General features: G+C 35.6%; 57 protein-coding genes (1 of these 57 running past the window's edge). 27 read left to right on the forward strand and 30 right to left on the reverse strand.

The genetic code is table 11. From position 1 onward, the window contains the following. Positions 1 to 518, forward strand: a 518-nt coding sequence (locus AACZ30_RS00695; RefSeq protein ID WP_339646719.1) for a glycosyltransferase family 4 protein, incomplete at its 5' end; no start/stop codon positions are given. A gap of 54 nt (positions 519 to 572) precedes the next feature. On the opposite strand, the gene AACZ30_RS00700 is transcribed toward AACZ30_RS00695, so the two are convergent. After that, complete coding sequence (locus AACZ30_RS00700) at positions 573 to 1910, reverse strand: aspartate kinase (RefSeq protein ID WP_339646722.1); 1338 nt, start codon at positions 1908 to 1910, stop codon at positions 573 to 575. 167 nt (positions 1911 to 2077) lie between these two features. Here AACZ30_RS00700 and AACZ30_RS00705 point away from each other — a divergent pair, with 167 nt between their 5' ends. Continuing rightward, the gene (locus AACZ30_RS00705; protein ID WP_079734003.1) at positions 2078 to 2722 is read left to right on the forward strand and encodes a hypothetical protein; all 645 of its coding nucleotides are present in this window, start codon (positions 2078 to 2080) and stop codon (positions 2720 to 2722) included. Between the two features lie 118 nt (positions 2723 to 2840). On the opposite strand, the gene AACZ30_RS00710 is transcribed toward AACZ30_RS00705, so the two are convergent. After that, positions 2841 to 2987: a hypothetical protein gene (locus AACZ30_RS00710; RefSeq protein WP_208225669.1), complete on the reverse strand. Its 147-nt coding sequence runs from the start codon at positions 2985 to 2987 to the stop codon at positions 2841 to 2843. Positions 2988 to 3049: 62 nt separating this feature from the next. Beyond that, positions 3050 to 3925, reverse strand: coding sequence for a hypothetical protein (locus AACZ30_RS00715; protein WP_339646737.1), 876 nt, complete (start codon positions 3923 to 3925; stop codon positions 3050 to 3052). Positions 3926 to 4077: 152 nt separating this feature from the next. Between AACZ30_RS00715 and AACZ30_RS00720 the strand changes: the two genes are divergently transcribed. Then, positions 4078 to 4209 carry a hypothetical protein gene (locus tag AACZ30_RS00720; protein WP_257787182.1) on the forward strand — a complete coding sequence of 44 codons (132 nt, stop codon included), beginning with the start codon at positions 4078 to 4080 and terminating at the stop codon, positions 4207 to 4209. Here the strand turns inward: AACZ30_RS00720 and AACZ30_RS00725 are convergent, their stop codons facing one another. The 3 genes from AACZ30_RS00725 to AACZ30_RS00735 are packed head-to-tail and all read right to left on the reverse strand — an operon-like array spanning position 4210 to position 7227. Beyond that, the gene (locus tag AACZ30_RS00725) at positions 4210 to 5280 is read right to left on the reverse strand and encodes a transporter substrate-binding domain-containing protein (protein WP_339646742.1); all 1071 of its coding nucleotides are present in this window, start codon (positions 5278 to 5280) and stop codon (positions 4210 to 4212) included. 6 nt (positions 5281 to 5286) lie between these two features. Further along, complete coding sequence (locus tag AACZ30_RS00730) at positions 5287 to 5736, reverse strand: hypothetical protein (protein WP_339646744.1); 450 nt, start codon at positions 5734 to 5736, stop codon at positions 5287 to 5289. 24 nt (positions 5737 to 5760) lie between these two features. After that, positions 5761 to 7227 (reverse strand): Gfo/Idh/MocA family oxidoreductase, encoded by a 1467-nt coding sequence (locus tag AACZ30_RS00735; RefSeq protein WP_339646747.1) that lies wholly within the window; start codon positions 7225 to 7227, stop codon positions 5761 to 5763. Between the two features lie 284 nt (positions 7228 to 7511). Here AACZ30_RS00735 and AACZ30_RS00740 point away from each other — a divergent pair, with 284 nt between their 5' ends. Then, positions 7512 to 7943: a peptidylprolyl isomerase gene (locus tag AACZ30_RS00740; RefSeq protein ID WP_037314024.1), complete on the forward strand. Its 432-nt coding sequence runs from the start codon at positions 7512 to 7514 to the stop codon at positions 7941 to 7943. Between the two features lie 151 nt (positions 7944 to 8094). Next, a complete protein-coding gene (locus tag AACZ30_RS00745; protein WP_339646755.1) occupies positions 8095 to 8508 on the forward strand; it encodes an OsmC family protein in 414 nt (137 codons plus the stop codon). Between the two features lie 157 nt (positions 8509 to 8665). On the opposite strand, the gene AACZ30_RS00750 is transcribed toward AACZ30_RS00745, so the two are convergent. From AACZ30_RS00750 to AACZ30_RS00760, 3 genes are read right to left on the reverse strand one after another with little or no spacing between them, the layout of a single operon-like run. Then, a complete protein-coding gene (locus tag AACZ30_RS00750) occupies positions 8666 to 9346 on the reverse strand; it encodes an N-formylglutamate amidohydrolase (protein WP_339646758.1) in 681 nt (226 codons plus the stop codon). Then, positions 9343 to 10563, reverse strand: coding sequence for a glutamate-cysteine ligase family protein (locus tag AACZ30_RS00755; RefSeq protein ID WP_339646760.1), 1221 nt, complete (start codon positions 10561 to 10563; stop codon positions 9343 to 9345). Before AACZ30_RS00755 ends, AACZ30_RS00750 begins: the two co-directional genes overlap by 4 nt. Positions 10564 to 10565: 2 nt before the next feature. Beyond that, positions 10566 to 12017 carry a RimK family protein gene (locus AACZ30_RS00760; protein WP_339646762.1) on the reverse strand — a complete coding sequence of 484 codons (1452 nt, stop codon included), beginning with the start codon at positions 12015 to 12017 and terminating at the stop codon, positions 10566 to 10568. Between the two features lie 139 nt (positions 12018 to 12156). Here AACZ30_RS00760 and AACZ30_RS00765 point away from each other — a divergent pair, with 139 nt between their 5' ends. After that, positions 12157 to 13446 carry a dipeptidase gene (locus AACZ30_RS00765; RefSeq protein ID WP_339646764.1) on the forward strand — a complete coding sequence of 430 codons (1290 nt, stop codon included), beginning with the start codon at positions 12157 to 12159 and terminating at the stop codon, positions 13444 to 13446. Between the two features lie 80 nt (positions 13447 to 13526). Here the strand turns inward: AACZ30_RS00765 and AACZ30_RS00770 are convergent, their stop codons facing one another. The 6 genes from AACZ30_RS00770 to AACZ30_RS00795 all read right to left on the reverse strand — a co-directional run bounded on the left by AACZ30_RS00770 (position 13527) and on the right by AACZ30_RS00795 (position 20126). Beyond that, a complete protein-coding gene (locus AACZ30_RS00770; RefSeq protein WP_075326977.1) occupies positions 13527 to 14075 on the reverse strand; it encodes a type 1 glutamine amidotransferase domain-containing protein in 549 nt (182 codons plus the stop codon). A 130-nt stretch (positions 14076 to 14205) separates the two neighbouring features. Then, positions 14206 to 15216, reverse strand: coding sequence for a YihY/virulence factor BrkB family protein (locus AACZ30_RS00775; protein ID WP_075326978.1), 1011 nt, complete (start codon positions 15214 to 15216; stop codon positions 14206 to 14208). Next, positions 15216 to 15737: a DinB family protein gene (locus AACZ30_RS00780; protein WP_339646773.1), complete on the reverse strand. Its 522-nt coding sequence runs from the start codon at positions 15735 to 15737 to the stop codon at positions 15216 to 15218. Before AACZ30_RS00780 ends, AACZ30_RS00775 begins: the two co-directional genes overlap by 1 nt. Before the next feature lies 1 nt (position 15738). After that, entirely contained in the window at positions 15739 to 18312 is a 2574-nt protein-coding gene (locus AACZ30_RS00785) for a phosphoenolpyruvate carboxylase (protein ID WP_339646776.1), read from the reverse strand. 95 nt (positions 18313 to 18407) lie between these two features. Then, positions 18408 to 18887: a winged helix-turn-helix transcriptional regulator gene (locus AACZ30_RS00790; RefSeq protein ID WP_037314044.1), complete on the reverse strand. Its 480-nt coding sequence runs from the start codon at positions 18885 to 18887 to the stop codon at positions 18408 to 18410. 75 nt (positions 18888 to 18962) lie between these two features. After that, positions 18963 to 20126: a M14 family zinc carboxypeptidase gene (locus AACZ30_RS00795; protein ID WP_339646793.1), complete on the reverse strand. Its 1164-nt coding sequence runs from the start codon at positions 20124 to 20126 to the stop codon at positions 18963 to 18965. A gap of 278 nt (positions 20127 to 20404) precedes the next feature. Between AACZ30_RS00795 and AACZ30_RS00800 the strand changes: the two genes are divergently transcribed. Continuing rightward, entirely contained in the window at positions 20405 to 20815 is a 411-nt protein-coding gene (locus AACZ30_RS00800) for a helix-turn-helix transcriptional regulator (protein ID WP_339646796.1), read from the forward strand. Positions 20816 to 20864: 49 nt separating this feature from the next. Further along, positions 20865 to 21239, forward strand: coding sequence for a lipoprotein (locus AACZ30_RS00805; protein WP_339646799.1), 375 nt, complete (start codon positions 20865 to 20867; stop codon positions 21237 to 21239). Position 21240: 1 nt separating this feature from the next. On the opposite strand, the gene mscL is transcribed toward AACZ30_RS00805, so the two are convergent. The 7 genes from mscL to AACZ30_RS00840 all read right to left on the reverse strand — a co-directional run bounded on the left by mscL (position 21241) and on the right by AACZ30_RS00840 (position 32547). Continuing rightward, complete coding sequence (gene mscL, locus AACZ30_RS00810) at positions 21241 to 21696, reverse strand: large-conductance mechanosensitive channel protein MscL (protein WP_339646801.1); 456 nt, start codon at positions 21694 to 21696, stop codon at positions 21241 to 21243. Then, positions 21697 to 24345 carry a DNA gyrase/topoisomerase IV subunit A gene (locus AACZ30_RS00815; RefSeq protein WP_339646804.1) on the reverse strand — a complete coding sequence of 883 codons (2649 nt, stop codon included), beginning with the start codon at positions 24343 to 24345 and terminating at the stop codon, positions 21697 to 21699. After that, positions 24345 to 24827: a hypothetical protein gene (locus AACZ30_RS00820; protein ID WP_339646807.1), complete on the reverse strand. Its 483-nt coding sequence runs from the start codon at positions 24825 to 24827 to the stop codon at positions 24345 to 24347. Before AACZ30_RS00820 ends, AACZ30_RS00815 begins: the two co-directional genes overlap by 1 nt. Continuing rightward, on the reverse strand, positions 24824 to 26686 hold the full coding sequence (locus AACZ30_RS00825) for a DNA topoisomerase IV subunit B (RefSeq protein ID WP_208225696.1): 1863 nt from the start codon (positions 26684 to 26686) through the stop codon (positions 24824 to 24826). Before AACZ30_RS00825 ends, AACZ30_RS00820 begins: the two co-directional genes overlap by 4 nt. 122 nt (positions 26687 to 26808) lie before the next feature. Then, complete coding sequence (locus AACZ30_RS00830) at positions 26809 to 27237, reverse strand: response regulator (RefSeq protein ID WP_075326988.1); 429 nt, start codon at positions 27235 to 27237, stop codon at positions 26809 to 26811. A gap of 207 nt (positions 27238 to 27444) precedes the next feature. Then, positions 27445 to 31776, reverse strand: a complete 4332-nt coding sequence (locus AACZ30_RS00835; RefSeq protein ID WP_339646811.1) for a PAS domain-containing protein — start codon at positions 31774 to 31776, stop codon at positions 27445 to 27447. A gap of 198 nt (positions 31777 to 31974) precedes the next feature. After that, positions 31975 to 32547, reverse strand: coding sequence for a T9SS type A sorting domain-containing protein (locus tag AACZ30_RS00840; protein WP_339646814.1), 573 nt, complete (start codon positions 32545 to 32547; stop codon positions 31975 to 31977). 218 nt (positions 32548 to 32765) lie between these two features. On the opposite strand from AACZ30_RS00840, the gene AACZ30_RS00845 reads away from it, so the two are divergent. After that, positions 32766 to 33644: a helix-turn-helix domain-containing protein gene (locus AACZ30_RS00845; protein WP_075326991.1), complete on the forward strand. Its 879-nt coding sequence runs from the start codon at positions 32766 to 32768 to the stop codon at positions 33642 to 33644. 73 nt (positions 33645 to 33717) lie between these two features. Here AACZ30_RS00845 and AACZ30_RS00850 read toward each other — a convergent pair whose 3' ends face one another. Beyond that, positions 33718 to 34071, reverse strand: coding sequence for a 4Fe-4S dicluster domain-containing protein (locus tag AACZ30_RS00850; protein ID WP_057483042.1), 354 nt, complete (start codon positions 34069 to 34071; stop codon positions 33718 to 33720). A 134-nt stretch (positions 34072 to 34205) separates the two neighbouring features. On the opposite strand from AACZ30_RS00850, the gene AACZ30_RS00855 reads away from it, so the two are divergent. The 8 genes from AACZ30_RS00855 to AACZ30_RS00890 all read left to right on the forward strand — a co-directional run bounded on the left by AACZ30_RS00855 (position 34206) and on the right by AACZ30_RS00890 (position 41830). Then, complete coding sequence (locus AACZ30_RS00855; RefSeq protein WP_339646821.1) at positions 34206 to 35255, forward strand: acyl-CoA reductase; 1050 nt, start codon at positions 34206 to 34208, stop codon at positions 35253 to 35255. Between the two features lie 32 nt (positions 35256 to 35287). Then, positions 35288 to 36352, forward strand: a complete 1065-nt coding sequence (serC, locus tag AACZ30_RS00860; protein WP_339646824.1) for a 3-phosphoserine/phosphohydroxythreonine transaminase — start codon at positions 35288 to 35290, stop codon at positions 36350 to 36352. 144 nt (positions 36353 to 36496) lie between these two features. Beyond that, positions 36497 to 37450 (forward strand): D-2-hydroxyacid dehydrogenase, encoded by a 954-nt coding sequence (locus AACZ30_RS00865; protein ID WP_339646968.1) that lies wholly within the window; start codon positions 36497 to 36499, stop codon positions 37448 to 37450. A 163-nt stretch (positions 37451 to 37613) separates the two neighbouring features. Continuing rightward, entirely contained in the window at positions 37614 to 38234 is a 621-nt protein-coding gene (locus AACZ30_RS00870) for a DUF937 domain-containing protein (RefSeq protein ID WP_339646827.1), read from the forward strand. A 116-nt stretch (positions 38235 to 38350) separates the two neighbouring features. Next, on the forward strand, positions 38351 to 38770 hold the full coding sequence (locus tag AACZ30_RS00875; protein ID WP_075326995.1) for a DUF6146 family protein: 420 nt from the start codon (positions 38351 to 38353) through the stop codon (positions 38768 to 38770). A 44-nt stretch (positions 38771 to 38814) separates the two neighbouring features. Next, complete coding sequence (locus AACZ30_RS00880) at positions 38815 to 39117, forward strand: DUF6787 family protein (RefSeq protein ID WP_339646830.1); 303 nt, start codon at positions 38815 to 38817, stop codon at positions 39115 to 39117. A 39-nt stretch (positions 39118 to 39156) separates the two neighbouring features. Continuing rightward, on the forward strand, positions 39157 to 39441 hold the full coding sequence (locus tag AACZ30_RS00885) for a hypothetical protein (RefSeq protein WP_339646833.1): 285 nt from the start codon (positions 39157 to 39159) through the stop codon (positions 39439 to 39441). Positions 39442 to 39487: 46 nt separating this feature from the next. Next, positions 39488 to 41830, forward strand: a complete 2343-nt coding sequence (locus AACZ30_RS00890) for a TonB-dependent receptor (RefSeq protein ID WP_339646835.1) — start codon at positions 39488 to 39490, stop codon at positions 41828 to 41830. Between the two features lie 104 nt (positions 41831 to 41934). Here the strand turns inward: AACZ30_RS00890 and AACZ30_RS00895 are convergent, their stop codons facing one another. The 5 genes from AACZ30_RS00895 to msrA form a co-directional block, all read right to left on the reverse strand. Further along, positions 41935 to 42177 carry a hypothetical protein gene (locus tag AACZ30_RS00895; protein WP_339646838.1) on the reverse strand — a complete coding sequence of 81 codons (243 nt, stop codon included), beginning with the start codon at positions 42175 to 42177 and terminating at the stop codon, positions 41935 to 41937. A gap of 138 nt (positions 42178 to 42315) precedes the next feature. Then, positions 42316 to 43209, reverse strand: a complete 894-nt coding sequence (locus tag AACZ30_RS00900; protein WP_339646841.1) for a YihY/virulence factor BrkB family protein — start codon at positions 43207 to 43209, stop codon at positions 42316 to 42318. Between the two features lie 178 nt (positions 43210 to 43387). Further along, positions 43388 to 43696: a hypothetical protein gene (locus AACZ30_RS00905; protein WP_339646844.1), complete on the reverse strand. Its 309-nt coding sequence runs from the start codon at positions 43694 to 43696 to the stop codon at positions 43388 to 43390. Positions 43697 to 43740: 44 nt separating this feature from the next. Beyond that, on the reverse strand, positions 43741 to 44337 hold the full coding sequence (gene folE, locus AACZ30_RS00910) for a GTP cyclohydrolase I FolE (protein WP_093305417.1): 597 nt from the start codon (positions 44335 to 44337) through the stop codon (positions 43741 to 43743). 7 nt (positions 44338 to 44344) lie between these two features. After that, a complete protein-coding gene (gene msrA / locus AACZ30_RS00915; RefSeq protein ID WP_339646849.1) occupies positions 44345 to 44887 on the reverse strand; it encodes a peptide-methionine (S)-S-oxide reductase MsrA in 543 nt (180 codons plus the stop codon). Positions 44888 to 45022: 135 nt separating this feature from the next. Here msrA and AACZ30_RS00920 point away from each other — a divergent pair, with 135 nt between their 5' ends. From AACZ30_RS00920 to AACZ30_RS00960, 9 genes are all read left to right on the forward strand, one after another. Beyond that, on the forward strand, positions 45023 to 47461 hold the full coding sequence (locus AACZ30_RS00920) for a DUF5916 domain-containing protein (RefSeq protein ID WP_339646851.1): 2439 nt from the start codon (positions 45023 to 45025) through the stop codon (positions 47459 to 47461). Between the two features lie 137 nt (positions 47462 to 47598). Further along, the gene (locus AACZ30_RS00925) at positions 47599 to 48273 is read left to right on the forward strand and encodes an ABC transporter ATP-binding protein (protein ID WP_339646854.1); all 675 of its coding nucleotides are present in this window, start codon (positions 47599 to 47601) and stop codon (positions 48271 to 48273) included. 5 nt (positions 48274 to 48278) lie between these two features. Beyond that, positions 48279 to 49043: a TIGR02757 family protein gene (locus AACZ30_RS00930; RefSeq protein ID WP_339646857.1), complete on the forward strand. Its 765-nt coding sequence runs from the start codon at positions 48279 to 48281 to the stop codon at positions 49041 to 49043. A gap of 61 nt (positions 49044 to 49104) precedes the next feature. After that, positions 49105 to 50316 carry a GAF domain-containing sensor histidine kinase gene (locus AACZ30_RS00935; protein WP_208225721.1) on the forward strand — a complete coding sequence of 404 codons (1212 nt, stop codon included), beginning with the start codon at positions 49105 to 49107 and terminating at the stop codon, positions 50314 to 50316. 65 nt (positions 50317 to 50381) lie between these two features. Beyond that, a complete protein-coding gene (locus AACZ30_RS00940; RefSeq protein ID WP_339646861.1) occupies positions 50382 to 51584 on the forward strand; it encodes a GAF domain-containing sensor histidine kinase in 1203 nt (400 codons plus the stop codon). A 43-nt stretch (positions 51585 to 51627) separates the two neighbouring features. Next, positions 51628 to 53553, forward strand: coding sequence for a BatA domain-containing protein (locus AACZ30_RS00945; protein ID WP_339646864.1), 1926 nt, complete (start codon positions 51628 to 51630; stop codon positions 53551 to 53553). A gap of 54 nt (positions 53554 to 53607) precedes the next feature. After that, a complete protein-coding gene (locus tag AACZ30_RS00950) occupies positions 53608 to 54858 on the forward strand; it encodes a dihydroorotase (RefSeq protein WP_339646867.1) in 1251 nt (416 codons plus the stop codon). A 44-nt stretch (positions 54859 to 54902) separates the two neighbouring features. Beyond that, on the forward strand, positions 54903 to 55229 hold the full coding sequence (locus tag AACZ30_RS00955; protein WP_075327010.1) for a hypothetical protein: 327 nt from the start codon (positions 54903 to 54905) through the stop codon (positions 55227 to 55229). Next, positions 55230 to 55889, forward strand: a complete 660-nt coding sequence (locus tag AACZ30_RS00960; RefSeq protein WP_339646873.1) for an alpha/beta fold hydrolase — start codon at positions 55230 to 55232, stop codon at positions 55887 to 55889. Here the strand turns inward: AACZ30_RS00960 and AACZ30_RS00965 are convergent. Together AACZ30_RS00965 and AACZ30_RS00970 are read right to left on the reverse strand one after the other, a co-directional pair. Beyond that, entirely contained in the window at positions 55886 to 56386 is a 501-nt protein-coding gene (locus tag AACZ30_RS00965; RefSeq protein WP_339646877.1) for a hypothetical protein, read from the reverse strand. The genes AACZ30_RS00960 and AACZ30_RS00965 overlap by 4 nt on opposite strands. A 1-nt stretch (position 56387) precedes the next feature. Then, complete coding sequence (locus AACZ30_RS00970; protein WP_339646880.1) at positions 56388 to 57149, reverse strand: MBL fold metallo-hydrolase; 762 nt, start codon at positions 57147 to 57149, stop codon at positions 56388 to 56390. A 105-nt stretch (positions 57150 to 57254) separates the two neighbouring features. On the opposite strand from AACZ30_RS00970, the gene AACZ30_RS00975 reads away from it, so the two are divergent. Then, positions 57255 to 57671, forward strand: partial view of a nicotinate-nucleotide adenylyltransferase gene (locus tag AACZ30_RS00975; RefSeq protein ID WP_093305437.1) — the 5' portion only. 1044 nt of this gene lie beyond the right edge of the window; the window shows 417 of its 1461 coding nt (coding positions 1-417); it begins with the start codon at positions 57255 to 57257; its stop codon lies off the right edge, out of view.

Consider the following 57671-nt stretch of genomic DNA (forward strand, 5'->3'; position numbering starts at 1 on the left):
CCCAAAAGGTATGGAATCTGCACAACGAAAAAGAAGGTTTTCTTGTAAAGGGCCGGGCTGAAAATGCAGCAGAGGTAATGCAAAATGCTAAAGTTTGCCTGGCGCCAATTCAGTTTGGAGCAGGATTAAAAGGAAAATTAATTCAGGCAATGCAATGTGGAACGCCATCTGTAACAACTTCCATGGGTGCCGAGGGAATTGCGGGAGAACTCAACTGGAATGGTTTTATAGCCAACGATCCTAAAGTGTTTGCAGAAAAATCTGTGCAATTATATTCCGAAGAAAATGTATGGCAAGACTCGGTAGAAAATGGTTTTAGAATAATTAATTCCAGGTTTAATAAAGACGCTTTTCAGCATAAATTCTTAGAAAGAATCACTGATTTATTTCAGAATATAGATTTCTGCAGGCAAAAGAATTTTGTAGGCAAAATGCTGCAGCATCATCAGCATAGAAGTACGTATTTTATGGCTAAATTTATTGAAGAAAAAGAGAAAAATAAAAAAACCGCCGGTTAGCCTACCGGCGGTTCCACTACACAAAAGGAACAGTTGCCTGTTCACAAACAGAAATCAAACAAATTGAGGTACTTCTCGTTCCTCAAACAATTTATGGTTTAAACCCTGCAGGGTTTGTATCTTGTTTTTAGTATCTACCAATAAAGAAATATTATTGTCACTGCCGCCGTAAGAAATCATTCTCACAGGAATATCGTTCAATAATTCAAACAATCGGCTGGTACTTTTATCTTCAATAAGACCCTCGCCCACAATGCAAATAATACTGTGTTCTTTTTCTACTGTTATCTCGCCGTAAGCATTTAATTCTTCCAGGATAAGGTCTAAATTCCTATCGTCGTCTATGGTTAAGGAAATTGCAATTTCTGAAGTGGTTATCATATCAATTGCAGTTTCATATTTATCAAAAACTTCAAAGATCTTTTTTAAGAAACCGTGCGCCATAAGCATTCGGTTAGACTTAATTTTAATCGCAGTGATTCCATCTTTAGCCGAAATTGCTTTAAGTCCGCGCGAATGAATTTCTGCTGAAATTTTAGTTCCGGGGAGATCGGGAGTAAACGTATTTTTTAGAAATAATGGAATCTGTCTTTTTATAACCGGAGAGATCGTTTGCGGGTGCAAAATTTTTGCGCCAAAATAAGCGAGCTCGGCAGCTTCCTCAAAACTCAATTCGGCAATTGCGTGGGTATTTTCAACATAACGAGGATCGTTATTATGAAACCCATCAATATCGGTCCAAATTTGAACTTCTTCGGCCTGGACTGCTGCAGCAAGTATTGTTGCGCTGTAATCGCTTCCGCCTCGTTTTAAGGTGCTAATATTATTTTGCGCATCAATTCTTACAAAACCCTGGGTGATATAAATATCTGAGGGTTCCAGGTTTTCTATATTCTGCTGAAATAATTTTCCAACTAAATCTGTATCAGGATTTTCCAAATTTGAAACCTGCATAAAATCTTTGGCATCAAGAAAGTTATTCTGAATTCCTGAATTTGTAAGAAACGTAGAAAAAATATAGGTAAGCATAGTCTCACCGGTAGTCACAACTTCAGCATAAATCTCTTCAGAATATTTATTACGGCTAATTTCCTGTAAACCTTCAAGCACATTGTTCACAAAAGCTTTGGCATAAGAATTCAACCCAGGTTTGTCTATAAGTGTATCTATAGTAGTTTCGTGCTTTTGTTTCAATTCAGCAATAATAGAATGAATAGCTGAATGATCTTCAAGCTTAATATTTTCGGTAATTTCTACCAGTTTATTAGTCACCCCGGCCATTGCCGAAAGTACAAGTACTTTCTTTCCTTCTCGTGAAGCTAATATATTCTTGACATTTCTAATGCTTTCTACAGATCCTACAGAAGTACCACCAAACTTTAATACTTTCATTGCTAAATATTTGCTCACTTAGTGAGAGTTTTAATTTTAAATATTCTTTTTGTTATTCCGGTTTTACTAACTGAAATAATTTGATGCATAATTAGAATTAAAGCTTTCTGCAACAAAAAATATCTATCAATTTATATACATTTGCACAAAATGTACAATATTTAACAATGAAGACGATTACTACCTGTGTTCACGATATAATTAGACACCAACCCTTTTTGGATGATGCAATTGCCCGGGATATAGTAAATTTTAGCGGACTCGCGGAAGACATCCAGCCCCAGGTAGAAAAAGAAATGCGCAAACCGGTAAAACAGGGTTCAATTATAATGGCGTTAAGGCGCTATGCTCCCCGCCGAACCAAAATTAATATGCAGCATTTGCGTGAGCTTGGAGATATTGTGGTGCGATCGGGAATTACCGAATATACTTTTTTAAACTCCAATACCATAATTGCCAATAAAGCAAGATTGCTGGATGCGGTTAAAGATCAAACCGGGGTTTATCTTAATTATTCCAGTAATTATCAAGAAAGTAATATTTTGGTTTCTTCCAGCTTAACAAACCTTGTTGAAGATTGCTTTAGAAATGAAAGAAGGGTTTCTATAAAAGAGGAACTTTCTTCTATAACCATAGCACTGCCGAAAAACAGCTCGCAGTTTGTCGGATTATATTTCTACCTTTTTAAACTGCTGGCATACGAAGGAATTCCAATTTTTGAAATGATCTCTACTTCAAATTATTTTGCGCTTTTTTTAGAAAAGGAATATGTAAACCAGGCGTTTTTATTAATTAATGAGATTAAGAAGTAAATAGACGCTCCCCTCCTTTAAAAGGAGTGGAATGAATTCAGCTTTGCTGAAGAAAGGGGTGGTTTACCCCGTTCAAATTTATAGGTAAAAATTTATCTCAGAATTCAGAATTTATCTATTACCAAAATTCAAAGTAAAAACCGGAGATTACTACCGCCACTATAAGAATAAGTAAAATGGTAATAATAAAACCAATACCGAAATTAGTTTTCTTATTGTCTTTTAAAATGTAATCTTTTTCTTCGTCGTCTTTTTTTAATTCCATTTGGTTAGTTTTTTTTCAAAATTAATATTTCCAGAATTTAAGAATGATAAGGTATTCTTAAATTATTGCAACTGGTACCACCAAACGGAATTCTGAAAATTCATAGGTAAAACCAACTGATTTTTTTCAGCATCAAATAAAATATCTCCCGAGCTTTTTTCTGAAGTTAATACTTCTTTAAGTTCCCCGTCCTTATTAATAAGGTGAATTGTTCCCGTAGCCCAATCTGAAATATAAAAGGCATCATCTCCAACCGGTTGAACGCCGTCTAAATTCCCAATTCCTTCTTTAGAGACTTTTTCGATCTCGCGAGTATCCATATCAATTTTTAAGAAATTACCGTCTGTATTTTCTCCCCACGCAGCAGCGTAAAGATGATCTTTATGCGCGTAAAGTCCGTTTACATATTCTAATCTTGTAGTGTTTAAATATTCAACAATTTCTCCTTTCTTATTTTCAGGAATCATCATATTTGCAGAATCGCCGGGCATTAAATAAATAGCACTTTTCCCAGAATCTGAAATAAAAATATTTCCAACCGCATCTATAGTAATATCGTTTAGAGACTTGGCATCCTCAACTTCAATTCGTCTTGTAATTTCTGATTTATCAATACTAATTTCTATAAGTTCAGTATTATTGGTAACATAAACTTTATCATCTTTTACCAATAAACCTTTAGGATCTTTCAAGCCATCTATCCATTTTAGCTCAATAATTTCTCCTTCAGCAGAAACCCTGGAAATAAATCCGTCTCCGGCTTCGTTATCGGCCATATTTGAGATATAATATTCATTTTTTGCTTCGTTAAAAACCACAGATTCGGGATGGCTAAAACCTTCTACTTTTTTTATTAAAGTGGCAGATGTACTTTGGGCATAAACGCCACTACTAATAAACACGCTTAAAAGAAGTATTTTAATAGAATTTAATTTCATAATATTTTTTGTTAGTTTTTATAAAGATACAAAATAGAAATCTTTAGAATTTTTAAGGTTTGTACTAATATGCTGCTAAATATTTCCTAATTCTAAATTTTGAAATTCGATTTCAGCTAAATTAGACCTACTTAACCTATAAATTATCAATTATGAAAAATATCATTAGAGCTATACTTGCCGGTTGGGGTGCCAAAAAACTTGGCGGCGGCTGCGGGTGTATAGGAATTATCGTGGTATTTATAATCCTTTGGATTATTCTTGGTTACCTTGGACTCGGATAGTTATTCGTAATCTGCCATAATAGTATTCCATTCCATTGTTTTCATTACTCCAATGAGAACAGGATCAATTTTATTCAATAGAGCCGAATTTTTAGGGAAACTATACCCGTAATAATCCTTTTTCAGGGTTTTGGGGAGAACTTCAATATCATTTTCTAAGCCTCTTCTTTTTAATTCGTAACGCAAAATAGGTTCATCGTAAACAAAGAGCTTTGTTTCTTTATTTTCTAAAAGTTCTATTCCTTCTTTTTCACTAATTACCTCGGTATGCTGAATATTGTAAAGATTTAGTAGTTCCTGGGCACTACTACTTTTTACACTGGTAACTTCAAATTTAGATAAATCCTGTACGCCGGTGATTTCATCGTTCATTGTTTGAACGGTAAGTGATGATGCTATTCCAGCCGTTAAACTGGAAATAATAATTATGGCCATAAACATCCAGATTAAGCCAATTATACGTCCGCCGGTAGTTCTGGGCGATTTATCACCGTAACCCACTGTTGTCATTGTAACAGCACTCCACCAGAAACCTTCCAGGATTCCACGAGAACCACCGCCAAATTCTTCGGCATTCTTTTTACGTTCAAAAATCCAAACCAAAAAGCCGAAAACGAAAATTACGGCTAACAGAATAAGTATTGCTGAAATAAAATTCCAGCTAAATAAATTGGCTAAATAACTAAAAACCTGAGATTCGCTCCTTTTGGCTATTCCAGTATGGGATATAAAATAAGGCTGGGAAAAATCCATTCGCTCCATTCTATTATCGGTCACCGTAACAGGATTAATACTGAAATCTACTTCGTTATTTTCAATAGCAATTAATAACTCGCCAAGAGAGGCATATTCTTTAAACTCATAATTAAAATCCAGCTCATCATTTACCAAATCCCAGGCATCAATGCTAAGTCCGGCGTATTCACCGTTTTCGTTCATCACAAAAGGAGGAGTTGGTGTAACCCCAATTACAAAGGTTTTGCTGAGATCAAGACTATCTGGGATTTGCTGAGCATTAAAACTGAAACTTGAAATTAATAAGCTAAATAGAAAAAAGTATTTTTTAATCATTAAGAGTTATTCTTTTATGTTTTTATTCTTTGAAATTGAATCTACCGGGACCTCGTAGTAAATCTTTAATTTTTTCCTTCCAAATTCCCTGGCTTTTTGTACATCTTTATCCATATAGATGTCAATTTTATTCTTCCAGCGATAATGCATTTTATCTTTTACCAGGTAAATACTATCAAAACCTTCAATTTTTACCGGCGTATTGTAGTCTAAGCCTTTTTTAATTAAATCTCGCGATACGGCAATGGCTCTTAACCCAGGCTTTAAAGTGTCTCCCCACGCCGTAATATTTGCACCACCGGCGCCAGTTTGCCAGCTAAGCGAATTATAGGCTGAAGCTGTAACTTCCAGGGTGTCCCAGACTGTAGATTGTTCTTCGGAATTTTTATCATTAAAATTACAAGCTATAAAGCCGAAATAAATAATTATTAAAAAAACTATTATCCCGGCTTTCATAACTTATAATTTTAAATTCTTATTCTAGCTTAACTTCCAGCCATCACGATAATCTCTACGTACAAATTGATTGGCTTCGTCAAAATTAGTAACCCTCATTTCTTCTGAATCCCAGAGCATTTTTATATCACGCCCGGGATGTTCAAAATACTTATCACCATTATCACGTGTCTTTTCATTTCTAACATCGTAACCTCTAATAGCTAAATTGGCAATTAATAAAGTTTCAGTTAGCGGTCCTGCAATTTCAAATGGAGAGCTCAGTTCCTTTTTTCCGTAGCCGGCAATTGCGCCTTCTACCCATTGTGCATAATGACCTTCTTCCCCGCCGGGAACGCGATCATATTTTTCGGCTACATTAACTTCATCGGTTTTTGAAGTTGGCAATAAACGTGGATTTCTACCATAGGTACCACACATCATTTTTCCTTTATCTCCAATAAATAATACGCCGTTTCCACCATCGCCAAAAGTTTCGTTTGGCCCAAGTTCTTCCGGTCTCTTTGGTTTAATTCCACCGTCCATCCAGTGTAAAGTAACATCTTCACTGGTTTTTTCGGTTTTTGGGAAGGTCATTACTGCGTGGCTGGAAGGTGGGCAACTTTCGGGGAAATAACCTCTTTGAAATTCATCTACATAAACGCTTCCTACACTACATTGTACATCTTTTGGATGGCCAAGGCCTAAAACACGGTAAGGCGCTTCAATTAGATGGCAACCCATATCGCCAAGTGCCCCGGTACCATAATCCCACCAGCCACGCCAGTTAAACGGAACTAATCCTTCAACATAATTTTTATACGGTGCGGTATTTAACCATAGATCCCAGTCTAAACCTTCAGGAACCGAAGTGGTTTTTCCTTTGGGCCACGGAATTCCCTGTGGCCATACAGGTCTATCTGTCCACACATAAACCGTATGTACTTTTCCTATAAGGTCGGCATCATACCATTCTCGCATTTTTCTAACTCCGTCGCCAGAAGCTCCCTGATTTCCCATTTGGGTTACCACCTCATATTTTTTAGCAGCTTCAGTTAATTGCCTGGCTTCATAAATATCATGTGTAAGTGGTTTTTGAACATACACCGGTTTACCCAATTCCATAGCTGCCATTGCCTGTACTGCGTGGCCGTGATCTGGTGTAGAAATAGAAACAGCATCTATATTTTTAGCTTCTTTCTCTAGCATTTCCCTATAATCGGTATAAAACTTAGCCTTTGGGAAACGGGCTATAGAGCGTGCCGCCCTTTTCTTATCAACATCACACAAAAAACCAATATCGGCTTTCCCAGATTGGTAAAAGCTATTAATATCACTTTCCCCTTTTCCTCCTACTCCAATTCCGGCAATTACCAGCTTATCACTTGGGGCTAAAAAACCAGGCCCTCCCATTACGTGCCGCGGAATAATACTAATTCCCGCCGTGGCTAAGGCAGTTGTTTTTAAAAAACTTCTTCTGGAATTAGATTTAGGGGTTTCATCTTTTTTCATGTGTTTCAGGATTTAAGTTAAGAGGGTTAAGCTTATTAAAATATTTCTAAATTTTGAGTTAATAAATGTATTTACTTATTCTGGGAATTCCAATTTAAATATTAAGCCCCTGTCTTTCAGAGTGTATGATTTCAAAATAAATCTCTCTGACAAATGTTAAGATTTTTAAAAGATTTCGGGATTAGAGGGGTCATAATTTGGAAGCGGATTTTATAACTGTACCTTTGCACTCTTTAACGGGCAGATTGTTAATAAAGCCCATTATAATTTCGAAAAACAACATTATGAGTCAAGTAAAAGCAAATGACACGGTAAAGGTACATTACACAGGTAAACTGGCTGACGGGCAGGTTTTTGACAGCTCGGTAGAAAGAGGTGAGCCTATAGAATTTACTATGGGACAAGGACAGCTTATCCCTGGTTTTGAAAAAGGCCTTATCGATATGAAAGTGAACGAAAAGAAAACCATAAATATTCCTAAAGAAGAAGCTTACGGAGAGCCAAGAGAAGAGCTTGTGCAAGAAGTACAAAAGAGCCAACTTCCAGAAGAAATTAAGCCTGAAGTAGGAATGGGACTTGTTTCTAAAAGCCCTGATGGCCAGGAAATGAATCTTGTGGTAAAAGATGTGAAAGAAGAAACTATAGTGGTAGATGGAAACCACCCACTAGCAGGAAAAGACCTGGTATTTGATCTTGAAGTAGTAGAGATCAAATAAGTTTTTTTAACTTATATAGAAAGCCCGAAGCCTAATGGTTTCGGGCTTTTTTATTTATTAAATTTTAAGCTTTAGGTTAAGGTTTTGATAATAATTTGAGGTTGGGTATAATGATCTTTATCTTAGGAAGAAATCAACAAAAAGTATTATTATGAAAAGAAATGGAACCGCAGTTTGGAAAGGGAATCTTAAAGAAGGTAAAGGCACAGTAAGCACCGAAAGTGGTGTTTTAAAAGAATCGCAATACTCTTTTAAAACCAGGTTTGAAGATGGAATTGGTACCAATCCAGAAGAACTTATTGGTGCGGCACATGCCGGGTGTTTTACCATGCAGCTTTCGGCTAATCTTACTGAAGAAGGTTTTGAGCCAGATAAATTAGCAACCAAATCTGAAATCACTTTTGACGATGGTGCCGTTAAAAAATCTCACTTAATTTTAAAAGCGAAAGTAAAAGGAATTGAGAAAGAGCAGTTTGAAAAAATAGCCAAAGATGCTAAAGAGAATTGCCCAATTTCTAAATTACTCAATACCGTGATCACTTTAGAATCTGAATTGATTCAATAGATTCTGAATTATTCCTAAAAGAGGGAATAAAATAATATATAGGAGGTTGGCTAAAAGTCTACTTTCGTCAAGCTGAACTTGTTTCAGCTTCTATTATGTATAGTTTTCTAACATCTTAGATCCTGAAACAAGTTCAGGATGACGAGTAAAAAAACTTTTAACAAACCTCTTTCAATGCTAAAAACACTGCATTTTTAATCCTATATTCCATTTGGTTTTTGGACCCAAATTTCTGGTTTACTTCTAACTCAATTCCCAAATAATTTTCAGGGAATTTTTTACGTAAATAAGTAGTAAATCCATCGGCTTTGCCCAAATAGGGATAATTAAACCTGATTTTCAATTCAGGATTTTGATTCTTTAAATTATGCTTTAATTTTTTACTGAATTCTTTTTCTTCACTCCTTGTGGGATCGTAAAGTAGCCCAATATCTGTATTTCTAATCTCTTCATTTAACTTTGGAGTAAACGTGTGCACCGAAAAATGTAACACCTTCTCCCCTTTTTCTATTATGCTTGAAATTTGCTTTTCTACCGAATCTCGATAGGGAAAATAGTATTGAGTTAAAATTTCATTTTTCTGCTTTCCTGATAAATTTTTAGTGAATTCAGAAAATAAATTAGAATGCCTTTTAGATCTATTTACTTCCACTAACAAACGCGCCGTTTCGTGATAAAATGAAAAATCGGCTAAGTCCTTTAGTTCATTAAACAGATCTAAGGCACCCGGATCATAGCCACGGTGTGATTCCAGAGTTTCTCTCGCATTAGTAAATAAATTGTGATATTCCTGCGGAATAGTATTAAAAGCGTGTTCGCAGGTTAAGACCAGTTTCACGGCTTAAAGAATTTATTTTCTTCAAGACAATCGGCTAACTTAAAATAGGTTTTTTGAATATTTTCATCTGAAAAATCATCACCTACTGCCTTTAAAATACGGGTAGAAAGACTTCCGTTATTCAGTAAAAACTTTATGCTTTCCTGGTGTTTTTCTGCAATATTTCTTTTCACTTTTGAAAACAGAATTCGCCAGATCTCTTTAATTTCAATGGTTTGTGAAAGTCCGAAGATCTTAAGATATTCTTTGTTACTAATTTTAGTATTTTCGGCATCCTTTATTACGGCATCAAATATTTCAAAAAGATCATTTTCGTGCCATTTTTTCTGCTTACTAATAGCAATCAAATCTTCACTAACCAGCAATTTTAAACATTCAATAATAAAAATAGCAATGGCCATATCGGCTTTTGGACATTCCTGAACGTCTATTACGCGAATTTCTATAGCATTTCTATCAAAACGAGCAATAGCTCCCCTTGAATTTAAAAAATGATGATCCAGGATATTTTCTGTACCGTGCGGTTTGATCTTTTTATTAATCGGTTCAAAAATGGTTTTGTAATAATCGTCTTTAGAAAAAACCTGTTCCGGAATTACCTTTCCCGTCATCTCCGGAATTTCCTTTTGATTGGTTTTATAAACCTGCATCCTGGCATCTTTAAAACCGGTATCTTTTCCTTCAAAAATAGGAGAACTGGCACTTAAAGCCGGGATTATAGGTAAAAGTAAACGCACTGCAGCGTGCAGTTTTTCAAATTCAGCATCATCAAAAAACGGAAGGTTTATATGCATACTTTGCACATTGCTCCAGCCGTGGCCGCTGCAATCAAAAATTCTGTTATAAAGTGCGTATATTTTACTGGAACTGTGTTTCCATAATTCGGTTTCAGTAACGGGATTCATTAAAGGATGTGCTGCCGATGGTAAAAGCCTTGTATTCTTCTCCTTTAGCAAAAGATTTACTTCTTTAATATTTTCAGCAAAAAGAAGATCTAGATTTTCTATATCTCCGGTTGGACCATTGGTTTTTAATTCTACAACGTGAGCCACTAATTCGTTGCTCCATTCAATTTCTCCATTTTCAATATCTGAGGTGATTTCCCCGTTTTTACTAATAAAAAGCTGGTCTACAATTGGATTCACCTTAAAACTGGACGTATCTACAAGCATATATTCCAGTTCAATTCCAAAAACTTCAAAAAGATGATATTTCATAATTACTTCTTTTCTAATCTTTCTTTTAATGCCGAAATGATCTCGATATAAACCTGTTCCCCATAGTACCCGTCTTCTACACCAAAGTCGATATTCGGATTATCATTAATTTCAATAACAAGCGGCTTTCCTCCTACTTCTTTGATATCTATGCCGTAAAGTCCTTTTCCCATTAATTTAGCCGATTTTAATGCGGCTTCTAATATTTTCTTCGGAACCTTTTCTATAGGTAAGCAATCTGCATTTCCGTCCTGGTCGTCTTTTTCTTTTGCGTCCCAGTTGTAGATTTGCCAATGGCCTTTTGCCATATAATATCTACAGGCATAAAAAGGTTTGTTATCCAGAATTCCTATTCGCCAATCGTATTCTGAAGGTGAAAATTCCTGTGCAATCACTAATTCCGATTTTTTAAGCATCATAGTAACCAGTTCCTGATATTCTGCCGGGGTTGTTGCTTTTTTAACTCCGAAAGAAAAAGTAGAATCGGGAGATTTTAGAACCACAGGCAATCCGGTAATTTCAAGAACTTTATCTTTATTTTCTTTATGAATTATCACCGTTTTTGGGGTTGGAATATTGGCATTTTCCAAAGCTTCGGCCATATAAACTTTGTTACAACATTTCAAAATAGCATCTGGGTAATCTATAATTGCGATACCTTCCTGCTGGGCTTTTCTGGCAAACGCATAGGCTTCATTATTTACTTCGGTGCTTTGGCGAATAAACAAAGCATCAAAAGCAGATAAACGCGAAAGATCCTTAGGAGCAATTATTTCTACATAGAAATCCATTTTTTCAGCAATTTCCACGAATTTCTTTAATGCTTTGGCATTACTGGGCGGGGCGGGATCGTCTGGTTGTACCAAAATTGCCAAATCATATTCCGTAGTATTTGCACGAGGAGTGTCGTAACGTTTTTTAGCAAAATATTGCGCCGCAAAATCGTACATACTTTCTAAGTGATCCTCAGGTATTTCGGCTTCAGAAATAGCTTTAATACTTTTTATATTCCATTTTGTGGTATAATTGAATTTTACCCGTAAAAACGGAATTTGAAAGTGCCGGTGAAACATCGCACTCAACTCTTTATATTTTTGTGCTACGTTTTGCCCAAAATATATACTAAGGGTAAATTCTTGTGATTTTATACTTTTTAAGCTGGTTTGCATTAAATCGTCAAACTCTTCTGAAACTATTTTTACCAGTTTCGGCTCTCGTAAATCAACGATATTTTTTACCGTAGGAATTGCCAAATGCCCGCGAGCTTCGGCTAAAAGTGAAACATAATAACCTTTTGACTGATAAGAATAATCTTTGCAGAGGTTGAAAATCCTTGCATTTTTTAGCTTAGCAAACTCCGGATTGGTTAGATAAGATTGCGCTGAAATTATCTCAACATTATCCAGTTTTAACTTCCACTTTTCAGGGTGGTTTACAATTATATATTTATTCATTTAGAAATTGAAAATTCTATCAAATGTAGGAGAAAATTAAATACGTTTTGAATGAATTTTATCAAAATAAGTCATTCAATTTATTTCTTTAATTTTTATTAGTAATTTCAGGGCTTCAATAAAATGAAAACCAATATATATGAAATTAAATCTTCTTAGTCTTGCGCTAATTTTCACGGGAAATCTGGTAGTGGCCCAACAAAATAGCGATGATGCTTTACTGGAAAAAGCTAAAGAAATTCACGAAAAGGTAATCACCATAGATACCCACGCCGATATTAACATCAATAATTTCACTGAGGAAAGAAATTATACTATGGATCTTGAAAACCAGGTTACCCTTCCAAAAATGGAAGCCGGCGGACTCGATGTGGCCTGGTTTATTGTTTATACCGGCCAGGATGAGCTTGATGGTGAAGGTTTTAAAAATGCGTATGAAAATGCCATGAGCAAATTTGATGCTATTCATAAACTCGTTAAAGATTTCGCTCCAAATCAAATAGGTTTGGCCACCAACTCAGAAGAAGTGCGAAAATTAACTTCTGAAGGAAAAAAAGTAGCGATGATTGGTGTAGAAAATGGATATCCTATAGGAAAAGATATTGAAAACGTTGAGAAGTTCTACGATCTTGGTGCCAGGTATATGTCTCTTTCTCACCAGGGACATAGCCAGTTAAGTGATTCTAATACAGGTGAGGAAAACGATGAATGGTTGCACAACGGTCTTAGTAATTTAGGGAAAGAAGTGATCGCAGAAATGAATCGACTGGGAATGATGATAGATGTTTCGCATCCTTCGAAAGAAGCTATAAAACAAATGTTTGAGCTTTCTAAAGCACCGCTTATCGCTTCCCACTCCTCTGCTCGCCAACTTTGCAACCATAGTCGAAATTTAGATGATGAACTTCTAATGTTATTTAAAGAATACGGCGGGGTTGTTCAAATCGTTGCTTTTAGCGCATATGTAAATACCGAAAAAACCCAGGCATTTAATGAAGCAAGCGATAAAGTTTATGAGAAAAAAGCTGAAGAAATGAGTTTTGAAGTTTTGCCACGCGATTCTGTAAGAGCGTTAAGCAATGAAGACAGAAATGCTTACTACGCCGATTTTCAAAAAGTACGAGCTGCAGCAGCTCCTGAAGTTGAACTATTAAAACAAAAAATTGAACCTGTAGGAGTTTCAGATTTTGTAGACCATATAGATTATATGGTAGATCTAATAGGGATTGAGCACGTAGGAATTAGCTCAGATTTTGATGGTGGCGGCGGCATTGACGGCTGGCAGGATGCTTCAGAAACATTAAATATTACCAAAGAATTGGTAAAACGCGGTTATACCGAAGCAGAAATCGCAAAGCTTTGGGGAGAAAATTTACTAAGAGTGATGGATGAGGTTGATGCCGTAGCTGCAGAACTTAAAAAAGCATAAATCCTGAAATACTAACATAAAAAAAGCCTGTAAGAAATATTCCTTACAGGCTTTTTAATTCTAAACTCTTAAATTTAGAATTATGCGTGTTGTAAATCGTGTTTACCTTCTTTAATCTCTTCAATCATTTTAGCGTTAAACGCCGGTAGATCGTCAGGATTTCTTGAAGTTACAAAAGCTTCATCTACCACTACTTCTTTATCTACCCAAAGTGCTCCTGCATTTTCCAGGTCTTTTTTAATAGAGTTAAAAGAAGTCATTGTTCGGCCTTCTACAACTTCTGCATTAATTAAAGTCCAGGCTGCGTGGCAAATTGCGCCTACAGGCTTACTTTGTTTAAAAAAGTCACGCACAAAAACTAAAACTTCGTCATGTCTTCTTAATTGATCTGGGTTAATCACTCCACCGGGAAGTACTAAAGCATTATATTCTTTAGCGCTTACCTCATTTATGCTTCGATCAACATCTATCTCTCCAGACCAGTCAGTTCCTTCCCAGCCTTTAATTTTTCCTTTTTCAAGGCTTACTATATCTACTTTAAAACCTTCGTTTTCTAAAGCCTCTTTTGGTGAAAATAATTCACTCTTTTCAAATCCGTTTGTAGCTAAAATTGCTATTCTCTTTTCCATAATTTCATCTTCTTTTTTGGTTCAATCAAAGATAAAATTTGTTTAAGGGAGAGTGTGCTAAGGTCTTTATAAAAGAAAACCCGGTTAAAGTTAAACTTTATTAATTCTCTTAAAACTGTTTAAAATGAGGCTATTTTTTATTTTTGGTCATCTGCTCATTTTCCCGGTTTTTCTCCCAGTTCATATTATTTTTAAGCGTATCTATAATTTCCTTTTCTTCCTCTAATTGGGTGCGCTTTTGTTGTAGTTTTTCCAGTTCCTGGTAAATCGCCGGTTCTCCATATTTATTGGGTACTACTCTTTCATTTTTAAGCAGGGCGTATTGTACGGTAAATTCGGCACCAAAAAATAAAATAAGACAGGTATAATAAACCCAAAGTAGAATTAACACTACCGAAGAAGCTCCGCCGTATACCGATGCCGGTTCACTTTTTCCGAAGTAGAAACTTATTAAGGCTTCACCAACAAGGAATAAAATAGTAGTTACCGCGGCTCCTAAATAAGTGATTCTCCAACGTAATTTAATATCAGGTAGTAACTTGAAAATGGCGGCAAATAAGGTGGTTATCACGAGAAATGAAATACCAAAATTTACAGCCTCTACCATAAACGCGGTTACCTGAGGTGCATATTGCTCAATTTCATCTTTTAAAATTCGAATTAATGCTGAAATAACGAGTGAGAGCAAAAGTAAAAGACCTATTACCATGACCATACCGAAGGAGATAAGTCTATCTAATAAGATTCTAAGGAAATCGGTTTGCTTGGCCGCTACATTCCAAATATTATTCATAGCCATTTTAAGCTGAAAAAACACCCCGGTAGCACCAAAAAGCAACATTCCTATTCCAAATATAATTGCCCAGGTAGATTCTGTGGCCAGGGCGGCACTGGCAATCATGTTTTCTATAGCATCTGCCGGCTCCTGCCCTACAAAACCACTAATCTCTGAAGTTAACCTTCCCTGTACGGCTTCCTGTTCAAAAAAATACCCGGCAATAGTTACCACAATAATTAATAAAGATGGTAAAGAAAACAGGGCATAATAAGCTATAGTGGCGCTACGCGCATAGGGTTCGTTCCTATTCCAGCTTATGTAGGCTTGTTTAAAAAGTGACCAGGTAGTTTTGAGGAATTTCATTAAATCTGATATTTCTCTTTAAAAATTTCAATATGATGTTTGGTATGGCCCGCAGTAATAAAACCCAATGCCCTGCAACTGGTAGAACTTCCGCTAACAAATCCCTGGCATAACAACATCTCTTTTGAAAAACTTTGGTAAAGCGAAATCCCAGCATTTCTAACTGCTTTAAATTCCTTTTTGAGACTTTTTAAACTTCGCAGTTTTGCAGCGCTGGCAGGAACATAAGCTTCGTGATCAAAACCCGGTAATTTAATTTCCGGTTCTCTGGCGAGTGTAAGCGATCTATATTGGAAAATTCGTTCTACATCTATAATATGCTGAATTACTTCAGCAACGGTCCATTTACCTTCAGCATAACTATAACTAAGGTCTTCTGGTTTTATCCTGTCTAATAATCCCAGGAACTCTTCTCTGTTTTCAAGAAGTAAAATCCCCAGCTCTAAATTGCCGGGGATTTTTTGTAAATATCTGTCGTAGTACGCATTGTACTCGTTAGAATTTAGGTTTTTTGCTATCATTTTAAGCAGAATTTCTACTTGCGTTAATATTTCCGTAAAGGGAACGCGTTACCATTTTTTCATAAACTTCAAGCATTTTACCGGCACTTTCGCCCTGTTCCTGAAGTTCCTGAACTTTTCTAAGCGCGTGCTGCTGAATGGTTAGCAATGGTAAAACAATTCCTTCACGTGCCTGAATTGACGCTCTACCGGCCGGCTGATTTTCCATAAGCTCATCATATCCGGTTACTTTTAAAAGCATGGCGTGGGTACGCTTATATTCAGCATAAATAATCTTCCAAAAATCTCCGAATTCCTTATCCTGCTCCATATACGCGGTTAGCGCGAAGAAAGACTTGGTAAGACTCATCATAGAATTTTCAAGTAAAGTTTTAAAGAAGACCGAATTTTTATAAAGCTGCTGAACTTTGTCAAATTCCCCAGCTTGCTCAAACTTCTCTAAAGCTGTACCTACCCCAAAGAACCCTGGAACATTTTGTTTTAATTGACTCCAGCTTCCTACAAATGGAATGGCCCTTAGGTCGTTCAGGTTAAGTTTAGCATCCTTATTTCTTTTAGATGGTCTACTACCAATATTGGTTTTTGAGTAATATTTTAAAGTACTCATTTTTTCCAAATAAGGGATAAACTTTTCGTGTTGTTTAAAGTTGGTGTAGGTTTCGTAACTTATCTCAGCAAGATGCGTCATTGTTTCCCGATCTTCATCGGTTAACTGATTTTTTCCTTTGCTAAATATTTCGTTAGAAACCCCAGAACTAAGCAGTTGCTCCAGGTTATATCTACAAGAATCACGGGTTCCAAAATTAGAACTAATGGTTTGCCCCTGTACAGTTAACTGGATTTCTTCATTTTCAATTCCAGAACCAAGAGATGCATAGAATTGGTGGGTTTTCCCACCACCACGAGCTGGTGGTCCTCCTCTACCATCAAAGAATACAACTTTTATGTCATATCTCCTGGAAACCTCAGTTAGCATTTCCTTGGCTTTATAAATACTCCAGTTGGCCATTAAATAACCACCATCTTTAGTACCGTCACTAAACCCAAGCATAATAGTTTGTTTGTTTCCTCTCCTTTTTAAATGCTCACGGTAAACAGGATTGTTATATAAAGTCTCCATCACATCGGGAGAAGCTTTTAAATCTGGTACGGTTTCAAAAAGAGGAATAATATCTACAGTTGGTTTATTCCAGCCACACATTCTCAAGAATGCAAATGGCTCTAAAATACTTTGCGGTATTTCACTATGGCTAATTATATATCTATTAGCCCCATTTTCTCCATTTTTACTCTGAATTTCCTGCATAGCGTATATAGAGGAAAGTGTAGATTTGGTGATACCGTCTTCATACTTTTCAGGATCTATATTCCCTTCAACCTTTGTAAGCGCTTCTATTTGTTCTTCGTTAGATAGAGAAGCATAATTTTTAGGAAGTAAATTTGGCTGGGTTTTAATAATTTCCTCTAAGACTTCAGCGTGTTTCCCGGAATCCTGGCGTATATCTAAAGTAGCAAAATGATACCCAAAGATATTTGCTTTGTTAATAAGATCATCAATCTCTTCAACAAATAACCCCTGGTGTTTATTTTCAACTATATCTTTGATTTTATGCAATTTAGACTTAAAGTCTTCAAGTGACATTTTAATCTTTCCGGTCTTGGATATTGCACTTTGATATAGCGGCGTTTCTATTTCGGTAATAATCGCGTCTACTTCGCTAAAGGTTACCCTTCTTTTCAGCTTTCTAATATCGCGGTAGTAGTTCATTAAAATAGTGCTTCTTAACCTTTGCGCTACTTTCAAAGTAATTTCAGTAGTTACAAATGGGTTACCGTCACGGTCTCCCCCTGGCCAGAATCCTAAATTGATGACCTGGTTACCAATATCTTCACCATCAAAAATATTCTGCTGAATATAATTATAGATCTTACTTACACTTTGGTAGAAAACATTCTCAAAATACCAGATTAAACTTACGGCTTCATCGTAAGGTGTTGGCTTCTCTTTTTTAAAGAATGGAGTTTTACCAAGTTGCGCCAGTAGTTTCTTTATAAGCGTAATATCGTTCTTTTGAATCGCTTTGTCCAAATCGGTGATAATTCCTAAAACCGCTCCCGGATAAAACTGTGTTGGGTGGGCAGTTAAAGTTGGCCTTACGTTAAAACGCTTCAAATATTCCCGCAGCTCTGGTGTTTTGTCTTTAGCTTCGGCTTCCTCTTTTACATTTCTAAGGGTTCCGCGGCCATCCATATTATTTACTATAGGAAAAGATGCATCTTCAATAGCATCAAAAAGCACTACCTGTCTTTCTATATATTGAATAAACCTGAAAAGTAAACTGATTTGATGCTCTTCTGAAGGATCATCCTGATATTTACTGAAGAAGCTTTCAATAATTTCTGAAGGGTTTTTATTTTCCTTAAAGCCTGCTTCACAAATTTCCTGAAAAAGAGGCAGCAGCGATCCTGTTTTACTAATATCGTCAAAAGGCAGCGTTAAAAATATACTGTTATAAACCTGATATTTTGAAAGTACGCTTTCATTAAAACGTTCTAGTTTTGGTTCTCTGTGCATAATTAATTTTAGTTGATTAAGATTAAATTTAAAGTTATAAAAAAACCCTTTAAACATAGAAGCCTAAAGGGTTTTTATAATAAGTTTAGGCTTATTTACATATCCTGAAAAATAGAGTGCATTAAACGTTTTTTATCATTTAAGCTCTCTTCTAGAGAAATCATAGTTTCTGTTCTGTACACTCCTTCAATATCGTCTAATTGAAAGATTACTTCTTTAGCATGTTGGGTATTACGTGCTCTAATTTTACAAAACACATTAAATTTACCTGTAGTAACGTGAGCAACAGTAACAAAAGGGATTTCGTTAATGCGTTCTAATACAAATTTGGTTTGAGAAGTATTCTTAAGGAATACGCCTACGTAGGCAATAAACGCATAACCCAGTTTCTTATAATCTAGAGTTAAAGAAGAGCCTTTTATAATACCTGCTTCTTCCATTTTTTTAACCCTTACATGAACCGTTCCCGCCGATATTAGCAGTTTCTTCGCAATATCGGTAAATGGAGTCCTGGTATTCTCAATTAACATATCGAGAATCTGGTGATCTGTTTCGTCTAATTTAAACTTGGCCATTTTTTAAATTTCTTTATTTATATGAAATTCAAAATTAATACAAAATCCTTGAATAATTGCTAAGGTTTTTGAGAATTATTCACATTTAAGAGGTAATTCTACATCATTTAGAGTGATTTTATTAACTACAACGTTTTCGATAAGCCTAGATTCTCCATTAATTTTAATTTTTTTATTCTCACAATAGAATTCTTTATGTGCGAACTTGTCAATTTTTGGTTCTATTTTTTCTATTTCCGGTAAAAACATCACTTTTTCATCTTTCACCCCTTCTTTATATTGTATAGCAATATCTACTACTCCATTTTCGGTTTTTACCTCCCTTAAAATAATATCGTTGAACAATTTTCTGTTTTCGGGAATATTCTCGTAATCGCGATAATCTATGTCTTTAAAACTTTCTTCACTTATTCCTTTTAAAACCGAAATTAAAGCCAAAAACACATATTTCCTGCTTTCTTCGCGCTGGTAATCTCCGGGATAATGCCCGGCTTCAAAAAGAATGGTTGGTGTTTTGGTACTTTGAAAAGTATCTCCGGTACAGTTAATATTAAAAGCATCGTCATACCTTCCTATTCTTCCAGGAAGTAATTCAGAAAGGTCTGAAGCTATTTTAGCGATTAACTGCATACTTTTAATTCGGGGTGGGAATATCTGCCTGTCTTTATCCATAGAAGGCGTTAGAAACGACAAAACAGCTGATTCTGCTTTATCCCCGGCGCTAAATATAGTGCGTTGATCGTGTAGGTTTAGACAGAAATCAGGATGAAAATTATCGAATTGTTCTCGTAAAATCCGGCTTTCCGGCTGACTTAAATCTTGTGCATCCCTGTTTAAGTCTATTTTATTTGCATTAACCCGGGTGTAGGCTTCTGCTCCGTCTGGATTCAACATTGGAATTATACAAAAACTGCAATTGTTTAAAATAGATTTCACCAATTCACTCTCCTTATACTTATTCATATAATTAAGAAGATCAAAAACAGCTTTAGTGGTTGTAGATTCATTTCCGTGCATTTGTGACCAGGCAAGAATTTTAATTGACCCTTTACCAAATTGAATACTATGAATTGGTTTTCCTAAAACCGATGCTCCAATTTCTTTTAGCGAAAATTCTTCTCCTAATTTATCCAGTAAAACCTGAATGTCTTTTTGCCTAATATACCTACCGGAAATTTCCTGGTTTTTAAATGAATTGTAGTCTTTATAAAGTTGAGTAATTAATGCTGATTTTTTCATGTTTACAAAAGTAAACAATACAAATTTCACAATTGTAAACAGTTAAATTTACTTTTGTTTGTTACAAGTGTAAACATTCGCTCAACTTAATATACACGCGACATGGAATAAATCCTATGCACTTATTTTTAAACCATAAAATGTTTATTTTTAGTTGCTTATTTATTATTATATAAATATATAGTTTATACGGAATAAATAAATCACAATTGTAATTTGCAGGCTATTTAAGCTTTGATTACATTTGTAAATACCAATTACACTCAATACAATTTACAATGGTAAACACTGAAGATTTTTCTAAACGTCTGCACAAAATCCTTGAGTTTTATGAATTATCTGCCGCCGGTTTTGCCGATAAAATTGAAGTTGGACGTTCCTCTATTTCCCATATTTTATCGGGTAGAAATAAACCCAGTTTAGACTTTGTGATGAAAGTTGTAAAGTCTTTTCCTGAAGTTGAATTGTATTGGTTATTAAATGGAAAAGGAAGTTTTCCTCCTTCAGAAAAACCTACACCTCTACCTGGGACCAAACAGGAAATTAGCAAAACTCAACCACCACTGGAACATACTATCGAGGAGAAAAATGAAATGCCTTTTCCATTTCCACAGCAAGGAAAAAGCAAACCCATTAGAAAAATTGTTATTTTTTATGAAGATGGCACTTTTGAGGCCTTTGAAAATTGACAGTCCGGGGAAAATAGGTTTATTTTGCAGTTCAAAAGGAATTGCAATAATGAAGAAGCTTTTACTACTATTAAGCCTGGTTTTTATTTTAACGGGCTGTTTTGAGCCGGAAAGAAATTGTACAGATTTTAAAACCGGCACATTTGAGTATAAAACCTATTTAAACGGCGAATTAGCCACTTCTACCTTTATAAGGAACGATTCTATAGAAATTGATAAATTCCAGGGGAAATCAGATACCTCATCGGTTAGATGGATAAACGACTGCGAGTATATTCTTAAAAATTTAAATCCGAAGAGTATGGCCGAGGAAAAACCCATTCATATGAAGATTTTAACCACCAATAAAGATGGTTATACCTTTGAATATGGGATTGTAGGCCAGGATAAAAAACAACGCGGCCAGGTAGACCGCGTGAAATAGATTAATCTTTATTCGAAAAATTCTTTTTAAGCAACTGGTTTTGCTCTTCCATTAGATGGTTCATCTTCGATAAAAGCTCAATATCTTTTGGGGTTACTTCCCGCTTATCGTCTGGGTTTTCGGCTTTAGTTCTAAATCGGTTCATCACTTTTATGACCAGGAAAATAGTAAAACCAATAATAAGAAAATCCAGGAAAGCTTCTATTAAAGCGCCGTAGCCAATCGCCACTTCCTCAATAGCGGTAATACCTTCTGCTTCTACAACACCATCACGTAACACCCATTTCTTATCGGCGAATTCAATACCGTTGGTCATAAGGCTTAAAGGTGGCATCACCACTTCTTTCACCAGGGTATTGACAACAGAGTTAAAAGCGGTACCTATTATAATACCTACCGCCATATCTACCATATTTCCCTTTATGGCAAACTCTTTAAATTCTTTTATAATCCCCATTTACTCATCAAATAATGTTCCCTGACTTTCGGAAGAGTCAGCTTTATCTTCCTTTTTACCCACGATATTTAACTTGTTCTTTTCATCTGAAACCGCTTCATCGTCTATCACCTCAATATCTTCTGCAGGTGTTTCTTCTTCCTCTTCGTATGGTAAAGGTTCTAACGGATTTATCTGTTTCACCTTATCTGTAGTTAATTGGTTTCCAAGAGCCTTAATACCCTTTACCGAAATAAATTCTTCAATATTCACTTCTTCGTTAGGACGCTGTTCTTTGCCACGTTGTTTTGAGAATACTATTTCCGCTTGTGGGTAATAATCGGTAGAAACCAGTTCTAAATAGGAGTTTTCATGTTCGCTGATAAACTTTTCTTCCTTGTCTGGATTTTCAATTAAAAAACGTTTTACATAAAAACGCTCTTTTTCCGGTTCCCAGTAAATTGCTGAAATTGGCTTTTTAGGCACCCATTTTTCCAATATTACCATTTCTTCATCAAAACGGGTAGTAAGTTCAGGAATTATGGTTTTTGCAGTTCCGTCCTGCGTAACGATCAAAATTCGATCTTCTCCCCTAAATTCTCCTAGGAGTTCTCCGCGTTCATCAACATTCAATCTTTTTACCGTTTCATCAAACCAGATTCTTCTTGGCTTTAAAGTAGAAACGCCTTCTTCTTTAAGCTCTACGCGTTTTACAGCATATTTGGTAACAATATTTCCTTTTACGTTTCTGCCCTTAATAAGCATATCGGCAAAGTCTACATCAAATTTTAATTTTTTAATGCTACCAACTTGTCTTAAAAATATAGTCACTACTTCAGCTTCACCATTCGGGTTTGCTGTAAAGTAATGCACTTTTGAATCTTTCTTCCCTTGGGATAAATCGTATTCCCTATCGCGAGTTACCGAAGTTACCGAGAACCGTTTTATATATGAGGCACCAGCTTTACCGTCTCGGTAGATCATATTATAAATGGTACGCTTATCTTTTTTCTTAAAAATGGCAACGTGAATAATATCTTTACCTATAAAGGTTTTGGTATCTACCTTGGTGACCATCATTTTACCATCTGCAGTAAAACAAATAATATCGTCTATATCACTACAATCGGTTACATATTCGTCTTTCTTTAGCGCGGTACCAATAAATCCTTCTTTACGGTTTACATAAAGTTTTGAGTTTCTAATCACCACCTTGGTAGCTTCAATATCATCAAAAATACGAAGCTCGGTTTTTCGGTCTTTTTCTTTCCCGTAATCCTTCTTCAGTTTAGTAAAATAGGCAACCGCGTAATCTACCAAATGATCTAAATGGTGTTTCACATTGGCGATCTCATCTTCTAAAGACTCAATTTTTTGCTGCGCTTTATCTAAATCGAATTTTGAAATTCTTTTGATCCTAATTTCGGTAAGCCTGGTTATATCTTCTCGGGTTACGGCGCGCTTCAGGTGTTTTATATGTGGTTTTAAACCTTCATCTATAGCATTGATCACGCCATCCCAGGTTTCTTCCTCTTCTATCTCACGATAAATTCGTTTTTCAATAAAAATTCGCTCTAAAGATGAAAAATGCCATTGCTCTTCCAATTCGTCAAGCGTGATCTCTAATTCCCTTTTCAGCAAATGAAGCGTATGATCTGTAGAGCTTCTTAATATTTCTGAAACTCCAAGGAAAATAGGCTTATTATCTATAATTACGCAGCCAAGCGGTGCGATAGAATTTTCACAATAGGTAAATGCATAAAGCGCATCTATGGTTCTATCTGGAGAAATATTATTTGGCAAATGAATAAGGATCTCAACTTCAGCAGCGGTATTATCCTCAATCTTTTTGATCTTAATTTTACCTTTATCGTTCGCTTTTAGAATAGAATCTATAAGACTCGTGGTAGTGGTTCCATAGGGAATTTCGGTAATTGCCAATGTATTTTTATCATACTGACTAATTTTAGCTCGCACTCTAACACGACCTCCACGCTTCCCATCGTTGTAATTTGAAATATCTGCAATTCCACCGGTTGGAAAATCAGGGAATAAAGTGAATTTTTTTCCTTTTAAATGTTTTATAGAAGCATCTATAAGTTCATTAAAATTATGCGGAAGCACACGGGTACTCAAACCTACAGCAATACCCTCGGCGCCCTGTGCAAGCAACATAGGGAATTTTACCGGCAGGTTTACGGGCTCCTTTTTTCTACCATCGTAAGAAAGTTGCCATTCAGTTAATTTCGGATTAAATAAAACTTCCAGCGCGAATTTAGATAAACGAGCTTCAATATATCTTGGTGCGGCAGATCGGTCTCCTGTTAAGATATTTCCCCAGTTTCCCTGGGTATCTATAAGAATATCTTTCTGGCCCATTTGTACCATGGCATCCCCAATACTGGCATCCCCGTGTGGATGATACTGCATGGTATGCCCAACGATATTGGCTACTTTATTGTATCGCCCATCGTCCAGATCTTTCATAGAATGCATAATACGGCGCTGCACCGGTTTAAAACCATCTTCCATGGCAGGTACCGCACGTTCCAGAATCACATAAGATGCATAATCAAGAAACCAGTCTTTATACATTCCGGTTACTTTTATAAGCTCTTCTTTTGGTTGTTCTAAATGTTCATCTTTAGCTTCTTCCTGGTTTTCTTCCATTAAGCTGTAGTTTTTTGATTTTCCACTATTTTCTGCATAGAAGCTATCATGCCACGCTTCTTTTTACGGCTGAGAAAAGTAGTATTAAAAGTATATTTTTTGTAACCGCGTCTTCTGCGCGAACTTATGTAAATTGTTACTGCGGAATAAAAAAAGTAATCACAAAATCTAAATTTACCCAGCTTACGCTTGGGAAATTCGGCCTTCTTTACCCGATATTCCATAAATTTTGAAAAGAAAACCCCGTTATTCTTTAGATTAAGGGTTTCACCATCGCTATCAAAATCGAAACTCTGACCTATTTTATGCACATAGAAACCAAGTATAAGCACCACGATGTTTGGTACATAATGACTGAACCTTACCGGTTCTTCGCTACTCATTAGCTCTATATTCACGAAAATATTGGTGACAAATATTGCCACCAAAACGATGTACATTGAAGGAACTATTTTTACTTCATTTCTATTGGTGAATCTCATAAGCCCAACTCTTCAATAAGGTCAAGTTCAACTTTAAGATTGTCGATAATAAATTCCTGCCTGTCTGGCGTATTTTTACCCATATAGAAATTAAGCATTTCGTCTATAGACTTTTCTTTGTCCAGCATCACTGGATCTAATCGAATATCTTCTCCAATAAAATGCTGAAATTCATCTGGTGAAATTTCCCCTAAACCTTTAAATCGGGTGATTTCTGCTTTTCCGGTTAATTTTTCTACTGCATTTCTTCTTTCGGTTTCGCTGTAGCAGTAAATTGTTTCTTTTTTATTACGAACCCTAAATAATGGTGTTTGCAGGATATAAAGGTGATTTTCCTTAATTAATTCAGGGAAAAACTGAAGAAAAAATGTAATAAGCAATAACCTAATGTGCATTCCATCTACATCGGCATCAGTTGCAATTACTATATTGTTGTACCTAAGATCTTCTAAAGACTCTTCAATATTAAGTGCGGCTTGCAATAAATTGAATTCTTCATTTTCGTAAACAATCTTTTTACTTAAGCCATAACTATTTAAAGGTTTTCCTTTTAAGCTGAAAACCGCCTGCGTATTTACATCACGAGATTTGGTGATAGAACCACTCGCCGAATCTCCCTCGGTAATAAACAAAGTAGTTTCTAAATAGCGTTCTTTTTTACTGTCTCCAAGATGAATACGGCAATCACGTAATTTTTTATTGTGAAGGCTGGCTTTTTTAGCTCTATCCTTTGCAAGTTTTCTAATTCCCGAAAGATCTTTACGCTCTCTTTCTGCCTGTAAAATTTTTCGCTGAAGCCTATCGGCAGTTTCCTGGTTTTTATGCAGGTAATTATCCAGCTGTGTTTTTAGAAAATCGTTAATGTAAGTCCGGACGGTGGGCATTTTGCCTCCCATATCTGTAGAACCCAGTTTTGTTTTGGTTTGGCTTTCAAAAACCGGTTCCATAACTTTAATACTAATCGCTGAAACTATGGATTTCCGTATATCACTAGCGTCATAATTTTTTCCGTAGAATTCGCGTACCGTTTTAACGATTGCCTCTCTAAAAGCCGCAAGGTGTGTACCTCCCTGGGAAGTGTTTTGCCCATTTACAAAAGAATGATATTCTTCACTGTATTGGGCTTTACTATGGGTTAATGCAACTTCAATATCCTCACCGCGCATATGGATAATTTCATATAAACGCTCATCTTCGTGAATACTATCTTTTAAAAGATCTTTAAGTCCGTTTTCTGAATAGAATTTTTCACCGTTAAAAATTATGGTTAACCCGGGATTCAGGTACACATAATTTTTCAGCATTTTTTCTATGTATTCATTTCGGAATTTAAAATTCTTAAAAATCACCTCATCGGGAACAAAGGTTACTTTGGTTCCGCGACGGCGGGAAGTTTCATCAAGATGCTCTTCGTCTTTTAATTCTCCCTGCTCAAATTCTGCAGCGTGAGATTTCCCATCCCTGGAAGATTCCACTCTAAAATATGATGAAAGTGCATTTACTGCTTTAGTACCAACTCCATTAAGTCCAACCGATTTCTTAAAGGCGCGGGTATCGTATTTCCCACCCGTATTCATTTTTGAAACTACATCAACTACTTTTCCTAAAGGAATACCACGACCATAATCACGAACAATAACACGCTGATTTTGCACCGAGATCTCAATGGTTTTTCCAGATCCCATTACAAATTCATCAATACTGTTATCCAGTACTTCTTTTAGGAGAATATAAATCCCATCATCTGCACTGGAGCCGTCTCCCAGCTTACCAATGTACATCCCGGGACGCATTCTAATATGTTCTTTCCAGTCTAAAGACCGTATATTATCTTCGGTATACTTTGTTTCCTGGCTCATAAGTGGTTCATGGAGTTGTGGCGCTAATATAAGGTATAGCGCAAAAAGTTAAAACAATGCAAGCGGATTTTAATTAACAAAGATTTAAAATATAATGTTAATTATATTTTGAAGAAAAACGACTATTTAGAGGGATGTTTTACCAAATTCACCCAAAACTCCTCAATTTGATTCACGGCTTTCATAAAATCTTCTACTTCTATAGGTTTTGTGATATAACAGTTAGCATAATTCTGGTAAGAAATATCTATATCTTCTTTGGAAGAGGAAGTAGTGAGCATAATTACTGGAATTTGTTTCAGGTCTTTATGCTGTTTAACAAATTTAAGAACCTCGTGCCCATTCATTTTTGGAAGATTTACATCCAGTAAAATAAGATCTGGGGTAAGTGCTTTTACATGCGTTCCTTTTTTATCCAGAAAATCCATAGCCTCTTTCCCATCTCTAACCACACTTAATTTATTTAGAATTTTACCGTCTTCAAGCGCTTCAGAAGTTAAAAGTATATCGCCTTCATTATCTTCAACCAAAAGTATGTGGATAGATTCCATAGCTATAAGAATTTATTTGAAAGTTTTAATAATAATCTACCACATAGTAACTTATGGGTATTCATAATTGACAATTATTTGATATTCTAAGCAAGATCGATGTATTTATATCTCCATTACCGAGTAGAATATACGGATTTACATAATAATTAACTAAAAATATAAATCATTTTTAATGTAAATCTAATTATTAGAATCTATTTATTATTATGAAATATACTTGGAAATGGTAAAGTGAAAAATACTCCCATTTCCTTCCTGGGATTCTACCCAAATGTTACCGCCCAGGTTCTCAATAATTTTTTTGGTTACCGCGAGTCCCATTCCGGTACCCGAATATTCATCCCTATGGTGCAGGCGCTGAAAAATCACAAAAATACGATCAAAATATTCCTTATCTATCCCAATCCCGTTATCTTTTATGCTAAATTCCCAGAAATTTGCAGTCTCCTGAAAATCAATGGTAATCGTAGGATTAATCTCTGCTTTGCTGTATTTAATAGCGTTGCTAATAATATTTTGAAATACCTGTCTTATAGGACTTTTTGGCACTTTTATTACGGGTAAATTTACATATATAATCTTTACATTTCTTTCCTCTATCCTTTTCCTGTACAGGTATTTAATTTCTTCTAAAATATCATCTAATGCAACAGTTTCAAGTTTATCTTCGGTTCTACCTACCCTGGAGAATTCTAAAAGATCTAAAATAATTTGTCGCATTCTTTTTGCACCATCTACGGCAAAATCTATATACAACAAACCTTTTTCGTCCAGAACATCTGCATATTTCTTTTCTAATTGGGTTAAAAAGCTTGTCACCATGCGCAATGGCTCCTGGAGGTCATGAGAGGCTACGTAGGCAAACTGCTCTAATTCTGCATTTGAAGCAGCCAATTCTTTGGCTCTTTCTTTTAATTCTGCATTAAGCTTTTTAAGTGATATTTCGTATTGTTTTTTACGCGAAATATCCTGCATTGCACCAACTACCCTAAGGGCTTTATTATTTTTATCACGCACTACAAAACCCCTGTCAAAAACATCCATATATTCATCCTGCGCATTTATATACCTATATTCTTCTTCCCAAATCGTATCTTCACTATTAAGAAATTCCTGAAAACTATTAACAATTCTCCCCTGATCTTCTGGATGAATTTTATTGTACCACGTAGAAAGTTTCGGTTTAAATTCGTTCAAATTATAGCCGAATAAATTTTCGAATCCTGCACCCCAGAATAATTCCCCTTCCACTACATCATAATCCCAAATAGCATCAGAGGTGGCTTTGGTTACATAACGATATCTTTCGTTTGCATTTTCAAGTTCCTTTTCATAAGCTCTAATGTCTGAAACATCACGAAGTACTCCAATCATTCTCACCGCTAAGCCTCCCTCATTTCTAATAATATAGCCGTTATCAATAATATTTAAAAAATCTCCGTTGGCTTTCCTAAATAGATATTCAGAACTCCATTTGTTTTTACTCTTATCTTTTAAACTATTTTCCAGACTTTCATATACTTCACCTATATGATTGGGGTGAACACCTTCGCTCCATTTTTCGAGCGAAAACTTTGCATCCTCCCTATCGGCGCCAACCATTTTGTAAAACCCATCTCCCCATTTAAGCTCATCTTTTACCACATCCCAATCATAAATAGCATCTTCGGTAGCTTTATTTACAAATTCGTAGCGTTGATTGCTACGTTTTAAGGCGAGTTCATTTATCTGAAATTCAATAATTAACTGTAGCAATCCAACCGCTCTTTTAATACTTCTTTGCTCCTTTTTTTCTTCAGAAAAATGCTCTTTTTTATAAAAAACCGTAAAAATACCCAGTCTTTCGCCTTTTGAATCTATAATTGGGTAAGTAGAGCAGGATTCAATTTCATTTTCTAATGCCAGTGCTTTTAAATTGGAATCTGGAACTTTATTTATTTTTAAATTAACAGGTTTCCCCTCGTCAAATACAGAAAATATTTTTTCTCTTTTTTCAATTCCCAGCTCATTTAAAGCTTCTACAAGAGAGGGCTCAATTTCACCGGAAGCCCAATAAGATAAATTCTCGTTTTCAAACCTTTGAATAACAAAAAATGCATTAGGATTTATCTTTTCCAGGCTCTCCACATAAAAATTAAGGATTTCCTTTAATCGGGAAGTTTTTTTAAAATTCATTTCCAGGACTTTTCGCTCTAAATTCTCTAATTCCTGAAAACGCTTCTTATCGGTAATATCCCTGGCGTTAGAAACAAATCCGTTTACTGCGGGATCATCAGAAAGATTGGTTAAGGTAGTTTCCAACCATCGCCAATCTCCATTTTTGTGCTTAAACCTAAAGCCACTAATTTCTATTCTTTTTTGCTGGTCTATTTTTGCAAATTCCTTTTGAACCTTTGGGAGATCGTCAGGATGAATAAAATCAAATGCATTTCTATTTTTAAAATCTTCCTGGGTAAAGCCTAAAACAGAAACTGAAGTAGGGCTTGCATAGATATAATCTCCATTTTCATCTAATATGGCAATTAAATCGCCACCTTCCTGCACCAAACCTTTAAAACGTTGCTCGCTTAACTGAATTTGTTCTTCAGCTCTTTTTCTTTTCGAGATATCTGTCATAATACCTCTTAACCATTTGATTTCCCCGTTTTCTCTTATTACCGAAACCACATCACTTAACCACACATAACTACCATCTGCTTTTTGCATTCGGTATTCAAAGCTGTGGTTATTTCCTTTTTTTACCTGGTTAGAACAAAAATTTACCGCGTATTCACGGTCTTCAGGATGTATATGGTTTTGCCAAAAGCCTGCATCGTGATACCAATCTTCAGGCTTAATTCCTATTAAATCTTTTGCCTGTTCACTTACAAAGGTAAACTCAAAGGTTTTTGCATCCATTTCCCAAAAAACACCTTCTATGCTGTTTATTAATCCTTCATATTGCTTTTTGGCTTCATTGAGCGATAACTCTGCTTCTTTTTTTTCTGAAATATCAATCCCTATACACTGAATTTCATTTGGATTTCCTTCGGCATCACATAAAGCAATAAAATCCCATACCGTAGTTCGGGTTTTACCATCCCTTCGGGGTTTTCCTATCTCTATTTGAAATGTTTCATTAGGATTCTCCAGGCATTTAATGGCAGTTTCCTGCACTTTTGGCCTGTCTTCTTCCACAACCGCTATCATACAACTATTTCCAATTAAACCCTCCTCTGTATGGATCCAACCAAAATCTTCTTTAAATTTTGAATTGTAATAGGTATAATTTCCGTCGGTATCGGTTCTAATAACATAATTGGTTTGAGACTCGAGTAAACTACGCTGCCTGGATTCATTAATTTCTAATAATTCATACGCCAATTTTTCTTCGGTTACATCTAAAACAATGCAATCCCAAACTACACTTTTATCTGCCAGTTTCTGCGGAGTTCCAAATCCCCTATTCCATCGCAAACCTCTTTCGGGATGTTTTACCCGCCACTCATAGGTCCACATATTTAAATTACCGGCAGATTCATTGATTGTTTTTTTAAGTCCCGGCACGTCATCTTCATAATACAAATCCCATACAACGCTATTGTCTCGCGTTGCTTCCTGTGGGGTGATCCCCCAAACATTCCGAACTCCTTCGCTTATGTACATTAATTGGTCATCACCATTTGGTTTAAGTTTATATCTAAAAACAACTCCTGGAATATTATCGTTAATGTTTTCAAGTCTAATTTGAGCAAGTTTACGGGAAGTAATATCCTGGGTAGCTCCAAATACTCTAACACATTTTCCGTTTTTAAAATGTGGTTTCCCCGTGGCTCTTATCCATTTATCATTATTTTTTGCAGTAATAATTTCCAGTTCAAGATCAAAAGTTTTACCGGTTTCAATGGCATTAGAAACTGCATTTTTTATGGTGGTCCTATCTTTTTCTGTTTTATAAAAACCTATCGCAGCATCAAGACCCGGTGAAAAATCTTGCGAAACCTCGTGAATTTCCTTAAGCATTTTAGACCAGGAAAGTGTATTCTGTTCAATATCCAACTGCCAGCTGCCAATTTTTGCAACTTCCTGAGTTTCTTTTAGAAATTTTTTATTTTCCTTTAAATTTTTCAGCGAAACCTGCCCCTCTTCTCTGGTTCTAATTACTTGAGTTATATCACGTACCCGGTGTAAAATAAATTCAATTTCACCATTTTCATTTTTAATAGGAATATTATCTGCTTCCCAAATTTTTCGCTGTAGTGCACCCTTTTCATCTGGCAAGTCATATCTTACCTGGGGAATATGATTTGGTTCGCCAAATTCTATAGCTTCCCTAAAAAATTTAGTAATTATTCTAATAAAATCGTGATCTCTATTTTCTTTACCAAAAACTTCCAGCATACCATTTCCCACCAATTGTTCGCGCTTCATTCCAGAAGTATTTATAAAGGCACGATTAACTTCAATAATTGTAAATTTTGGATCATCTGGTAGTAATAAGAAACAATTGTCAGGAAAAGACAGGAATACTTCTTTTTGTTGCGTGAGGTTAATCATTACAGATTGGGATTACTGGACTTGAATTTAATTATTTAAAATAAAGCGCTAATTGTTTTGGAAAATACTTAAAATTTGTGAGACTATTTTAATAGGAATAAAAAAACCGAAACTGGAGAAACCAGTTTCGGCCTTTAAATAATAAAAGCAGGAATTTTAGGTGCAAATTCCTGCTTTAAGTTGAATTAATAAACTTACTTAAATTGAAAGTTTTTCTGTAACTGTTTTGTCAGCAACGTTTAGTGTAAATGTGTATTCTCCCTTTGGCATTTTAGAAAAATCCAGGGTTTTGTTCATTGTGTAACCTTTTCCTTTAACTTCTCCTACAAGTTTTCCTGTAGCATCATATACCTTTAAAGTGGCATTAGTTTCTGTTGGATTGGTTAGAAAAAATTTCACTTTTTTAGATTCCACTCTGTAAATTGGTTTAAAAACAACCGCAGCAGTTTTATCTTCAATGCTTATTCCAGTAGAAGATTTCTTAATTTCTGTAGTGTAAATCCCATTAAGATCTTCTGTATTTAAAAAGTAAGTTCCAGCAGGAATACGACTAAAATCTATTTGTTTCTTATAATTCCCATCAAGAGCCGGGCTATCCTTAAATAGAATAAATCCTGAAGCATCTTCTAAGCTTACTGTACTTACATTATCTAATTCTACAATTAGCGTTTGCCCTTTATCAACACTAACTTCCACACGGTCAGCTGCATACATGTTTATTCCGGTTACCAATACTACTAGTAATAACGAATTTTTCAATAGTTTTTTCATAATTTTGATTTTTAATTGTTAATACCCCTTGTTTACAACTACAAAGATAGCGCACTTTTACCCTGCTGAATAGTAGTGAATAAACAAGAAAATGTGCTATATTGATCTTTACATTAATTTAATATTGAATTATTGTGCATATAGCATATTTTGGAGTTAATTTTGCATTAAAGACCTATATTAAGCCCATATTAACTAAGTGTTAATTTATTGAGAATATGCTAAAAACCAGTAAACCTTCTTTTGAAAAAGTAGACCCAAGCTTTGGAAGTTCATTTTCTTTTAAAAATTTTAACCAGGATCATCAAAACAAAAACCACACATTTTGGCATTACCATCCCGAAATTGAACTTGTTTATGTAAACGGAGGATCTGGTAAAAGACAAATTGGAAGCCACGTCTCTTATTATCAAAACGGTGATCTTATATTAATTGGCGCCAATCTTCCGCACTGTGGATTTACAGATAGTTTAACCAATAACGACCGGGAAACCGTTATTCAGTTCAGCCCAGATTTCCTCGGAAAAAATTTCTGGGAAATTCCTGAAATGAGAAATGTGCGGGTTTTACTTGAGCGGGCCAAAAATGGAATTGTTTTTCACGGAGAAGATAAAAACCTTATTGGGGAAAAGATAGAAGCCTTAAGCTCATTAACTAACTATAAAAGGCTACTGGGTTTGCTAGATGTTCTTAATATGCTTGAAAATGCAAAAGATTTTACGCTTTTAAATGCCGAAGGCTTTGTACTGGATACCGAACTGGAAGATCACAATCGAATTAACGTGATCTTTAATTTTGTAAAGAACGAGTTTAAAAGAAATATTGCCCTGGAAGAAATTGCCGATGTGGTGAGTATGACGGTGCCGGCTTTTTGTAGATATTTCAAAAAAACGACTGGAAAAACTTTTGTACAATTCGTGAACGAATATCGCCTGGTACACGCTGCAAAATTACTACACGAAAAGCAAATAAGTATCACCGATGTGTGCTTTGAAAGTGGTTTTAATAATTTTAGTCACTTTAACAAGCAGTTTAAAAAGTTTACCGGTAAGTCACCTTCGGTTTATCGTAACGAGATTAAGTTCGCGGTTTCATAAGCAATTCTATTATATAAAAAAAGATCCCATTTCAACTAAAATGGGATCTTGTATATTCTAAATTCAGCAGAATTTATTCGTTCTCGTGCATAAATTTCTGCTTTGCGAGTAATTCTTCTTCGCTTTCTACGTGTTCATCATCTGGTACACAACAATCTACGGGGCAAACCGCAGCACATTGTGGTTCTTCGTGAAATCCTTTACATTCTGTACACTTATCTGGTACAATATAATAGATCTCATCACTAATAGGTTCCTGGGCTTCGTTAGCATCGGCTTCTTTCCCGTTGGGTAGTACCACGTTACCTTCCAGGTCTGTACCATCGGCATAACGCCAGTCATCTGCACCTTCGTAAATTGCTGTATTTGGGCACTCGGGCTCGCAAGCACCGCAGTTTATGCACTCATCTGTTATAACAATTGCCATAGCTTTTTTCTTTGTAATTTAATTATCATAAAACTTAGTTGGTATTTCCCGTCGTTTTTTAGGAGTTTGCCGCCTTAAGTTTTAATTTCGCGCTACAAATTTAAAGCCATTGGCTATCATAACCAAATAAGGAAATGACAATCGAAGAAAGAAAATCATATTTTGTTCAAGTGGGAAAATTCCTGAGTCTTTTTGGGGATGCCACTAATAATTCAATAAAAATAACGCCTGAAAACGAAAGATTTTTTAATGAATTAAATGATAAAATTGATCAAGCGGTTCATTATAACGGCTGGTTTACCCGAGAAAACGTGATTTTTTCACTTCAGCAATGGAGCAAAGCGCTAACGCAAAGCAATTTGGATCAATGGCTTGAACCTTATAAATTCGATAAACCAGAACAAAAAACAGTAGCCATTATTATGGCAGGCAATATTCCATTAGTTGGATTTCACGATTTTGTTTCGGTTTTAATTTCTGGGCATAAAGTACTGGTAAAACAATCTTCTAACGATAAACAATTGTTACCGGTAATTGCCGGGTTTTTAATGAATATAGCGCCAGAATTTGAAGAACGAATAAAATTTACTGAAGAGAAACTTACCAATTTTGATGCGGTAATCGCTACCGGAAGTAACAATACTGCACGCTATTTTGAGTATTATTTCTCGGGGAAACCTAATATTATAAGAAAAAACCGAAATTCGGTTGCCATTCTTACCGGTAATGAAAGTAAAGAAGAACTGGAAGCTCTGGGCGAAGATGTTTTTAGATATTTTGGTTTAGGTTGCCGCAATGTTTCTAAACTTTATCTTCCCGAAAACTATAATTTTGATGCTTTCTTTAAGGCGATGTACCCGTGGAATACTTTATTGAATTCAGCTAAATACTCCAATAACTACGATTATAATAAAGCAGTGTATTTAATGAGTGAATTTAAATTGCTGGAAAACGGATTTCTTATTCTAAAAGAAGACCAAAGTTTTGGCTCCCCTATCGCCACCTTGTTTTATGAAAAATATGAGGATGAAAAAGAATTACAGGAAAAACTTGAGCAAAATAAAGAAAACCTGCAATGCGTTGTAGGAACAAATGCTGAAGTTGATTTTGGCCAAACCCAACAACCAAAATTATGGGATTATGCCGATGGCGTAGATACTTTAAAATTTTTAGAAGAACTTTAAAACATAAGACTAACCACTTTTATAAACCAACTATGAAAAAACATAATTATAGCGCCGGACCCTGTATTTTACCGCAGGAAGTTTTCAAAGAAGCCGCGCAGGGCATTTTAAATTACCAGGATTCAGGCTTGTCTATTATGGAAATTTCGCATCGCAGCGCTGCTTTTGTAGATGTGATGGAAGAAGCCCGAAACCTTTCGCTGGAACTTTTAGGACTTCAAAATAAAGGCTATAAAGCCTTGTTTCTGCAAGGAGGTGCCAGTATGCAATTTTTAATGACGGCTTATAATTTACTGAATAAAAAAGCAGCTTATCTCAATACCGGTACCTGGTCTTCTAAAGCAATAAAAGAAGCGAAACTTTTTGGCGAAGTAGTTGAAGTGGCCTCTTCTAAAGATAAAAACTTCAATTATATCCCAAAGAATTATCAAATTCCTTCTGATGTAGATTATTTTCACTGCACCAGCAATAACACCATTTTCGGAACGCAAATAAAAGATTTCCCTGATGTTGATGCCCCGTTGGTGTGTGACATGAGCAGCGATATATTTTCCAGGGAACTCGATTTTTCAAAATTCGATCTTATTTATGCAGGGGCCCAAAAAAATATGGGTCCGGCAGGAACTACACTCGTGATAATTAAACAAGATATTTTAGGTAAAGTTGAGCGTGAAATTCCATCTATGCTTAATTACAAGGTACACCTGGAAAAAGACAGTATGTTTAACACTCCGGCTGTTTACGCGGTGTATATTTCGCTATTAACCCTAAGATGGATTAAAAACCACGGCGGAATTGCAGCCATGGAAAAACGAAATAATGAAAAAGCTGATCTACTTTATAAAGAAATAGATAGAAATCCGCTTTTTAAAGGTTTTGCTGAAGTTGAAGACAGGTCTCCAATGAATGCCACTTTTAATCTTGTAGACGAAAGCAAGAAAGAAGATTTTGACAAACTTTGGAAAGATGCTGGCATTAACGGACTTAACGGTCACAGAAGTGTTGGAGGGTATCGGGCCTCTATGTATAACGCCTTAGATATTGAAAGCGTAAAAGTACTGGTTGAAACAATGCAAAAGCTCGAACAACAGTCATAAATAAGAAGCCTGAAACTGGTTCAATAAATTGAAAACGTATAGGAAAATGTACTCCTGAAAATTCCCATACAGGGATTAAATTATAAATAAATGAAACCTGAAGATTTTTTTAATAAACCTACTACTCCAACTGAACCTGAAAAGATTAAAATTTTGGCCAACGATGGTCTTGCTAAAGTTGGAATAGAACAGCTTGAAAAAGCAGGATTTGAAGTTATTAGCACCAAAGTTGCCCAGGAACAACTTGCCGATTATATTAATTCTAAAGGCATAAAAGTGTTACTTGTAAGAAGCGCCACAAATGTAGATAAGGCTGTTATAGATGCGTGTAAGAATTTAAAATTAATAGGTCGTGGCGGCGTTGGTTTAGATAACATTGCCGTAGACTATGCCGAAAGTAAAGGCATAAAAGTTATTAATACACCCCAGGCAGCTTCAGCTTCTGTGGCAGAACTTGTTTTTGCGCATCTTTTTAGCGGAGTAAGGAAATTATTCGATGCCAACAGGAATATGCCTTTAGAGGGAGAATCAAGGTTTAAGGAATTAAAGAAATCCTATTCCGCAGGAATTGAACTCCGGGGAAAAACTTTAGGAATTATAGGTTTTGGCAAGATTGGTCGTGAAGTTGCTAAAATTGCATTAGGCCTGGGAATGAAGGTTATTACCAGCGATAAAGAAGACGGGGAAGTAAAAATCACTTTAGAATTTTATAATCATCAAAGCATAGAAATCCCTATAAAAACCGAACCGGTTGAAGAACTTATAAAACATTCAGATTTTATTACGCTTCATGTGCCCGCTCAAACCAAACCATTAATTGGTAAGAAGGAATTAGAGGCGATGAAACCGGGAGTTGGAATTATCAACACAGCTCGTGGCGGGGTTATAGATGAAGTAGCACTTTTAGATGCTATAGAAGACGGTAAAGTTGCTTTTGCAGGTTTAGATACTTTTGAAGCCGAACCAAGACCGGCTATTAAATTGTTAATGAACGAGAAATTATCTTTAAGTCCGCATATTGGTGCATCTACCCGTGAAGCCCAGGAACGCATAGGTTTAGAACTTTCAAAACAAATTATTTCCTATTTTAATAAATAAACAACCTGAGAGAAAGCTTAGTAGCCATTGATAGCGAACAGTTGTTTAATTATAGAGGAAGTGTTTAGAGCATCTAATCTCGATTATCGAGTAGATTATAATAAAGCTTTAACGTGACTTACTATTTAAAAGCCGTAAATTCATTGAAATAAAAAATAAAATTATGGCTTCAATATTAGATTTACTTAATACGCAAACGGGAGAACAACTGGTTAACAAAGCCAGCGCAAAAACTTCAGAAGATAAAAGTAAAATTACCTCGGTATTGGGAATGGCTATGCCTTTAATTCTTGGCGCAATGAAAAGAAACGCTAAAGATCCTAAAGGTGCCGAAAGTTTAGATAAAGCTTTACAGGATGAAAAACACAATGGAGAGGTTTTAGATAATTTGGGAGAAAAAGATCCGGAAGAACTTACCAACGAAGGTAGCAAGATTTTAAACCACGTTTTAGGAGCAAAACAAAGCGGAATTAGTAAAACCATTGCCGGAACATTAAATATTGATGAATCTACGGTGAATAATATCCTGGAAATGGCTGCCCCGGTAGTTATGGGCTTATTAGGACAGCAAAAAAGAAAAGATAATGTAAATTCTTCAGGTTTATCTGGTTTATTAGGTTCGGTTATGGGATCGGATGATTCTCACGACCAATCTTTACTCGAAACTTTATTAGACGCCGATGGTGATGGCAGCGTAATAGATGACGTTGCCGGAATGGCATTTGGGGATAAAAAAGGCAAAAAAGGTGGCAGTCTGCTTGGTGGTATGTTAGGCGGAAAATAAATTAATTTAAAGAATATTATATTTTTCAGCAGATAAAATTTTAATGTATTCCTTTTTGTTTGATGAAAAGGAATACATTGAAAAATTTAGTCTCGATTTTAGAATAAAGAACAGGCATGAAAAACTTCATTTATATTTTACTACTGGGTTTATTTATTTATAGCTGCGGAAGCTCAAGAAATAGAAACCTTGGAGATTCTCAAATAAATGAGGATACAGTGCGCATTGCAAACGATAGTCTGGAATATGAAATTATAATTATTGAACCGGGTTTTAATCTTTTTATAAATTCTATAGCTAAACCTGAAGGTTATTATTCTCAACAATACCTGGAAAACAAAAACCGAATTTTAGTTTCAGATTATAATCAGCGCGTTAGGCAACCCCAGGTCTATAATTCCGATCTATATTTGCAGGAAATTAATTACGATCCTAATATAGATTACGGGTACGAGGTAAACTACTTGCTATACAATTACTTTGTGTTTTTCAGCAGGCATTATAATCAGCGATTCTCTGTACCTACGCGTATTTAACACTCATTATTTTAATTCTCCGAAGCTTTTAGTATTTTTGCGGCATGAATAAGTTAAAAGCACGTTGGGGTATAGATTCTAATTGGCAAATATTTATAATATTTATAGTGTTTGCTATTACGGGATCTACTTCAGCTAAATTAGCTGAGCCTCTATGTAATTTCCTGGGTATCTATCAGGCATCCTCTCATTGGGCGGTTTACTGGAGCGCTAGAATATTCCTGATTTTTCCTATTTACCAGGTTTTATTGGTTAGTTTTGGCTGGATTTTCGGCCAGTTTCAGTTCTTTTGGACCTTCGAAAAGAAAATGCTAAGTAGAATGGGCTTTGCTAAATTATTCCAGTAATTATTCTTGAAACTCTTTAAACACATATTCGCTATATTATTGGGAGCATTACTTCTGCTTCCGGTTGTAATAAGTTTCTCGCATATTTTTAGCGGTCACGGCCACGAATTATGTGTAAATTATGCCGATGAGCATTTTCACGAAAGTAGCCTGGACTGTGAACTCTATTCTTTTCATCAAAGTCCGGTACTTGCTGCCGATTTTATAAATTTTGAGCCTCTTGTAGAAAAGCAGATCAAAAAACAATTCTTCGATTTCTATCATTTTTTAAGTGATTATCAAAAGCTCCCTTTCGAGCTTCGCGGTCCTCCACTGGCTGCCTAACATTCCGTTTTTATTTGTTAGAATTTTAATTATTTAAAAATAATATATGAAAAGTTTACTTTTCTCATTGCTTTTTATAGTAGTGAGTCCAATTATATATGCTCAGAATAACTTCTCGGGCAAGGTTACCAATGCTGAAACCGAAGAACCGGTATTTAGTGCCAATGTTTATTTTCCTGAATTAAGTAAAGGTGCTATGACCGATCTTGATGGAAATTTTACGGTTGAAAATATTCCTAACGGAAAGTTTAAAATTGTAGTTTCTTCGGTAGGTTTCGGTACCTACTCCAACGAATTAGATTTTCCGGAAACTTCTACTTTAAATATCACTTTAGAAAAATCGGCCATAGAGATGGAAGAAGTGATAGTTTCTACACCTTTTCATCAATTACAAAGTGAAAATGTAATGCGTGTAGAGCGGGAAAATGTAGCAAAATTAAACCGTAAAGGAGCCGTTACTTTAAGCGAGGGGATAACTCAAATTGCCGGCGTGGAAAGTTTAACCACAGGAGTTGGAATTGGAAAACCGGTAATTAGAGGTTTAAGTTCTAATCGTGTTTTGGTTTATACACAGGGAGTTAGATTAGAAAATCAGCAGTATGGAGATGAGCACGGACTTGGTATAAGCTCTAAAGGAATTGAAAGCGTTGAGGTTATAAAAGGCCCTGCTTCCCTGCTCTATGGAAGTGATGCCATTGGTGGTGTACTTTACCTTAACCCAGAACGTTACGCAGCATCAAATGAAACCAATGCAGAAGCAGATGTAAATTATTTCAGTAATACCCAGGGATACCAGGGAAGCGTGATGGCCAAAACATCTGGAGAAAAATTAAAATTTTTGGCTCGCGGTAGTTATACCACACATAGTGATTATGAAACCGGGGATGGAGAAAGGGTAACTAATACCCGATTTAATGAAACCGATTTTAAAGCGGGCATCGGCTACCAGGATGCTAAATTCAAAACCGATTTAAGGTATAATTTTAATAAATCGAATATTGGAATTCCCGAAGAAATAGGGGTACAATCTACAGATAAAGATCCCCTTCTTCCCTACCAGGAAATAGACAACCATATTTTAAGTTTAGAGAATAAACTATATTTCAACAATTCAAGCCTGGATTTTAAAGTAGGCTATCAGTATAACACTCGTAAAGAGTTTGAAGAACACCACCACGAAGAGGAACACGGCGAAGAAGAACATGAAGAGGAAGAAGAGCTCCATGAGGAAGAAGGCGCTGACCATCCTGCTTTAGAAATGCACCTGGAGACTTTAAATTATAATCTAAAATATAATTTACCAAGAACAGGTAGATTTGAAACCATTTTAGGAGTTCAGGGAATGCACCAAACCAATACAAACTATGGCGAAGAAATTTTAATCCCAGATGCCACTACTACAGATTTTGGTTTTTTCGCTACTACCCACGTTCATTTTGACCGATGGGATTTCCAGGGAGGTTTACGTTTTGATACCAGGAATATAGATAGCAAAGCAGTGGAAGCTCGCGAAGAAGAACATACCGAAGACGAACACGAAGGTGAAGAACATGAAGAGGAACACGATCACGACCACGAAACAGGCGAAATTGCTGCAATAAATAATTCGTATAAAAGTATAAACGGTGCGCTGGGGGCAAAATATAATGTTACCGAAAATTTAAGCGCAAGATTAAACCTGGCTACCGGTTTTAGAGCACCAAATCTATCTGAATTAACCTCTAACGGTTCTCACCACGGTACCAATAGGTATGAGGTTGGAGATCAAAATCTTGAAAATGAACAGAATTTCCAGGTAGATCTTTCTTTAGAATGGCGGAATAAGCATTTTGAAGCTTTCGTAAACGGATTTCATAATTCAATAAGCGATTATATTTATTTACAGCCTACGGGAGAATTAATAGATGATAATCCTGTTTTTGAATACACTCAGAATAATGCTGAATTATACGGTGGTGAAGTTGGAGTTCATATTCACCCGCACCCTTTAGACTGGTTACACCTTGAAAGTAGTTTTGAGACCGTAACGGGAAAAAGAAGGAATGGAGAATATTTACCGCTAATCCCAGCAAATTCCCTAACCAATACCTTAAGATTAGAATTTGACAATCCAGAAGATAAAATATATAGTAAATATGCTTTCTTAAGATTGAAAAATGTATTTAATCAAAATAATGTAGATACTTTTGAAACCCGCACCGGTGGTTATGGTCTATTAGGTGCGGGATTTGGAGGACAATTCACTATTAATTCCAGTGAAATGAGAATTGGTGTAAGTGCTAACAATATTTTGAATAAAGATTATATCTCACATCTTTCCCGTTTAAAACCTGACGGTATCTCTAATATTGGTAGAAATATTTCTGTTTCAGTAAGGTGGTTGCTTTAATTAAATAATACACAGTAAGACCCAATCTATTTTATGCAAATAAAAAGACCTCACATTCCCGCATCTGCGAAATTGTGAGGTCTAATTTTAAGTATTTGGGGTATTTAAACTATAATTTTCTTTTTCCCTTTAACTTCGGGATTATTGTCTTCAATATTATCTATATGGGTTAGGTCATTTTTCTTTCTTTTTTTAAGAAAGCTATAGGCTGCAATTCCTGCTCCAGCTGCTACCGCGCCTACTCCAAGAGCACTTGACGGTTTTTTCATAATCACCTTTCCTGCTTTTAAGATAACAGCTCGTTTAAGCCATTTCATTCCTTTTTGTATTACTGCCTGACTATTCATAATATTATTTTTTGGTTTTAGTTCCGAAAATTCTCGGTTTATATAAATATCGTGGTAATTCTAAATACTTAACGTTAAAGAGATTTCAAATAACACAGTTTTAACGCTCTTAGATCGAGAGAATATTCAGTTGAAATTTTATTCAAAAGCGGTAACTTTCTTAGCATATCTCTCTGAAGCTGAATTTAGTTGCGCTCCTAAAAGCACGGTAAAGCAGCTTATAAATAGCCAAAGCATCATAATAACCACTGCGGCAATAGAACCGTAAACTTCCCCATAACTTCCAAAATTACTAACATAATAAGAGAAACCCCATGAAGCGATTAACCAAAGAATAGTGGCGACCAACGCTCCGGGAACCACCCATTTTAATTTCGGGTTATTCCGCGCAGGAGCATATTTATAAATAATGCAAAGAAAAAATCCAACAATTAATGCTAGAATTGGCCAGCGTAACCAGCTAATAAGGTTTTCAATATTTTGAGGCAAGCCTAATTCCCCTACTACCGCTGGAAAAACAACTATTAAGCCCATACTTAAAATCACCAGAATAATAGCGGCAAAAGTAAATAGTAGAGTAAGTGCATTCTGTTTTATAAACCCCCGGGTGCTGCGGGTTGCATAAGCAATATCAATACCGGTAAATAAAGATTTCATTCCTTTATTCGCACTCCAAATACTAAATAAAATACCTATTGCCATTCCCCAACCTAATGTTTTACCCGAAGTTGAAATAAATGCCTCCAGTCTCTTTTCAACAATCCCAAAGGCTTCTTCTGGCACCATGGAAGCAAGCTGGTTTAGTTGATATTCAATTTGCTCAGGATTTACCGCCAACCCGTAAATTGAAACCAGCGCCATTACAGCTGGAAAAATCGCTAAAAATGCATAAAAAGCTACACCGGCAGATACTATACTTAAGTTATTCTCATCTATTTTATCTTTTATTATAATTGCTATTTTCTTCCAGCCGGAAAAAGAAATTTTTGACGGATTGGAAATAGTGTTTCGGTCCTTTTCAAACTCTGCCATATTATAAATTTTGCATTCAGCATAAATTACACAAAACATTTAAAACCAAAGAGTAGCCGCTGTTAAAGAGTTTTTAAATAATTTACAACAAATGCAAAAAAAACGGAATCCCGATAAGGAATTCCGCTTTTATAAAATTTTGAAAGAGTTTTCGTTAATCGAAAATTAGCTTTAGGCTTTACTCTATTATTTCAACTTCAATTACCCGTTCTTTAGGCTGCTTCTTTTTACTCCACACAAAAGTATAGAAATACATCAGCGTAAATGTTGGAATAATATCGGTTCCCGGTAAAATCTCTTCAAGAAATACAAGTACAGAAGCTACTTTTCCTTTTCTGCCAGGGTACATTTCGCCCATTTTTCTGGCTGCATAAGGCGCCCATAATAAATCAAGAAACGGCCCAACTAAAGGAATTGCCATAGTAGCCATACCAATAGCATCGTACATTAGGCCTTTTATAAATAATTTATCTTTTAAAAGTTTCATTTTGATTGCTTTAAGCCAAATAAAGCAAATAAAGTGCCAGTTTGTTATTTAAGATCTGAGCTAATGAGTTTTAAAAACTCATTTCTGGTTTCTATTTTCTCAAATTGCCCTCTAAATCCTGAAGTTGTAGTCGCGCTATTTTGCTTTTGCACTCCTCGCATCATCATACACATATGTACGGCTTCTATAACAACTGCTACTCCTTTTGGTTTAAGGGTGTTGTTTATACATTCTAAAATATCATGCGTTAAACGCTCCTGTACCTGTAGCCTGCGTGCAAAAACATCTACCACTCTGGGTAATTTGCTTAAGCCAACAATATGCCCGTTAGGAATGTAGGCAATATGAGCTTTTCCAAAAAAAGGCAACATATGGTGTTCGCATAAAGAATATAATTCTATATCTTTTACCACCACCATCTCATCATAACTCTCCTTGAACATCGCTTTTTCTAAAATGGTTTTAGCATCCATTTTATACCCCTGCGTTAAGAATTGCATAGCTTTTGCTGCGCGTTCTGGAGTGTTTTCTATGCCTTCACGGCTAATATCCTCCCCTATCCCTTCAAGGATATTTTTATAATTTTGCTGAAGTCCATCAGTAACCTCAATATTATATTCTTCTTTAAATTTATAAGCCATCTATTTATTATTTCAGTTTATCTGAAAAGACTTCAGTTAGTTTTTTTATTTTAGGATCTATAATAAACTGGCAATATGGCTGCTGTCTATGCTGGTTATAGAAATCCTGGTGCTCTTTTTCTGCAATATAAAAATCTTTTGCTGCAGTTATTTCGGTAACAATTTTATTCTCAAATATCTTTTTTTCTTCCAGTTCTTCAATCACCTTTTCTGCGGTTTCTTTCTGTTTTTCAGAATGATAAAAAACGGCACTGCGGTACTGGGTTCCCACATCGTTTTGTTGTCTATTTAATGTGGTAGGATCATGTGTGGCAAAAAACACATACAGCAAATCCTGAAAACTAATTATTCCTGGATTAAACCTTATCTGTATGGCTTCAGCGTGACCTGTTCTGCCCGTTATAATTTCACGATAAGCAGGATTTTTTATATTTCCGCCGGTAAATCCCGAAAGTACCTGTTCTACTCCTTTTAAACGTTGAAAAACAGCTTCGGTACACCAGAAACAACCTCCTGCCAAAGTTGCCAGTTCTAAATTTTCTGTATTCATAGATTAATTTTGTTTAGCAAATTTAAGGTAATAATAAACAAATTAGATATAGTTTAACTTGAATTTAAATCAAAGCTTTGACTGCATTGAGAACTATGATATATTTGAACTTATTTTCAATCAAATTATCAATTAATGCCTGCAAAAATCCGATTAATTTTAATATTCTTCATTTTTACTCAACAAATTTCGGCTCAAATTGAGAGCCTTCCGCGTAAAAATTATACGGCAACAAAAATTCAGGAATCTCCGGTAATTGACGGAATCTTAGACGATAAAGCCTGGAATAACCTTACCAACGCAAATAATTTTGTAATGTATTATCCCGGTGATGGCAATCCTATTCCGCAAAGTCATAATACAGAAGTAAAAGTAGTTTATACTAATAAGGCGCTGTATATCGCCGCATATTTATATGAAAATAAACCGGAAAAGATTGTAAAACAGTTTACCCAACGGGATAATTTGGAGCAAAGCGATTATTTTCAAATAGATATTAATACTTATGACGATGGTGAAAATCAAATAAGGTTTGCCGTTACCGCGGCAGGTACCAGAGCCGATGCCAAAATAACCGGAAATAACGAAGATTTCGGGTTTAATATAGTTTGGGAAGCAGAAGTTTCTCAAGATGAAAATGGGTGGTATGCCGAAGTTCGCATTCCTTACGCTGCATTGCGATTTCCTGAAAAACAGGAACAGGAATGGGGAATTCAGTTTTTAAGGCAAATTTCGCATAGAAATGAAAGTTATACCTGGAATTATGTAGATAAAGCCGTGGGTTTAATGAGTCAACAAACCGGTTTGCTTACAGGTATTAAAAATATTGAACCTCCTACCCGACTTAGTTTTTATCCATATACTTCAGCTGAAATAGACATATTTGATGGTCAAACTGAAACTAATTTTAATGCCGGCCTGGATGTAAAATATGGAATTAGCAAAGCCTTTACTTTAGACATGACTTTAGTCCCAGATTTTGGCCAGGTCGCGTATGATGATGTAGAATTAAATTTAGGCCCGTTTGAACAAATCTTTGGGGAAAATCGCGCATTTTTTACCGAAGGAACAGAACTTTTTACAAAAGGAGATCTTTTTTATTCGCGCCGTGTGGGAAATACTCCTATTGGATTTAATAACGCCCAGCAGGAAAAACTCGATAATGAAGAAATTCTTGAAAATCCTGAAAGAACCGATCTTATTAATGCTTTAAAGATTTCTGGAAGAACCGAGAGAGGCCTGGGTGTTGGTTTTTTTAATGCCGTTACTGCTGAAACCAAAGCGATTTTTAGAGATACCCTTACCGGAAACAGCAGGGAAAAAATTACCGAACCTCTCGCAAATTATAATATCCTGCTGCTTGACCAACGTTTTAATAAAAATTCTTCTATTAGTGTAATTAATACTAATGTTACCAGGGAAGGGAATTTTAGGGATGCCAATGTTACCGGATTTTTGTTTGACGTTTTTAATAAAGCTAACTCATTTAATTTTGTAGGAGAAGCGAAAATGAGTAATGTGAATTTACCAGGCCAAAATGAAACCGGCTTCGCTTCTTTATTTTCAATAAACAGAACCAAAGGAAATCTTAGGTATGGAGTTTCTCACGAATTTGCTAACGAAACTTATGATATTAATGATCTTGGAATAAGTTTTACAAACAATTACAACAATTTTTACCTGAATACTTCTTACCAAACTTTTGAACCCACCGGCATTTTTAATCAATATAACATAGAGTTATATGCAAATCACCAACGGCGTTACCGTCCTGATGTGAACGTGGCAACCGGTGGTGGTGTAAGTATTTTTGCCATGACCCGCGACCGATTTGCTTTTGGAGGTTTTGCTGAAATAAATTCGGCTTTTAAAGACTTTTTTGAACCACGAAGGGAAAATACTTTTATTAGCTACCAACCAAATATTGTGGCAAACGGCTGGATATCTTCAGATTATAGGAAAAAGTTAGCTGTAGATGTTCGCAGTACCTACCAAACTTTTAGTAAAAGTTCCCGGGAAAGTTTTAATTTTATTTTTGAGCCGAGAATTCGTATAAACAATAAGTTTTTAGTGATTTATGGTTTTGAATACGATAACGAAATTAATCGTCCCAGCTTTGTAGGCCTTCAACCGCGAGATGTGATTTTTGGAAACAGGGATATGAAAAGTTTTGAAAATTCGCTTCAGGCGAATTATAATTTCACCACGAAACAGGGTTTAAATTTAAGTTTTAGAAATTTTTGGTCTGTGGCGCAGTTTCAAGATGGAAGCTTTTCAAAATTAAACGAAGATGGAAGTTTAACTTCTATAAATTACGACAGGGAAGAAAATTACAATCCCGATGCTAATTTTAATATCTGGAATCTGGATCTAAGCTACCGCTGGCAGTTTGCTCCCGGCAGTGAAGCTATTTTACTCTATAGAAATTCTATTTTTAACCAGGATGAATTAAGTTATCTCGATTTTCAGCAAAGTTTGGATAATTTATTCAACAGGCCGGCGCGACATAATTTTAGCCTACGAATAGTATATTATATAGACTACAACCGGGTAAAAAACATATTCAATTCTTAGCTTGGGGGTTTTGCTGAATTTGGCTAATTTTCACGAGCCTAATAAATCTCTATAACCAGGTTAAAAGGCGTTTTCAGTATTAAATTAATTTCTGGGGAAAGTCCTGGAGCTTTTAAATCTCGATTATCTAGCGAAAAATGATAATAGCCAAAAATATTCATAAATTCTACGGAGACCTGCACGTACTAATAGGGCTCGACCTTCATATTAAAAAAAGCGAAATTGTTTCTATTGTGGGTGCGTCGGGAGCGGGTAAAACCACTTTACTTCAAATTCTGGGAACGCTGGATAAACCAGAAAAAAACAAAGATTCTACGCTTGAGATTAACAATACCGATATTTATAAACTTTCATCCAGGGATTTATCTAAATTCAGAAATAAGAATATTGGGTTTATCTTTCAGTTTCACCAATTATTGCCTGAATTTACTGCCTTAGAGAATATTTGCATTCCGGCATTTATTAATAATACGCCCAAAGAAAAGGCTGAAGAACGCGCAAAAGAACTTTTAGGATTTTTAGGACTTAAAAACCGTGCACATCATAAACCCGCTGAACTTAGTGGCGGCGAGCAACAACGCATTGCGGTTGCAAGGTCTCTAATTAATAATCCCGCAGTGATTTTTGCCGATGAACCCTCGGGAAATTTAGATACCGAATCTGCTGAAAACCTTCATAAATTATTCTTTAAACTTAGGGACGAGTTTCAGCAAACTTTTGTGATTGTAACCCATAACGAGGAACTCGCCGATATGGCCGACCGGAAAATCACTATGCAGGACGGAAAAATTATTGACAAAAAGGAAATTTAAGCAGTTTGAAAAAAAGTGAACTCAAATCTTTTCTCGATTTTAAAGTCGAACAATACAATACGCCAGAATTTATAGAATCAGATCCTATTCAAATTCCGCATCAATTCAGTAAAAAAGAGGATATTGAAATTGCCGGATTTCTTACCGCTACAATTGCCTGGGGAAACCGAAAAAGTATTCTCAAGAACGCAAATCGCTTAATGGAAATGCTGGACCGCAGTCCGCACGATTTCATTATTAATCATTCTGAGGGTGATTTGGAAAGTTTAAGAGGATTTGTTCATCGCACTTTTAATGATATTGATCTTATTTATTTTATTTCAGCATTAAAAAATATCTACTTAAACCACGGTGGTATTGAAACTGTTTTTACACAATATGCTGAAAAAGATTCCCTTCAACCCGCTATTCACGAATTCAAGAAAATATTTTTTGAAATCCCGCATCCTCCACGAACCCAAAAACATGTAAGTGATCCGCTGAAGAATTCGGCTGCAAAACGAATAAATATGTACCTGCGATGGATGGTGAGAAAAGACCAGGCCGGTGTAGATTTTGGCCTTTGGGACAAGCTTAATGCTTCGCAATTAAGTTGCCCTTTAGATGTACATTCTGGAAATGTAGCCAGGAAATTAAAACTCTTAAAACGCAAAGCTAATGATGCCAAAGCTTTAAATGAATTGGATAAAGCGTTGCGAAAGTTGGATGCAATAGATCCCGTTAAATACGATTTTGCATTATTCGGATTAGGAGTCTTCGAAAAGTATTAGCAAAAGTTTAACAGGTTACACTTAATTTTGTTAAATTTGTTTTAATGCAATCTTCAAATATATGTTAAGTCCTGCTATTCCAGATAACGAAAGCCAACGATTAAAAGCGCTTGAGGACGCCAACATTTTATACAGTCCCACCGAAGAGGAATTTGATAATATCACTCAACTCGCGTCTTTTATTTGCCAAACACCAATTTCTTTAATTTCCCTTGTTGGGGAACACGAGCAGTGGTTTAAATCTAAATATGGTACAGATATGTGCACCTCAGAACGGGATATTTCGTTTTGTAGTCACGCCATTCTGGAACCGGAGAAACTAATGGAGATTGAAGATACCCGGTTAGATGGACGGTTTTTAGATAATCCTTTTGTGCTTGCCGATAGTGACCCTATAATTTATTATGCCGGTATGCCTCTAAAAAACTATGATGATATGGTTTTGGGCACTCTTTGTGTAATTGATACAAAACCGAATAAACTAAGCCAGGAACAAAAAAAGGCATTAAAATCATTAGCAAAACAGGTAGAAATTCTATTGGAATTAAAACGAAAAAACGATTACCTGGAGAATATTAAAAGGCAATTAAACGAGCATAATGCAATGCTCAAGGATTTTGCCGGGGTGGTTTCACACGATATGAAAATGCCACTGGCAAATATGATTATCTCTGCAGATATTTTAAAAGCTAAATTTGGTAGTAAACTTGGAGAAGAAGGTTTAGATTATTTAAAAAACCTAAAACAAGCGGGATTAAAGCTTAGCAGTTACATAAATGGCATTTTAGATCATTATGAGAGCGATAATATTGCCGCTTCAAACAGCGAAGAATTTGATGTGCACCAACTGCTGGAAGAAATTATAGACCTTTTAAATATTACAGAAGATTGCGTAATTAACCTTCCAGAAGATAATAGCATTATTAGTTCTAACCGTGCAGCCCTGGAACAAATCTTTTTAAATTTATTAGGAAACAGCCTTAAGTACAACGATAAACCCAAGATTGTTATTGATATTGAATTCTCTCAAAACCCCGACTTTTATTACTTCAGCATACAGGATAACGGGATAGGTATTCCAAAGGAGAAAGAAGATGATATTTTTAAACTTTTTACCACCGTTGCTAAAAGTGATCGCTCTGGAAATAAAGGCAATGGTATTGGGCTTTCTACAGTAAAAAGATTGGTGGGCAATTTAGGCGGAAATTTAAAAGTGAATTCGGAAATAGGAAAAGGTACCAGATTTGATTTTTCTATTAGCCGAAAAGCTTAAATAGTAAGCTTTTTCATCAAAAATCGAAGAATTTTTTTATATTATTGTATTAATTGCAAAAAAGTATGCAACAAAAAAAAATTTCTTCAACTGAGCGATTACGTCGGGCAGCACTTGCTGAATATGCAATTTTTAAATCGGGAGAAGACAAGGACTACGATCAGCTTACTTTTTTAGCGGCAAAGATTTGCCAGGTTCCAGTAGCAAAAATTAGTATTATTGGTAAAAATAATATCTGGTATAAATCGGCTTACGGTACTCAACTGGCCGAACTTCCCCGGGAAAATGCTTTATGCGAGCATTCCATTCACACAAGCGAAGAAATCTTTATAATAAATAGTGGCGAGCATCCAGGGTTATTTGAAAATGCCAGGAACATTTACGATCGTGAGTATCATTTTTATGCAGGGGTGCCCCTTTTAAATGCAAATGGCCACGCAATAGCCGTTTTCTGCATTTTTGATACAAGAATTAGGGAGTTAGATGAAGATCAGAAAAAATCTTTACTGGCTTTAGCGAACCAAAGTATGAATCTCTTTGAATCGCGAAAACATAAAAACAAACTTCAACACGTACAGCGAAAATTGAAGCAAAAATATAAGGAACTGGAAAAATTTGCCAGCCTGGTTTCGCACGATATTAAATCGCCGCTCGCCAATATTATTTCCTTAACCGAATTGCTTAAAGACGAAAACAACGAAAAACTTGATGAACAAAGCAGGCAGTATCTCGATTTTTTAGTAGAATCGTCTTATTCCCTTCGCAATTATGTAGATGGAATTTTAAGTTTTTATCGCAGCGATCACGTTTTAGAAAAAGATTATGAAGATGTGCACCTCCCTACCCTTTTAAAGCGAATTACAGATCTTTATAAACTGGAAGAAGATGTAGAAATCACCTACCCCGATAAGGGGCATCTTAAAAATATAAATAAAGCTGCGCTTAGCCAGGTTTTTATGAATCTAATAAGCAACGCTTTAAAATACAACACTACAGAAGTTAGAAAAGTGGATATTAATTTCAAAACTACTTCAACTTATTATTGTTTTGAAGTTAGCGATAATGGCATTGGAATTTCTGCTACCGATAAGGAAAAGATCTTTCAGCTTTTTGCTACTCTAGATGCCAAAGACAGGTACGGCAATCCCGGTAGCGGCATAGGCCTTGCCACGGTTAAAAAACATATAGAACAAATGAATGGCAGTATTGAAGTAATTTCAGAAAAAGGCAAAGGCAGTACTTTTAAATTCAAAATTAAACGGCCTTAGCTTAAATTCCATTTCATATATTTGAAAAACTTTTTAAAGCTTTATGGAATTTAAACAGCCGGAATTACTTTATGCCCTGTTTTTACTACTCATACCGCTGGCTGTTCACTTATTTCAAATACGCCGTTTTCAAAAGGAAGATTTTACCAATGTAAAATTCTTAAAGAAAGTAATTCGCCAAACCCGAAAGAGCTCTCGCTTAAAAAAATGGTTGGTACTGGCTACAAGAATGCTTATGCTCACCGCTTTAATTTTAGCGTTTGCTCAACCCTATTTTCCTGCTAAAAACCCTGAAGCAACCCAAAGTGCTCAGCTTATTTTTCTAGATAATTCTTACAGTATGGAAGCCACCGGCAGAAATGGCGAACTACTGCCCGCCACCATTCAGGATTTGATTAAAAATCTTCCTGAAGATAAAGAAATAAGCCTGTTTACCCATACTAACGAGTTTAAAAACCTTACTGCGGAAGAATTAATCACCGAACTTCAAAACATCGATTTTGCAGAAAATTCATCCGAATTTAATACGCTGAATTTAAGAGCTCAACAACTTCTGAAAAGTTCTACCGGAGACAAAAATGTCATTTTTATTTCTGATTTTCAGCAAAATTTGAAGCCTGAAGACTTATCATATAAGTCCAATATAAATTACCATTTAATTCCTGCAATTCCCGAAAATACTCAGAATATCAGTATAGACTCTGTATCTATAAGCAATCGCGAAGCTTCTGAAATTAGCTTAAAGGTCTTATTAAGCAGTTCTGTGGAAATTTTAGAACCTGTAAGTGTTTCGGTTTATAACGGGGAAGAACTTTTAGCAAAAACTGCCGTAAATTTTAAGGAAAATCAAACAACGGAAACCATTTTTAAAATAAATGAAGAAGAAATTTCTAAAGGAAGAATAAGTATTGAAGACGCCTCTTTGAATTACGATAATTCGATGTTTTTTAGCTTAAATAAGCTTGAACCAGCCAATGTAGTGGTTATAAGTCAGAATACAGATGCCAGTTTTCTTAGCCGCATCCTTACTCCGCCTGAATTTAATACTGAAATCTTTGAAATAGATCAACTTGATTTTAATAGCTTAAACTCCGCAGATTTGGTGGTGCTAAATGAGCTGGAAACCATTTCGGGCGCTTTAGAATCTAACCTTTTAAACCTTCAAAAGAATGTGGTTCCACTGGTAATTATTCCTGCAGAAAACTTAGATATAAATTCTTACAATAACTTTCTTAACCGAATAAATGCACCAAAATTTTCTGAATTAAAAACCCGCGAAACTTTAATAACCGAATTATCTTTTGATCATCCTTTACTCGCCGGAGTTTTTGAAGAAAGAATTGATAATTTTGATTATCCGAAAGTGCAGACCTACTTTAATATGCAAAATGGGAATAGGGTGATTTCATTTCAGGACAATTCCGCATTTTTAATGGAAAATAATGATGTGTTCATATTTTCTGCAGCCTTAAATTCTGAAAATTCAAATTTCAGAAATTCACCATTAATTGTTCCTGTTTTTTATAACATAGGTCTTAGTGCTTTGAAAACGCCAAATTTATACTACGAAACGGGGCAGGAAAACGAGATCAATATTCCGCTTCAAACCCAGCAAGACGAGGTTGTTCATATTGTTTCAGATACCGAAGATTTTATTCCGCAGCAACGAGCCCTGGGCGATAATCTGGAGATTTTAACTTCCGGCCTCGATATAGCTTCAGGAAATTATTCGCTGGAATACAAAAACGAAAACCAGGGCTACATAAGTTTTAACTCGCCCAGGACCGAAAGTGAATTGGAATATAATATTCCCCGGGAAACAGAAAATGTAAAAATACACGATAATATAGGCTCTTATTTTAATGAAATAAATGCCGCGGCACAAAGCAACGAGCTTTGGAAATGCTTTGTTATTTTTGCACTTATATTTTTAAGCGCGGAGATGTTTCTTTTAAAATATTTGAAATAATCGCATTACTACTGAATCGGGATTAGCAACAGATTGAGACAAAAACATAACTAAATGAAACTACTTTTAAAATCGGCAACAATAATAGATAAACACTCAGCTTACCACAAAAAAAAGCTGGATATTCTAATAGAGAATGGGATTATAATAAAAATTGGAAACGATATTTCTACCAAAGCCGATAAAGTGATTTCAGAAGAAAACCTTCACGTTTCCCGGGGCTGGTTTGATAGTAGTGTGAGTTTTGGAGAACCCGGTTTTGAAGAGCGGGAAACAATTGCTAACGGCCTTGATACAGCAGCAAAAAGCGGATTTACCAGTATTGCTTTAAACCCTAATACGTTTCCGGTTCTTGACAATAATGGCGCAATTACTTCGGTAAAATCAAAAGCAGCACATCACCCGGTTAAAATGTTTCCTACAGGAGCTTTAACCATTAAAAGTGAAGGTGTAGATCTTGCTGAACTTTATGATATGAAACAGGGAGGTGCCATTGCTTTTGGAGATTATAAACGTGCTGTGAAAAATCCAAATTTGCTAAAAATCGCGCTTCAATATGCTCAAAATTTTGAAGGATTAGTGCAATCTTTTCCGCAGGAAGATCGTATTGCCGGTAAAGGAATGGTAAACGAAGAACAAAGCAGTACCTCGTTAGGGTTAAAAGGAATTCCCAACCTTGCCGAAGAATTGCAAATTACGCGAGACCTATATCTTCTGGAATACACCGGTGGCAAACTGCATATTCCTACAATTTCTACTAAAAAATCGGTTTCCTTAATAAAGGAAGCTAAAAAGAAAGGCCTGGATGTAAGCTGTAGTGTAGCTATTCATAACCTAATATTTACCGATGAACTACTGCAGGACTTTGATACCAATGCTAAGGTTTTGCCTCCACTTAGAACTAAAGAAGATATAAAAGCGCTCATAAAAGGCTTAAAAGACGGAACTATAGATATGATTACCAGCGATCATACTCCCATTGATACCGAGCATAAAAAAGTAGAATTTGATAATGCTTTATATGGAAGTATTGGTTTGGAATCTGCTTTTGGAGCATTAAGTACAATTTTTTCTACCGAAGAAGTTATAGAAATGCTTTCTAAAGGAAAACAAAGATTTGGGTTAGAAGACATAGAAATTAAAGAAGGAAATCCTGCAGATCTTAGTCTTTTTATCCCAAATGAAAAATATGAATTTACCGAAGCCCATATTTTTTCGACTTCAACAAACAGTATTTTTAAAGGGCATCAAATAAAAGGAAAAGCTTTGGGAATAATTACCAAAGCGGGAGATTTTGGTTTATAGATTTCACTATAAATTTAATACCTTTACAACCTAGAAAACCAGCTATGAAAACAGTTGCCGAAGAAGGAAAAACCCCAGCTATAGTTGCCTATCTCACGATTATTGGCACCATTATAGCCTATTTTATGAACAACGAAAATAAAAATCCGTTTGCTTCATTTCATATTAGGCAGGCTTTTGGCATCCATGTCACTTTCTATGTTTTAGGAGTGTTGGTTGGATTATTTGACAGCTGGTTAATTTCATCTGCCTTTTATATTTTTATTGCGGTTTTAGGTATTTATGGCCTGGTAACCGCAATTCAGGGCGAACAAAAAGAAGTTCCAATTTTAGGCGCATATTTTCAAAAATGGTTTAGTACAATAAATTAAATGAATACCAAAGAACTTTCTCTACACCACATTATAAGAAAACCGAAAACCCAAACTGAAAAGACACCATTGCTTATTATGCTTCACGGCTACGGTAGCGATGAAAACGACCTTTTCTCTTTTGCTGAAGAATTACCCGATGAATTATTCGTGATTTCGGTAAAAGCACCTTACGCAATGCAGCCTTATGGAAATGCGTGGTATGCAATTCACTGGGATAACCAGGATGGCAAATTTAGCGACGATGCGCAGGCCAAAAAATCAAGAGATCTAATTGCCAAATTTATTGATGAAGCGATTGAGGCCTATAATTTAGATGCTGAAAATGTAACGCTTTTAGGTTTTAGCCAGGGAAGCATTTTAAGTTATGCAGTAGCCCTCTCCTATCCCAAAAAAGTTAAAAACATTGTTGCCCTTAGCGGTTATATCAATAATGAAATTATAACTCCGGGATTTGAGAAAAACGATTTCTCTAAACTATCATTTTATTGTTCACACGGTTCTCAAGACCAGGTGATTCCTGTAGAATGGGCCAGGAAAACCAAACCTGTATTGGATGAATTGAATATTGAAAACAGCTATTCCGAATTTCCTGTGGGCCACGGTGTTGCTCCACAGAATTTCTATGAATTAAGAGAATGGCTTAAAAAGCGTATTTAATTAGCTCCCGGGTAAATAAAAGATTTTTCTATAATTAGTTCGGGTTTCCCGTTTTCATCAATAAAATAGGTGAAAAATACTTCGCCCCAATAGGTGCCATCGGTAAAATCGGCAACAACCCATTTATGGTTTAGAACTTTAATTTTATTAATGTGCATATCGCCTTCCATCCCATCAAAAGGCACATAAGAATTATCCTCGTTTACCTTATTCTGGTTCATTAATTCATTTTCTATAGCCTCACGAACATCTTTGGCTTCAATGCCTTTATTTTCAAAATAAGTCATTGCATCTTCGTTATCCATCAAAGAAAAATAACTTCCATTTTGGTTTAAAGCAGCTGCAGATTCATTCTCTAATTCCAGACGTTCAACTTCGGCTTTCAATTTTTGAATTTCAGCATCGCGGGCATCAAGAATCTTTTTATCGTTCACATAAATAAAAATGGTAAACAAAAGTGAAAAGATAAAAAGGTAAAGTAATAAATTTTTACGCATTTTAAATGGTGATTTTTAGGTTATCGTAGGCCACGAATACATTTTCGGGAAGTTGTTGCTGCACTTCCTCATGAAAGCCCAGTAAATGACTAATATGGGTTAAATAGGCTCTTTCGGGCTTAACTCTTGCTATAAATTCTAAGGCTTCCTCGAGATTTAAGTGAGAATGGTGCGGCTCTATTCTTAAAGCGGTTACTACCAACACCTTTACGCCATCCAGTTTTTGAACTTCTTCTTCTTCAATAGACTTAAGATCTGTTAGATAAGCGAAATCTTTAAGCCTAAATCCAAAAACCTGTAAGCGGTTATGCATATAATCTATAGGAGTAATTTTTAAATCTTTGAAGTAAAAAGCTTCATTTACAATTTCGTTCTCCTGTACCCCTGGCGCCCCGGGATATTTATTTGTTGAAGTAAATATATACTCAAATCGCTTTCTAAGCGAATCCAGCACTCTTTTATGTGCAAAAACCGGGATATCTCCCTGGCGGAAGAAAAATGGCCTAATATCGTCTAAACCTGCAGTATGGTCGTTATGCTCGTGGGTATACAAAATGGCATCAAGGCTTTCTACAGGGTTAGCCAGCATTTGCATTCTAAAATCGGGACCACAATCTATAAGGATATTATACTCCTCCCATTTTACTAAAACCGATACCCGCAAGCGTTTATCTTTGGGATTATCACTAAGGCAAACCGGGTGTTTACTGCCTATAATAGGGATTCCCTGTGAGGTGCCTGTACCTAAAAATATTACTTCCAAGAATTCTATGTTTTAGGCAAAAGTAAAGATATTTTTTTTCAATACCTTACCGATTTTAGTACCTTTGGATTAAGCAAAAAAGAAACCACACATAAAAGAAAAATTATGCCAATTACAATAATGGGCGATAAGGAATTTGAAAATGTTCCTTCAATAAAAAGTAAAGCACTTCGCATTAATTTAAACGAAAATATCTACGGAACTTTTTCTGAAATTGGTGCCGGCCAGGAAACGGTAAGAAATTTTTTTAGAGCCGGTGGCGCCTCCGGTACTATCGCAAAAGCCATGAGTGCCTACGATAAAGACTTTAGTGATGCTATTTACGGAGTGGAAAATGACAGGAGATATGTAACCGAGGCACGGTTAAAAAAGATGCTTTCCCATGAAATTGGCTTGATTGAGCAACGCATTTCCCGTGAAAAACACCCAAATAAACTTTTTTTTAGTTACGCTAATACCGTTGCTACTATAGATTTTGCAAAAAAATATAAAGGCCACGGTTGGGTAGGAATTAGATATCAG

The organism is uncultured Salegentibacter sp. (genome assembly GCF_963972535.1).
Lineage (GTDB): Bacteria > Bacteroidota > Bacteroidia > Flavobacteriales > Flavobacteriaceae > Salegentibacter.

What these genes read in the sequence shown, in the direction of transcription:
- AACZ30_RS00700 (WP_339646722.1), bottom strand. Translation starts at nt 1,910, where the DNA reads ATGAAAGTATTAAAGTTTGGTGGTACTTCTGTAGGATCTGTAGAAAGC.
- AACZ30_RS00705 (WP_079734003.1), top strand. Translation starts at nt 2,078, where the DNA reads ATGAAGACGATTACTACCTGTGTTCACGATATAATTAGACACCAACCC.
- AACZ30_RS00710 (WP_208225669.1), bottom strand. Translation starts at nt 2,987, where the DNA reads ATGGAATTAAAAAAAGACGACGAAGAAAAAGATTACATTTTAAAAGAC.
- AACZ30_RS00715 (WP_339646737.1), bottom strand. Translation starts at nt 3,925, where the DNA reads ATGAAATTAAATTCTATTAAAATACTTCTTTTAAGCGTGTTTATTAGT.
- AACZ30_RS00720 (WP_257787182.1), top strand. Translation starts at nt 4,078, where the DNA reads ATGAAAAATATCATTAGAGCTATACTTGCCGGTTGGGGTGCCAAAAAA.
- AACZ30_RS00725 (WP_339646742.1), bottom strand. Translation starts at nt 5,280, where the DNA reads ATGATTAAAAAATACTTTTTTCTATTTAGCTTATTAATTTCAAGTTTC.
- AACZ30_RS00730 (WP_339646744.1), bottom strand. Translation starts at nt 5,736, where the DNA reads ATGAAAGCCGGGATAATAGTTTTTTTAATAATTATTTATTTCGGCTTT.
- AACZ30_RS00735 (WP_339646747.1), bottom strand. Translation starts at nt 7,227, where the DNA reads ATGAAAAAAGATGAAACCCCTAAATCTAATTCCAGAAGAAGTTTTTTA.
- AACZ30_RS00740 (WP_037314024.1), top strand. Translation starts at nt 7,512, where the DNA reads ATGAGTCAAGTAAAAGCAAATGACACGGTAAAGGTACATTACACAGGT.
- AACZ30_RS00745 (WP_339646755.1), top strand. Translation starts at nt 8,095, where the DNA reads ATGAAAAGAAATGGAACCGCAGTTTGGAAAGGGAATCTTAAAGAAGGT.
- AACZ30_RS00755 (WP_339646760.1), bottom strand. Translation starts at nt 10,563, where the DNA reads ATGAAATATCATCTTTTTGAAGTTTTTGGAATTGAACTGGAATATATG.
- AACZ30_RS00760 (WP_339646762.1), bottom strand. Translation starts at nt 12,017, where the DNA reads ATGAATAAATATATAATTGTAAACCACCCTGAAAAGTGGAAGTTAAAA.
- AACZ30_RS00765 (WP_339646764.1), top strand. Translation starts at nt 12,157, where the DNA reads ATGAAATTAAATCTTCTTAGTCTTGCGCTAATTTTCACGGGAAATCTG.
- AACZ30_RS00770 (WP_075326977.1), bottom strand. Translation starts at nt 14,075, where the DNA reads ATGGAAAAGAGAATAGCAATTTTAGCTACAAACGGATTTGAAAAGAGT.
- AACZ30_RS00775 (WP_075326978.1), bottom strand. Translation starts at nt 15,216, where the DNA reads ATGAAATTCCTCAAAACTACCTGGTCACTTTTTAAACAAGCCTACATA.
- AACZ30_RS00780 (WP_339646773.1), bottom strand. Translation starts at nt 15,737, where the DNA reads ATGATAGCAAAAAACCTAAATTCTAACGAGTACAATGCGTACTACGAC.
- AACZ30_RS00785 (WP_339646776.1), bottom strand. Translation starts at nt 18,312, where the DNA reads ATGCACAGAGAACCAAAACTAGAACGTTTTAATGAAAGCGTACTTTCA.
- AACZ30_RS00790 (WP_037314044.1), bottom strand. Translation starts at nt 18,887, where the DNA reads ATGGCCAAGTTTAAATTAGACGAAACAGATCACCAGATTCTCGATATG.
- AACZ30_RS00795 (WP_339646793.1), bottom strand. Translation starts at nt 20,126, where the DNA reads ATGAAAAAATCAGCATTAATTACTCAACTTTATAAAGACTACAATTCA.
- AACZ30_RS00800 (WP_339646796.1), top strand. Translation starts at nt 20,405, where the DNA reads ATGGTAAACACTGAAGATTTTTCTAAACGTCTGCACAAAATCCTTGAG.
- AACZ30_RS00805 (WP_339646799.1), top strand. Translation starts at nt 20,865, where the DNA reads ATGAAGAAGCTTTTACTACTATTAAGCCTGGTTTTTATTTTAACGGGC.
- mscL (WP_339646801.1), bottom strand. Translation starts at nt 21,696, where the DNA reads ATGGGGATTATAAAAGAATTTAAAGAGTTTGCCATAAAGGGAAATATG.
- AACZ30_RS00815 (WP_339646804.1), bottom strand. Translation starts at nt 24,345, where the DNA reads ATGGAAGAAAACCAGGAAGAAGCTAAAGATGAACATTTAGAACAACCA.
- AACZ30_RS00820 (WP_339646807.1), bottom strand. Translation starts at nt 24,827, where the DNA reads ATGAGATTCACCAATAGAAATGAAGTAAAAATAGTTCCTTCAATGTAC.
- AACZ30_RS00825 (WP_208225696.1), bottom strand. Translation starts at nt 26,686, where the DNA reads ATGAGCCAGGAAACAAAGTATACCGAAGATAATATACGGTCTTTAGAC.
- AACZ30_RS00830 (WP_075326988.1), bottom strand. Translation starts at nt 27,237, where the DNA reads ATGGAATCTATCCACATACTTTTGGTTGAAGATAATGAAGGCGATATA.
- AACZ30_RS00835 (WP_339646811.1), bottom strand. Translation starts at nt 31,776, where the DNA reads ATGATTAACCTCACGCAACAAAAAGAAGTATTCCTGTCTTTTCCTGAC.
- AACZ30_RS00840 (WP_339646814.1), bottom strand. Translation starts at nt 32,547, where the DNA reads ATGAAAAAACTATTGAAAAATTCGTTATTACTAGTAGTATTGGTAACC.
- AACZ30_RS00845 (WP_075326991.1), top strand. Translation starts at nt 32,766, where the DNA reads ATGCTAAAAACCAGTAAACCTTCTTTTGAAAAAGTAGACCCAAGCTTT.
- AACZ30_RS00850 (WP_057483042.1), bottom strand. Translation starts at nt 34,071, where the DNA reads ATGGCAATTGTTATAACAGATGAGTGCATAAACTGCGGTGCTTGCGAG.
- AACZ30_RS00855 (WP_339646821.1), top strand. Translation starts at nt 34,206, where the DNA reads ATGACAATCGAAGAAAGAAAATCATATTTTGTTCAAGTGGGAAAATTC.
- serC (WP_339646824.1), top strand. Translation starts at nt 35,288, where the DNA reads ATGAAAAAACATAATTATAGCGCCGGACCCTGTATTTTACCGCAGGAA.
- AACZ30_RS00870 (WP_339646827.1), top strand. Translation starts at nt 37,614, where the DNA reads ATGGCTTCAATATTAGATTTACTTAATACGCAAACGGGAGAACAACTG.
- AACZ30_RS00875 (WP_075326995.1), top strand. Translation starts at nt 38,351, where the DNA reads ATGAAAAACTTCATTTATATTTTACTACTGGGTTTATTTATTTATAGC.
- AACZ30_RS00880 (WP_339646830.1), top strand. Translation starts at nt 38,815, where the DNA reads ATGAATAAGTTAAAAGCACGTTGGGGTATAGATTCTAATTGGCAAATA.
- AACZ30_RS00890 (WP_339646835.1), top strand. Translation starts at nt 39,488, where the DNA reads ATGAAAAGTTTACTTTTCTCATTGCTTTTTATAGTAGTGAGTCCAATT.
- AACZ30_RS00895 (WP_339646838.1), bottom strand. Translation starts at nt 42,177, where the DNA reads ATGAATAGTCAGGCAGTAATACAAAAAGGAATGAAATGGCTTAAACGA.
- AACZ30_RS00900 (WP_339646841.1), bottom strand. Translation starts at nt 43,209, where the DNA reads ATGGCAGAGTTTGAAAAGGACCGAAACACTATTTCCAATCCGTCAAAA.
- AACZ30_RS00905 (WP_339646844.1), bottom strand. Translation starts at nt 43,696, where the DNA reads ATGAAACTTTTAAAAGATAAATTATTTATAAAAGGCCTAATGTACGAT.
- folE (WP_093305417.1), bottom strand. Translation starts at nt 44,337, where the DNA reads ATGGCTTATAAATTTAAAGAAGAATATAATATTGAGGTTACTGATGGA.
- msrA (WP_339646849.1), bottom strand. Translation starts at nt 44,887, where the DNA reads ATGAATACAGAAAATTTAGAACTGGCAACTTTGGCAGGAGGTTGTTTC.
- AACZ30_RS00920 (WP_339646851.1), top strand. Translation starts at nt 45,023, where the DNA reads ATGCCTGCAAAAATCCGATTAATTTTAATATTCTTCATTTTTACTCAA.
- AACZ30_RS00925 (WP_339646854.1), top strand. Translation starts at nt 47,599, where the DNA reads ATGATAATAGCCAAAAATATTCATAAATTCTACGGAGACCTGCACGTA.
- AACZ30_RS00935 (WP_208225721.1), top strand. Translation starts at nt 49,105, where the DNA reads ATGTTAAGTCCTGCTATTCCAGATAACGAAAGCCAACGATTAAAAGCG.
- AACZ30_RS00940 (WP_339646861.1), top strand. Translation starts at nt 50,382, where the DNA reads ATGCAACAAAAAAAAATTTCTTCAACTGAGCGATTACGTCGGGCAGCA.
- AACZ30_RS00945 (WP_339646864.1), top strand. Translation starts at nt 51,628, where the DNA reads ATGGAATTTAAACAGCCGGAATTACTTTATGCCCTGTTTTTACTACTC.
- AACZ30_RS00950 (WP_339646867.1), top strand. Translation starts at nt 53,608, where the DNA reads ATGAAACTACTTTTAAAATCGGCAACAATAATAGATAAACACTCAGCT.
- AACZ30_RS00955 (WP_075327010.1), top strand. Translation starts at nt 54,903, where the DNA reads ATGAAAACAGTTGCCGAAGAAGGAAAAACCCCAGCTATAGTTGCCTAT.
- AACZ30_RS00960 (WP_339646873.1), top strand. Translation starts at nt 55,230, where the DNA reads ATGAATACCAAAGAACTTTCTCTACACCACATTATAAGAAAACCGAAA.
- AACZ30_RS00965 (WP_339646877.1), bottom strand. Translation starts at nt 56,386, where the DNA reads ATGCGTAAAAATTTATTACTTTACCTTTTTATCTTTTCACTTTTGTTT.